Here is a 57,671-nt window from a genome sequence, read left to right as displayed (position 1 = left end):
GCAGCTCGTTGCGTAGGCCAGGCGGGCCGGCCCGACGCCCTGCGCGGGCAGGTTGTCCGCGGTCGCGGGAACCTCGATCCGCTTGCCCCATGGCGCGGCGGGCACGAAGTCCGTCCCGAACAGGTTCGGTCGGATCGCGAGCCCACCGACGACCGCCATGGCGACCGCCGCAACGACGAGGGGCGCCTGGACGTAGCGCCGGCGGCGGGCCCTGGTCAGGGCGAGGTCGGCGGCTGCGGGGGACAGTGGCGGAGCGTTTTCGGCGATGCGGTCGAGCTCTTCTCGCAGGTTCATCGGATGCCTCCGTTCGCGTCCAGCTCGACCAGGTCCGCGCACAGATCGCGGAGCTTGGCGAGCGCGGAGTGGGTCTGGCTCTTCACCGTTCCGGCGCTGCAGCCGAGGATCGCCGCGGCCTGTTCGACGTCGCGGTCCTCGTAGAAGCGCAACAGGATCACGGCTCGCTGCCTGGGGGCGAGCTTCGCGAGCGCGTCGTCGAGCGCCATTTTGTGGATGCTGGAGTCGACGAACGACTCCCCGTCGCGTTCTGGTGTCGCGTCGACCGGAATCTCCCGGTTGCGGCTCACCCGCCACCACGAGACGTACTCGCGGTAGATCGCCTTGCGTGCGTACGCGTCGGCGTGGTCCGGCGAGCCGAGCCGCCACCAGCGCAGTGCGACCTTGGTCAGGACGCTCTGGACCAGGTCCTCGGCCAGGTGGTGATCTCTGGTCAGCAGAAAGGCGCACCGGATCAGGGAGCTTCCGCGCGCGTCGACGAACGCGCGGAACTGCTCGTCCCTGCTGGGTCTTGTCATGCGTACCCCCTCGTCCTCGCAATCAAGGACGAGCCCAGGGCGTGCTTCGGTTGGGTGGTTATCCGATCAGAATCGCGAGGATCGCGACGACGACCGCGACGGCGAAGACGGTGATCTCGATGGTGGCCCAGCGTTCCTCGACGGCCGGCTGGTCGGTCGACTTGTCCCGGAACTTCTCGGCCATGGTCTCGACCCGGTGCGCGGCGTGCTGCGCGGGTGGGCGGGCCGGGGTCTTTGGGTTGGGGCTGGGCATCTCGTGCGTGCCGGGGTCGATGTCCACCTGGCCGCCCGCGCCGCTGAGGCCGCGGCCGCCTCGTGCCGCGCGCCTGATGGCGCGGCGGTCCGGGCCGCCGGCGATGACGGCGACGGAACGGTGCTGTTCCTCCCCGGTCTCGACGACCAGGGCGGGCGAGACCCGCGTGCCGGTGACGAGATGCCACGGGATCACCTTGTCGCGCAGGAAGTTGCGCAGCACCAGGTTGCGCTCGTACGCGACCACCGAGGGCCGGATCAGCCCGACCCAGATCACGGCTCCGACCGCGACGGTGATCGCGGCGATCTTGAGGCCCTCCCACGTACGGAACTCGATCACGACGTCGACGACCATCACGGCCCCGATCGCCAACGCGATGAACCCGAGCACGCGGCCGCCCATCGGGGCGAAGCTCTCGACGACCTTGGGTCGTTTACCTGGCATTCCCGCACCCTACCCACGCTCGCGGCGGGAGTCTTTGGTCGTTACGGATGTGTTGTCTCCGCCTACACTGGCGGGCGTGACGGTCACCGGCAGTGCGGACATCTCGGACATCACGTCCTCGGCCTCCCAGCTGCGCCGGTTCCTGGCCGGGTTGCCGGGGGTCGACCAGGTCGGGGCGGAGGCGCGGGCCGCGACGTTGTCGACCCGTTCGATCAAGACGACGGCCAAGGCGTACGCGCTCGATCTCGCGGTCCGGATGATCGACCTCACGACGCTGGAGGGCCAGGACACCCCGGGCAAGGTCCGGGCACTGTCGGCGAAGGCGATCCGGCCCGATCCCGCCGACGCCTCCTGCCCGTCGGTCGCCGCGGTCTGCGTCTACCCGGACATGGTGCCCGTCGCGAAGGCCGCCGTCGCCGGGTCGACGGTGAAGATCGCGAGCGTCGCGAGCGGCTTCCCGTCGGGGCGTACGAGCCTCGACATCAAGCTCCGCGACACCGCCGACGCGGTGGCAGCGGGTGCGGACGAGATCGACATGGTGATCGACCGCGGGGCGTTCCTCGCGGGGCAGTACGGGCAGGTCTTCGACGAGATCGTGGCGATCAAGGGCGCGTGCGGAGCGGCGCACCTGAAGGTGATCCTGGAGACGGGCGAGCTCGCGACGTACGACAACGTCCGCCGCGCGTCCTGGCTCGCGATGCTGGCCGGCGCGGACTTCATCAAGACCTCGACCGGCAAGATCGCGCCGGCCGCGACGCTACCGGTGACGTTGGTGATGCTCGAAGCGGTGCGCGACTTCCGCGACGCGTACGGCCGCCAGGTCGGCGTGAAGCCGGCAGGCGGGATCCGTACGTCGAAGGACGCGATCCGCTACCTCGTGCTGGTCAACGAGACCGCCGGCGACGACTGGCTCGACCCCGACTGGTTCCGCCTCGGCGCGTCCAGCCTGCTGAACGACCTGCTGATGCAGCGCACCAAGATGCGCACCGGCACGTACTCGGGGCCGGACTACTTCACGCTCGACTAGGGCCTGTGACGAGCGTCGTTGACGAGCAGGCTGCCCCGGGTGCTCCTGGATGGTTCTCCGGTGCCCTCGGTGGATCCGGAGTGGCGGCAAATGATCATGTTTACATGATCATTTGCCGCTCCACGTGGGATACACCCCGCGTAGAGCACCCACTCGCCAGGTAAAGCGGCATCGGTGCCCGTCCGCCAGCACCGTCGACTTACGCGACAGGGACTAGCCGACGAGCTTCTCCAGGTCGGCGCGGATCGCCGCGATGCCCTCAGCGGCGGCTGCCCGGGCGGCGGTCAGGTCGTCGGCCGCGGGCTCCACCACCTCGAGGTAGCACTTCAGCTTGGGCTCGGTGCCACTCGGGCGGACCACCACGCGGGCCTCGCCTTCGAGCGTGAAGCGGAGGCCGGGCGTCGGCGGCAGCGGGCCGGTCGGGGCGGCGAGGTCGTCGATCCGTTCCACCGTCCGTCCGCCCAACGACGACGGCGGGGACGACCGGAGACGTTCCAGGGTCTGGCCGATCGAGGCGAGGTCGGTCACCCGGACCGACAGCTGCGACGTCGCGTGCACGCCGCACTCCCGCGCGAGGTCGTCGAGCAGGTCGAGCAACGTACGCCCGGACGCCCTGAGCGAGGCGGCGAGCTCGGCGACCCGCACGAGCGTCGAGACCCCGTCCTTGTCCGCCACCGCCGTGGGATCGACGCAGTAGCCCAGCGCCTCCTCGTACCCGAACGCCAGCCCCGGCACCCGCCCGATCCACTTGAACCCGGTCAGCGTCTCCACGTACGGCTGCCCGTGCTTCGCCGCGATCTTCCCCAGCAGCGTCGACGAGACGATCGTGGTCGCGAACGTCCCCGCGGCCCCCGACGCGAGGAGGTGCGAGGCCAACAGGGCACCCAGCTCGTCGCCCGTCAGCATCCGGAACCCGTCCCCGACTGGCACCGCGACCGCGCACCGGTCCGCGTCCGGGTCGTTCGCCACCACCAGGTCGGCTTCGATGCGCGCGCCGAGCGCCAGCGCGAGGTCCATCGCGCCGGGCTCCTCCGGGTTCGGGAACGTGACGGTCGGGAACGCCGGGTCCGGCGCCACCTGCTCGGCGACCACCTCCGGCAACGCGAAGCCGGCCCGCGCGACCGCCTCGCGCACGAGCGTCCAGCCGACCCCGTGCAACGGCGTGTACGCCATCCGCAGCTCGCGCGGCCCGCCGGCCGACACCGTCGACGCGATCCGGTCCAGGTACGACGCGACGAGCGAGTCGTCAATGGTCTCCCATTCCGAGCCCAACGGCACCGATGCCAGCGGGCCGACGGCCGCGATCTCCGCCGAGATGTCGCTGTCCGCCGGCGGGACGATCTGCGAGCCGTCGCCGAGATAGACCTTGTATCCGTTGTCCTGCGGCGGGTTGTGCGACGCGGTCACCATCACGCCGGCGACGCAGCCGAGCTGTCGGATCCCGTACGCGAGCAACGGCGTCGGCAGCGACCGCGACAGCACGAGCGGCTCCAGGCCGGCGCCAGCGAGCACGGCCGCGGTGTCGGTGGCGAACGTGTGGGAGTTGTGGCGCGCGTCGTACCCCACGAGCACCTTTCCGCCGCCTCGGGCGCTCAGGTACGCGGCGAGGCCGGCGGCGGCGCGGATGACCACGACGCGGTTCATCCGGTTCGGCCCGGCACCCATCGCGCCGCGCAACCCCGCCGTCCCGAACTCCAGCGGCCCGCTGAACCGGTCCTCCAGCTCAGCGAGCGCCGCGGCTTCTCCAGCCTCGGTCGCGGCGACGACAGCAGTGAGTTCGGCCCGGGTGTCCGGGTCGGGATCTTCGGCAATCCAGGCGCGCGCGGCCCCCACGAGGTCGGTCATGACCACAACCTATTGCGCGGTCAGCCGCGGAGGGCCTCGTCGGCGAGCAGCGCCCGCGCGGCGGCGCTGGCGGGCCGGCCCGCGGCGGTGGCGATGCCGATCCGCCACTCCGGCACGGGTGCTCTCAGCGGGACGAAGCGTGCCGTCGTCCGCTTCATCGTGAACGTGTGCGGCACAAGCGCGATCCCCAGCCCGTGGCCGACGAGATCGAGCAGCGAGTGCACGTCGTTGACCTCGAACGCGACGCGGCGGTCGAACTCCGCGCCGGCCAGCGCCAGGTCGGTGACGTCCCGCGTGACCCAGCCCGGCTGGAAGTCGACGAACGTCTCCTCCTTCAGCTCGCCCAGCTCGACGCTGTCCTTCTCTGCCAGCGCGTGCCCGGCGCCGCAAGCCAGCACCATCGGCTCGGAGGCCAACGGCGCGACCGCGACACCGGCGACCGGGCGTGAGGGAGTCGTGACGAACGCGACGTCCACGTCACCCGCGCGTACCTGCTCCACCAGGTCCGGCGAGCTGGCGTGCCGCAGGTGGATCTCGATGCCGGGATGCGCCTGGGAGAAGCGGGCCAGCAGGTCCGGAACGTGCAACGCGCCGAGGCACTGCATCGACCCGACGACGAGCCGGCCGGTCAGGACGCCCTGCACCGCGGCGACCGCGTCGCGGGCGGCGGCGACGTACGTGAGCGTGTGCCGCGCCTCCGACAGCAGCGCCCGCCCGGCGTCGGTGAGCTCGACGCTGCGCGTGTTGCGGAGGAACAGGACCGCGCCGAGCTCTCGTTCCAGCGAACGGATCGACGTCGACAGCCCGGACTGGGCGACGTGCATCCGTTGCGCGGCCCGGGTGAAGTGGCGTTCCTCGGCGACGGCGATGAAGTACTCGAGCTGGCGCAGCTCCATGGACCAATCTCCTAGAGCGATCGATGGGATCGGATCCTTCTGTTGGACAGTTTAAATGGGCTCGGCAAGAGTAGGAGAGGGATCGTTCCGCCCGCCGCTTTCTGGAGGTCTTGCCCGCATGGAGTACCGCAAGCTCGGCAACACCGGCACGGCCGTGTCGTCGCTCTGCCTCGGCACGATGACGTTCGGCTCGGAGACCGACGAGGAGCTCTCGCACCGCCAGCTCGACCGGTTCGTCGAGGTCGGCGGCAATTTCATCGACACCGCGAACGTCTACTCCGGCGGTGTCTCGGAGGAGATCATCGGCCGCTGGCTCGGCAAGCGCCCGGAGCTGCGCGACCAGCTGGTGATCGCGACGAAGGGCCGGTTCCACCGTTCCGGTGAGCGGCACCTGGTCGGCAACTCGCGGACCAACCTCACCCGTGCGCTCGACGCATCTCTTCGTCGGTTGGGCGTCGAGACCATCGATCTGTACCAGGCGCACGCGTTCGACGCGGTGACGCCGCTGGAGGAGACGCTGCGGTTCTTCGACGACGCCGTACGCGCCGGCAAGATCCACTACGCGGGGGTCAGCAACTTCCTCGGCTGGCAGCTGCAGAAGGCCGCGCTGCTTTCGTCGTTCCACAACACGGTGCCGATCGCGACGCTGCAGCCGCAGTACAACCTGCTGCAGCGGGCGGTGGAGTTCGAGCTCACGCAGGTGTGCCTGAACGAGAACATCGGCATCCTCCCGTGGTCACCGCTCGGTGGCGGCTGGCTGTCCGGCAAGTACCAGCGCGACGCCGTCCCGACCGGCGCGACCCGGCTCGGCGAGAACCCCGAGCGAGGCATGGAGGGGTGGCGGAAGCGCAACGCCGACGAGCGGACGTGGCGCGTGATCGACACCGTTCGGGCGCTTGCTTCTGCGCGTGGCGTCTCGATGGCCCAGGTGTCGCTGTCGTGGCTCGTCGACCGGCCGGCTGTGACGTCGGTCATCCTGGGTGCGCGGACTCTCGAGCAGCTGGACGACAACCTCGGCATGGCGGACCTGCACCTGTCCGCGGAGGAGACGGCGTCGCTGGACGAGGCGAGCGCGCCGATCGTCGACGACTACCCGTACGGCGGGCCGGGCGTGAACCAGCGCAACCGTTCGCTGTAGGTCTCTTGAGTGCGAAGCCGGGCAGGGTCGCCCCCTGCCCGGCTTTGCCTTGTGCGGGGGTACCGTCGCCGGGATGGTGTTCTGGCAGCTGACCGTGGACGCTCACGACCCGCCGCGGCTGGCCGAGTTCTGGGCCGTGGCCTTGGGCTACGAGCCGGTGCCGCCCACTGGGCCTTCGACGACGTGGCATACGCACTATCGGGATCGGCTGGGGTCGCGTTCTGCGTTTGAGGACCGGATCTTCGATCCGCTCGGGCAACGGCCGCCTATGTGGTTCCAGCAGGTGCCGGAGCGCAAGGCTGGCAAGAACCGGCTGCATCTCGATCTCTATCCGACTGGTCGGGATGACACTTTGTCCCAGGCTCGGCGGGTGCAGATCGTGGACGAGAAGGTCACCGAGCTGCAGACGATCGGGGCGTCCGTAGTGCGGCGGACGCGCGAGGACGACCCGGCCGATCCGGAGTACTACGTGGTGATGCGCGATCCCGAGGGCAACGAGTTCTGCGTGAGCTGACCACCGTTTTTGATGAAGGGCACCTTCATTCAATAGGTTCGAATGAAGGTGCCCTTCATTAAAAACCAGCGGCGGACGGAACCACCCGGCCTCATCTGAACAGCAAGGGGCCGAGGGCCCACAAGCGACCTCAGCACGGCAACCAACCCAAGCAAGAAGGAACCTCTCCCGGGACCCTGTTCCGGGGGCAGGGGCGGCGCGCTTGAAACTGGTGGCCGGGCCGGGGCGAGTCAAGGGCCGCTCCGCGGTCGCGAAGCGACGTCGCCCCTCTGCGAAGCCGCCGCGGCGCCCTTGACGCGCCCCGGACCGGCCACCACACTCGACCGCCGCAACAGCCCGACCAGCTGATCGCCCAAGCCCAGTTGGGCAAAGCAACAGCAAGACCCAAAGCTCAGCCACCCGCGCATGGAGTGTTGGCATGGGCGGTTTCCCAGCTCCCACCGCTCCCTCCGCGTTGGATGAAGGGCACCTTCATCCAATAGGTTTGGATGAAGGTGCCCTTCATCCAAAACAGGCGCCAGTTAGAGCTGGGTCACCACCGAAGCGAGCAAACTGCCCATGCGCTCGGCGGCCACCCTGCCGGCCTCCAGTACCTCGGCGTGGTCCAGCGGTTCCCCGGTCATCCCGGCAGCCAGGTTCGTCACCAGCGACAGCCCCAACACCTCGGCCCCGGCTTCGCGGCAGGCGATCGCTTCCAGCACCGTCGACATCCCCACCAGGTCCGCGCCGATCGTGCGCAGGTACCGAATCTCCGCCGGCGTCTCGTAGTGCGGCCCCGGCAGCTGGGCATAAACGCCCTCCGTCAGCGACGGATCCACCGAACGGCAGAGGTCCCGAAGCCGCGACGAGTACAGATCAGTCAGGTCCACGAAGCGCGCCCCCGACAAAGGCGACTGGCCGGTCAGGTTCAGGTGGTCCGAGATCAGCACCGGCGTCCCCGGCGACCACTCCGTCCGCAAGCCCCCGCAGCCGTTCGTCAGCACCACGATCCGGCACCCAGCCGCCACGGCCGTACGCACCGCATGCACCGTTGCCGCGACGCCGAGGCCCTCGTACAGGTGCGTACGGCCCATGACGGCCAGCACACGCCGGGAGCCGACCGACAGGCTCCGGAGCAGGCCGGCGTGTCCCTCGACCGCCGGCGGGGCGAACCCCGGCAGGGAGGTCGACGAAACCTCGGCGACCGTGGTGCCGATCAGGTCTGCCGCGGGTCGCCAGCCGGAGCCCAGCACCACCGCGACATCGTGCGACTCAATCCCGGTCAGAGTGCGGAGCGTGGCGGCCGCGGCCGAGGCGGCGGCGTACGGGTCAGAGAAGTCGGTCACGGTACGGAAATCTACTGCGTGGCGAGGCCGCGACCGGACAGCGAGCCCGACAACCTTTGCGAGGGACCGACCGGTTTGACCTGATGGATCTCGCATGAAGAAGCTTCGGACCTCGGTGGGGAGCAACGCCTGTGCCAACGCCTCGCTCGACGATCGCGCTCGCCGCGATCGTCGGAGTCATCACTGCCACGTTCGTCAGCGCGCCAGTCGCGCAAGGCGCGCCGCCAACGCCACAGCACGTACGGACGGCCGGCGCCAAGACCTACACGTTCAAGCTCGTCACCGGCGACGTAGCGCGACTCACGATCGAGAGCGACGGACGGCAGTCCGCGAGCCTCGTTCCCCAACCAGGGCGAACGAACGGCTACCAGCTCCGCCATGTCAAGGGCGACTTGCTCGTCGTCCCCGCCGCGGCCGCGCCCTACCTCGACAGCGGCCAGATCGACCCCGGACTGTTCAACCTCAGCGCGCTCGCCGAGCAGGGCTTCGGCGGCAAGGCGCTCCCGCTGCTGCTGACGCCGACCGAAAGCGGGGCCCGTACGAGGCGCGCCCCAGCTCTCCCGAAGGCGCTCGCGAAGCACCGCACGTTCCCCAAGCTCGCGACGGTCGCGGTCACCCCGAAGCACGACCAGATCCGGACGTTCTGGGAGTCGATCGACGACGACCGCCGGACGAGCAAGCCGCGCCTCGGCAGCGGCATCGGCAAGGTCTGGCTCGACGCCCGTGTGAAGGCGACGCTGGACAAGAGCACCAAGCAGATCGGCGCCGACAAGGCCTGGCAAGCCGGGCTTGACGGCAAGGGCGTCAAGGTCGCGGTGCTCGACACCGGGTACGACCAGGCCCACCCCGACCTGGCGAAGGTCAAGACCTCGAAGAGCTTCGTCCCCGAGGAGACCGTCCAGGACCGCAACGGCCACGGTACGCACGTCGCCTCGACCATCGCCGGCTCCGGCAAGGCGTCGACGGGCAACAAGGTCCGCAAGGGCGTCGCTCCCGGCACCGACCTGCTCGTCGGCAAGGTGCTGAGCGACGAGGGCTTCGGCTACGACTCGTGGATCATGGCCGGGATGGAGTGGGCCATCGCGAGCGGCGCGAAGGTCGTCAGCATGAGCCTCGGCGGTCCCGTACCGTCCGACGGCTCCGACCCGCTCAGCCAGGCCATCGACACGTTGTCCGCGAGCTCCGGCACGTTGTTCGTGGTCGCCGCCGGCAACGCCGGTCCGGATGGGCAGACGGTCACGTTCCCCGGCGCCTCCAAGTCCGCGCTCACCGTCGGAGCCGTCGACAAGAAGGGCGCGCTGGCCAACTTCTCCAGCCGCGGCCTCCGCCTCGGCGACGGCATGGTCAAACCCGAGGTGACCGCGCCCGGCGTCGACATCGTCGCCGCCCGGGCCGCCGGAACGAACCTCGGCGGGGACGTCAGCCAGTGGTACACGACCCTGTCCGGTACGTCGATGGCCACGCCGCACGTCGCCGGCGCAGCCGCGATCCTCGCGCAGAAGCACCCGACCTGGACCGGCCAGCAGCTGAAGAGCGCGCTGATCTCGAGCGCGCGCCCCTCGTCCAACGTAGGCATTCCCCAACAGGGCTTGGGACTCATCAACATCCCCACCGGACTCAAGGGCAACGTCGTGACCGACACGCCCTCGGTGGCGGTCGGCCGAATCACCTGGACGGGCAGCGCGCGTCCACTCGTCAAGCGGGCCTTGCAGTACCGCAACACCGGCAACCGCACGGTCACGGTCAACCTCGCCGCCGACGTGTCGAACGTCGCGCAGGGCAACCACCCCGACGCGCGTCTGTCGTTCTCCCCGCGCCGCTTGACGATCGCGCCAGGCAAGACCGCGACGAGCACCGTCACACTCGACGTCGACAAGACGAAGCACGGCACGTACGCGGGCTCCATCGTCGCGCGCACCAGCGCCGGCACATCGGTCCGCACGGCCTACAGCGCGATCGTCGACGGCCAGCTCCGCGACCTCACCGTCACCGCGACGGACAGGGACGGCAAGCCGGCCAACGCGTCCGCCACGAACGTGCAGCTGGTCAGCTACGACACGAACGAAATGACGATCCACAACTTCGAGAACGGCAAGGTCGTCATCCGCGTACCGGACGGCAAGTACTCGCTCAGCGCGTTCGTCAACACCGAGGACGAGGAGCACGCGGCGAAGTCGATCGCGCTGTTCAGCAAGCCCGAGCTCGACGTGCGCTCGTCGATGAAGCTGCACTTCGATGCCCGCAAGACCGAACGGATCGCGATCTCGACGCCGAAACAGGCCGACCCGCGGTCGTACATCATCGCGTGGCATCGCACGATCGGCAGCAACTCGACGCTGTTCGGCTGGAACATGCCCGGTGAGATCACCAAGGAGGTCTACGTCCAGCGCTTCGATCGGCCGAGGTCAGGCAAGTACGAGGTCACCCACCGGTGGGACCTCAAGCAGCCGGTCCTCACGGTCGACGTGCTCGGCGCGGGCGGCTTCCGGGTGCCCTCGCCGAACGGCGAGTGGGGCACGAGCTTCGTCGGCGACCAGACGCTGCGCCTCGTCGACGCCGGAACGGGCACGCCCACCGAACTGACGGAGGCCAAGGCGAAGGGCGCTGTCGCGCTCGTCAAGTGGCGTTCGTACGACGACACCGTGAGCCAGATCGCGGACGCGGCGAAGGCCGGTGTCAAGGTGATGTTGCTCTACCGCGACCAGCCAGGGTTCTGGAGCGACGGCCAGTGGGAACCGCCGCTGCCGTACTACACGCTGCAGCAGCCCGAGGGCCGCAAGCTGCGCGACGCGCTGGCCAAGGGAGAACGGCAGGTGCGGCTGGTCGGCGTCCCGGACAGCACGTACCGCTACGACCTGATGTTCGTCGAGCGCGAGGTCGACGGTCCCCTCCGGTACGACACACGCAAGCTGCCGATGGCGACCATGGTCACCGACTTCCACAAGCACGACCCGGGCCGCGTCTTCGGGCAGTCTGATCAGCGCACCACGTACGTGCCCGGCATCGACGCGGGCTACCAGCTGGCGCGCACTGTCAAGGCTCCGTTGCGGCAGACGGACTACGTCACCGCGGGTGTCTGGTCGAGCAGCGGGACCGCCGACCTGTGGAACTGGGTGGGTGAGGAGTACGGCCTCAACATCCAACTCCGCAAGGGCGAACAGTTCAAGCAGTCCTGGTGGCCGGCGATCACCCGGCCTGCCATGCCGGACGTGACGGGCGGCGAGTCGGTCGGACTGCCGGTCTCGCGCTACGAGGACGCGATCCGGGTGACCATCCCGCAGTTCGTGTCGGGCAACAACCTGATCTACGGCTGGGGCGACACCGGAGGGTTCCCGGGGTCGGAGCTGCAGGATCGCACCACGATGACGTTGCGCAAGAACGGCCAGCTGGTGAAGACGTTCAACGGGCCGACCGGCCAGTTCCCGGTGCCGGCGGCGCGGGCTCGGTACGACCTCGAGCTCGCCGTCGACCGGAACTCCGAGTCGTGGGCGACGACCTCGTCGTCGACGCGGAGCGTGTGGAGCTTCACGTCCTCGCACGTACGCAAGCGGGAGGTCCTGCCGTTGCTGCAGCTCGGGTACGACCTCCAGACCGATCTGAACAACGCCATCCCGCGGGCCGGTGGCAAGCTGCTCACGATCCGGCCGGGCTACCAGCCGGGCGTACGCGGACCGAGCGGGACCACCCTGCGGGTCGAGGTGTCGTACGACGGCGAGACCTTCAAGCGGGCTGCGACCTCCGGCCCGAGGTCAGCTGTCAAGGTGACCTTGCCGAAGGCGCCGGCCGGAGCGAAGGCCGGCACGCTGCGCGTCACGGCGACCGACCGCGACGGCAACAAGCTGGTGCAGACGATCGTCCACGCCTGGCACGTCCGCTGAGCAATGGAATGAAGGGCACCTTCATTCGAACCTCCTCGAGCGAGGGGACCCTCCGCCCTTCGCGAAAGTGTGGGGTTCTGGTCGCGACACGCTGGCGTGTCGCGACCAGAACCCCACAGTTTGATGGGACATGGTGGATGGGCCGGGCTATGGAATGAAGGTGCCCTTCATTCAAACGTCGGTCTAGCAGGCGGAGAGGGAGTCGGCGAGCTCGTGCCGGCTGGTGACGCCGAGCTTGGAGTACGTCCGCTGCAGGTGGCTCTCGACCGTTCGCACGGACAGTGTCAGCCGCCCGGCGATCGCGCTGCTCGTGAGCCCACGGGCAGCCAGGCCGGCGATCTCCCGCTCGCGGGCGGTCAGCACGGCGCCGGGGCCGGCGAGGTCGAGCGCCGGCGTACGGACCCGCTGGCACCGCGACACCAGCGCGCGGGACCGGCCGGCCAGGCTCTGCGCGGTGCGGGACTGGGCGCCGCGCCGATACGTCGCCGCGGCGGCGGCCGAAGCCTCGGCAGCGAACAGCGTCGCGCCCAGAGCCTCGAACCGGTCCGCCGCCGCGACCAGCACGCCGGCGTCGCCGCCCGCGACGCCCTCGGCGTGCAGGGCCCGCGCCCACAACAGGTCGCCGTCCACCACCTCGGCCAGCGTCGCCAGGGCAGGTGCGGCGAGGGCGGCGTCGCCCAGCCGTACGCAGTCGTGCCAGAGCACCGCCGCCACCGCACGCGCAGAACCCTCAGCCAGCGATCGCAGCCGCCGAACGGCCTCCGCCAGCTGCCCCTCCGCGGCGAGCACCCATGCCCGGGCACGCTCGAGGTCGACGGTGCTGGCCGGTCCGGCGAGCTCGAGCACCGCGGAAGCCCGCCGGACGTCGCCGACCGAGGCCGACGTGATCGCGAGGTTCGCTAGGCACCACCGCGCCGGTTCCTGCTCGCCGAGATCGGAGAACACCGCCGCGGCCTCGGTCCACAGGTGCGCGGCGTCGACGAGTGCGCCGGCCTGCACGGCGACCAGCGCGCGGCCGGCGGCGCACCACGCCTGACCGACCCGGCAGCGTGCGGCGACGGCCTCGTCGTACGCGACCTCCACCACCGACCGCGCCTCCAGCGACCCGCCCTGCACGAGGGCGGCGGCCCGCAGCGCCACCAGGAACCCGGGCTCGGGCAGCCCGATCGGGTCGGCCAGCGTCCGCCGTACGGTCGACGCCCGCTCCGCCATCGAGGCGGCCGACTCGAACCGGCCCAGCAGCCGCCACGCCAGGCTCACCGCGGTCGCGGCCCGTACGAACACGCGCCCGTCCGGCGACTCCAGCAGCGGCGAGGTCAGCCGCAGCGCCTCCTCCGGCAACTCCCGCAAGGCCCGCTCGGCCCGGAGCTCGTCCCGCCACGGCCCCGGTGCGACGCTCGCCTCCGCCGCGGCCAGCGACGGGCACGGGTCGGCCAGCTGGGCGGCGAGGACCGCCGACCGCTCCAGTGCGGCCGCCGCGCGCTGGTCGTCCGGCAGGTCGAGGCCGTCGAGCGCGTCGAGCCGCTCGGCCCGTTCGCGCTGCCGCCCCCACCGCCCGTAGACGCGGGCCAGGAGCAGGTCCGCCTCGGGCGCCGTCGTCGCCGACGCCAGCCGCTCGGCCAGCGCGAGGTCGCCGGCGTCGTACGCCCGCCTCGCCGCCGCGAGCATGAGCCCCGCCGGGGCCGCGCCGCCGCCGTCGAGTCGCCAGACCGCGACCTGGACGAGGTCGCCGTCGTCCGTCGAGGCGTCGGCGAGCCGCCGGCACAACACCAGCTGGGTCAGCTTGCTCATCCGTTGCCGCAGCACCTCGCCGTGCAACGGATGCGCGAGCCGTACGTGCAGGCGGTCGCCGATGACGACGGTCGCGACCAGCCCCTGCCGCTCCAGCGCCGGCAGCAGCGCGGTATCGGCGACGGAGGTCAGCAGCGAGAACGCGATCGGCTCGCCCAACGCGAGGAGTTCGAGCAGCTCGCGTTCGGCTGGACCGGTGTCGACGAGGCGGCTCTCGACGAGCTCGACCAGCCGCGGCGTGCTGGCCAGCGTCCGGGTCAGCCGGAACAGGCCGCGCTCGCGGCGCAGGATGCCGTGGTCGACGGCGCCGAGCAGCAGCTCGCGCAGGAACAGCACGTTCCCCTGGCTCGCCTCCCACAGGTCGCGCCGGCATGCGCCGTCGATCGGCCCGCAGAGCAGTTCGTCGAGCAGCCGGTCGTGGTCGGGTCGGGGCAGCGGGCCGAGGTCGAGACGGTCGACCGTTCCGTCTTTCCACAACGCCTGCAGGGGATCCGGGCTCGCCTCGCCCGTCCGTACCGTCACGACGACGAACGCCCGGCGCGACGCCGCGAGCTGATGAACGACCGCGGCCGAGGCCTCGTCGAGCAGGTGTGCGTCGTCGACCACGAGCAGCAGCGTTCGCTCGTCGCTGGTAGCGACGACCTCGGCGACCGCGCTGAGCGTGTCGCTGCCGTGGTCGCGGAGCAGCGGGGCCAACGCGCCGTACGGGATCCCCTTGGCCGCGCGCGTCCCGAGCACGCGCCGGCAGTCGAATCCGGCCCGCGCCGCGATCGCGGCGGCCTCCGCGGCGAGCCGGCTCTTGCCCACCCCGGGCGGGCCGGCGATCATCAGCCCGGCGCCGGCGGGCTGTGCCAGCGCTGCGACGATCCGCCGCAGCTCCCGTTCTCTTCCCACGAACGGCCAGCTGGTGATGTTCTCGAACGCCATTCCCGACCCCCACCTCGATCGATGCCCTGGTCAGAGCGTGATCTCGGCCGGTTGCGTCCTGGTTGCGTCGGCGCGCAAGCGGGATAGTGGGCGCATGGAGCTGGCGCTGCTGGGACCGGTCCAGGCGACCTCGGCCGGGCGCCAGCTCTCGCTCGGCCCGCGCAAGCGGCGGTTGCTGCTCGCGCTGCTCGGGCTGGAGGTGGGCCGGGTCGTTCCCTGGGACCGGCTCGTCGCGCTGATGTGGGAGACGGCTCCGCCGGGTGCGCTCGGGGTCGTGCGGGCGCACGTGTCCCGGCTCCGGGCCGCCGGCGTGCCGCTGGAGACCGTCGGCACGGGATATCGGCTGGCGCTCGAGCCGGATCTCGTCGATGCGTGCCGGTTCGAGCGGCTGGTCCAGGAGGGTGCGCTGCGTCCGGCGCTCGCACTGTGGCGCGGGCCCGCGCTCGTGGACGTCGCCGATCCGCCGCTGCGGGCGCGGCTCTGTCGCACGCTCGAGGATCAGCGGCTCGCGGCGCTCGCCGCGGTGGTGGACGCGGACCTCGCGCGGGGACGGCATCGCGAGCTGGTGGGGGAGCTGGCCGAGTTGGTTTCGGAGGATCCGCGGTTCGCTCGGCCGTTGATGCTCGCTTTGTACAGGTCCGGGCGGCAGGCCGACGCGCTCGCGGCGTTCCAACGGGTCCGCGCGCGGCTCGCGTCGGAGTACGGGTCCAAGCCGTCGCCGGAGGTGGAGGAATTGCACTCGGCGATCCTGCGCGGCGATCCCTCGCTCGAACTGTCGGCGTTCCCCGCCTCTCCCGCACTGGTGGGTCGAACGGCGGAGCTGAATGCGCTCGACGAGCTGGTGCCGGAGTCGTCCCTCGCGCTGGTCGTCGGTCCCGCTGGGGTGGGGAAGACCGCGCTCGCCGTGCTCTGGGCGCATCGGGTGCGGTCGCGGTTCCCCGACGGGTTGCTGTATGTGTCGCTAGGGCAGTCGGATCCGCTGGACGCGCTCTTCGAGCTGCTCGCCCTGCTGGGCGTCTCGTCGCCGCCGGCCGAGCTGGACCGGGCCGCGAGCCTCTACCGTTCGCTGCTCGCCGACCGGCGCGTCCTGGTGCTGCTCGACGACGCGACGAACGTGGCTCAGGTCCGTCCGCTGCTGCCGGGATCGGCGGGCTGCGTCGTGCTCGTGACGAGCCGCGCGGCCTTGGGCGGGTTGGTCGCGCGTGAGGGCGCGTTCCGGCTCGTTCTGGAGGCTAGTCGCCGATAGACCGGCAGGGCCGGCCGCGCAGCTCGGCGGCGTAGTCGTCCGGCGCGCCGCCCGCCTCGGCCGCGTCGGCGAGGATGCCGAGCAGCCGGGCCGAGGGCAGGCCGCCCTCGAACGCGTCCAGCACGTACACCCAGGCCACAACGTCGCCATCCAGCGTGTGCGCGCGGATCCGGAGCTTGCGGTAGAGCCCGAGGTTGAGGCCCTCCCACTCGTCGAGAGCGTTCTCGTCGGCCTCGGAGACGTCGTACAGACCGACGAAGACCTGGGACTTCTCGTCCTCGACGACGGTCGGCAGCGCGCCGTCCCAGCCGTGGTCCTCGCCGCCGAACGTGAGCCGCCAACCCGGCAGCCACCCCGTTCCGCGCAGCGGCGAGTGCGGGCACCGGGCAGACATCTGCGCCGGGCTGAGATTCGAGCCGTATGCCGCGTACAGGGTCACGGGCTCTGAGCGTATCGGAGGAGTCCCGATGTAGCTGCATCATTGCCGCGCTGGCGCGCGGCGAGACCGGCGCTTTAACGCGGCGCCTGCCCGCGAGCCGCCGCCGAGCGACGCTGGTGGCGAGGTCAGGTGGGGGCTGGGGTCGCTCGTCGTCAGCTCGACGGTCAAGCACCGCGGCGCCGGTCTGGAACAATGGCGCCGTGACTCGTGTCGTGATCGTTGGCGGGGGACCTGGCGGGTACGAGGCCGCCCTCGTCGCCGCCCAGCTCGGTGCCGAAGTAACCCTCGTCGACCGCGACGGCCTCGGCGGCAGCGCGGTGCTGACCGACTGCGTGCCGAGCAAGACGCTCGTCGCCACCGCGGACGTCCTCACCGAGATCCGCGAGTCCGGCGAGCTCGGCGTGCGCATCGCCGGGGCCGAGCCGGAGAGCGGCGCGGTCCACGTCGATCTCGAGAGCGTCAACACTCGCGTGAAGGCGCTCGTCAAGGCGCAGTCCGCCGACATCGCGGCGGCGCAGGAACGCGAGGGCGTACGCATCGTCCGCGGCACCGGTCGCCTCGATGGCCCCGACCGTGTCGTCGCCGAGCTCACCGACGGCGGCATCGAGGAGCTCACGGCCGACGTCATTCTCATCTCGACCGGCGCTCACCCGCGGGTGCTGCCCGACGCGGTCCCGGACGGCGAGCGGATCCTCACCTGGGAGCAGGTGTACGAGCTCGATGAGCTGCCGCAACGCCTGATCGTAGTCGGGTCCGGCGTGACCGGCGCGGAGTTCGCCGGCGCGTACAACGGGCTCGGCTGCGACGTCGTGCTCGTCTCCAGCCGCGACCGGGTGCTGCCGAGCGAGGACGCCGATGCGGCGACCGTGCTCGAGGACGTGTTCACCCGCCGCGGCATGACGGTGCTGTCGCGATCGCGGGCGCAGAGCGTCGTACGCCAGGGCGACGGCGTGCTCGTGACGCTGACCGACGGCCGTACGGTCGAGGGCTCGCATTGCCTGCTCGCGGTCGGCTCGATCCCGAACACCGCGGACATCGGCCTGGAGAAGGCGGGCGTCGGCCTGGACAAGGGCGGCTTCGTCGAGGTCGACCGGGTCTCCCGTACGGCGGCGCGTGGGGTGTACGCGGCCGGCGACTGCACCGGTGTGCTGATGCTCGCGTCCGTCGCGGCGATGCAGGGGCGGATCGCGATGTGGCACGCGCTCGGCGACGCCGTTCAACCGCTCGACCTCAGCGAGGTCAGCGCGACCGTGTTCACCTCGCCGGAGATCGCGACGATCGGCTGGTCGCAGGTCGACATCGACAGTGGCAAGGTCGACGCGGTCGCTGTCAATCTGCCGTTGACGGGGAACGCGCGCGCCAAGATGCAGGACTTCAAGGACGGTTTCGTCAAGCTGTTCTGCCGTCCTGGTACGGGCATCGTGGTCGGCGGCGTGATCGTCGCGCCGCGGGCGAGTGAGCTGATTCACCCACTGTCGTTGGCGATCTCGGCGAATCTCACGGTCGACCAGGTGGCGCACGCGTTCACCGTGTACCCGTCGCTGAGCGGCTCGATCGCCGAGGCGGCGCGCCGGTTGCACCGACGTGAGCAGGTGCCACGGGAGCGCTGAACGCGCTACGGGGGGCGCGTTGGGTGGTGTTGCTGCTGGTGCTGGCGTTCGTCGTCGGACCGGCGCACCGGGTCGCACCCCGGTTGTTCATGCAGGGCATCGTGCTCGGTGCCGACGGCGTCGTGCGGCCGATCACGTTGGACACGCGGGCGTACTCGTACGAGATGGACTCGGACTCCCTCGGTGGGTTGGTCGTCGATCCTCGCTACACAGACATGGCGGCGCGTGCGGTCTCGGACCTTCGGCTGCTGGGGATGGCGGGTGAGCCGGGCGCGCAGGTCGCCGCGTGGGATCCGGCGTGGCGGTACGTGTGGCCGCGGGACTCCGCGTTCGTCGTGGCAGCTCTGTGCGCCGGGCACGAGCACCGGCGCGCCGAGGTGATCCTGCGGTACCTGCTTGCGATGCATCCCGCGGATGGTCGTTGGCAGGCGCGGTATCTGCCGGACGGGTCGGGGTTGCCGCCGGACTCGCGGGGTGTGCAGCTGGACGGGTCGGGGTGGGTGCCGTGGGCCGTTTGGTACTGGTGGCAGACGAACACCTCGGGCGACGAGGGCGTGCGGCGGACCGTCTCCGAGTTGTGGCCGATGGTTGCCGCGTCGGCCGATGCGGCGGTGCGGTCCTTGGGTCCGTCGGGGTTGCCGTCGGTGTCGCCGGACTACTGGGAACTGCGCGAGACCCAGGTGACGTTGGGGACGGCGGCGCCGTTGCTGTTGGGGCTGCGGTCGGCGGCCTCGCTGGCGATGGGGACGGGGCGGTCGGTGGAGTCGGCTCGCTGGGATGCCGCGGCCGATCGGCTGGCTGCCGCGATCGAGACGACGTTCGGGCCGCACGGGTATCCGCGGCGGGTTCCGTCGGGTGGGATGGACGCCGCGGTGGCGTTTCTTGCTCCACCGTTCGCACCTGCTCGTGCTCCGGTGGACGCTGCTGTGCATCGGGCTGTGCGGCAGTTGCGGCTGCCGAACGGCGGGCTGAAGCCGGGGGAGCGGTGGCGGCGGGACGGGATCGCCTGGACGCCGGAGACCGCGTTGTTCGCGTTGGTGCTGGCGTCGTCGGGGGACCGCGCGGGGGCAGAGGAGCTGTTGGACTGGCTCGACCGGCACCGTACGGCGACCGGGTCGTTGCCCGAGCAGGTGTCGCCGGAAGGGCGGCCGATCATGGTGGCGCCGTTGGGCTGGACGTCCTCGCTGGTGTTGCTGACGCTTTCGGCGTTGAACTACGGGGTCGCTGCCGGGCCGACGGACATTCCCTACTGAGGCAGACTCTCGTTTGTGATTACGTTGACGACCGTTGCCGAGCGGCCGGAGTACGCGGACCGGTTGTACGAGTTCGAGGACACCTGGCCGACGTTCATGGCCAAGGACCTGTTGGCGAACGCGTTGTTCTGGCAGGTGGCGCACGCGTTCCCGGCGTACTGCGTGGTGGCGTTGGACCCGTCCGGCGCGGTGGTGGGGCGCGGGCGTTCGGCGCCGTTCGGCTTGGCCGAGCGCGGTGGTGAGCTGCCCGACGGTGGCTGGGACGCGGTGCTGCTGCGGGCCTTCTACGACCAGGCGCAGAAGAACGTCGCGGACGCGGTGAGCGCGCTGGAGGTGGCGATCAGCCCTGCGTATCTGGGTCAGGGCTTGTCGGGGCGGATCTTGTCGGCGATGCGTGAGGCTGCTGCTGGGCAGGGGCATCGGGAGTTGTTCGCGCCGGTGCGGCCGACGGCGAAGCATGAGCAGCCGTCGTTGTCGATGGCGGAGTACGTGCAGCTGGTGCGGCCGGACGGGTTGCCGGTCGATCCGTGGCTGCGGGTGCACGCTCGGGCCGGTGCGTCGATCGTGAAGGTGGCGCCGCGTTCGATGACGATCTCGGGCTCGCTGGCGGAGTGGCGGGAGTGGACCGGTCTGCCGTTCGACACCGACGGCCCCGTGACCGTGCCGCAGGCCCTGATCCCGGTGCACTGCGACACGACCCACGACTACGCGGTCTATGTGGAGCCGAACGTCTGGATGCGGCACCCGCTCTGAGGAGGTCGGTCGTGATCACGGTGAGCACGGTGGCCGAGCGGCCGGAGTACGCGGGCCGGCTGGGCGAGGTCGAACGGACCATGCCGGCGTACCTGAGCCAGGGCATGCTCGGGGGCGCGTTGTACGGACGGATCGTGCGCACGTTCCCCGAGTACTGCGTCGTCGCCACCGACCCCGCCGGCCAGGTGGTTGGCCGCGGCCGTTCGGTGCCCTTCGCCCTAGCCGAGCGCGGCGGCGAGCTGCCCGACGGTGGCTGGGACGCGGTGCTGCTGTGGGCGTTCCAGGATCACGGCCAGCGGCCGGCGGAGGCGGTGAGCGCGATCGAGATCGCGGTCAGTCCTGCGCTGTCGGGTCAGGGCTTGTCGGGGCGGATCTTGTCGGCGATGCGTGAGGCTGCTGCTGGGCAGGGGCATCGGGAGTTGTTCGCGCCGGTGCGGCCGACGGCGAAGCATGAGCAGCCGTCGTTGTCGATGGCGGAGTACGTGCAGCTGGTGCGGCCGGACGGGTTGCCGGTCGATCCGTGGCTGCGGGTGCACGCTCGGGCCGGTGCGTCGATCGTGAAGGTGGCGCCGCGTTCGATGACGATCTCCGGCTCGCTCGCCGAGTGGCGGGACTGGACCGGTCTGCCATTCGACACTCCGGGCGACGTGATCGTGCCCCAGGGCCTCGTCCCCGTGCACTGTGACCCGCGGCACGACTACGCCGTCTATGTGGAGCCGAACGTCTGGATGCGGCACCCGCTCTAGACGAGTCATGGCCGTGCTTGGCGAACCAAGCACGGCCATGTCGCTCAAAGCTGGACGGGTCAGAAGCCGCCGAAGTCGCCGCCGCCGAAGTCGCCGCCGCCGAAGTCGCCGCCGCCCCAGTCGCCGCCGCCCATGTCGCCGCCGGCGTCACCACCGCCGCCGTCGCCACCGCCGCCGTCTCCGCCTTCACCGTCACCGTCGGCGTAGCCGCCGTCGCCCCAGCCGCCGCCCATCATGCCGCCCATCATCGAGCCGATGAGGATGGCCGGCAGCAGGCCGGAGGTCGCGAAGCCGGCGAAGTACCCCTGCGTGTACGGGGAGTACGCCTGGCCGCCCTGCCAGTACGGGACGCGTTCGCCGTCGTCGGTCATCACCTTGCGAATGTCCGGCTCGGCGCCGGCACGGACCCGCTCGGCATCCGCGGCACACACCGGCACGCGACGGTACTCCCCGCCCGCGGGCGCCCACTCGACGTCCTCGGTCGACGGCCCGTGCTGCGGGTTGAAGAAGCACGGCGGGCGCCGCTGCGGCAAGGGCTCACCCTTGATCCGAGCCCGGACGCACGCCACTGCGTACTTGCCGTCCTCGAGGATCGTGGTGATGTTCTTGATGTCGTCGGGACGCGCCGCGGTGTCGAGCTGCTTCTTGGCCGTGTCGTACTCGTCCAAGGCGCGCTCGTAGTCCTGGCGAGTCGAGTCGTCCAGGTCATGCCCGGCCACATCGACGTCCAGGCGCTGCAGCTCCTCGCCGAAGCGGGTCACGTCCTCCTCGGCGAACGCCTTGACCTTCGCCAAGTCCGAGGCCGCGATCTCTTTGCGGCGCTTGTTGCTGCGAATATTCGACACGACCGCGATCGCACCGATCACGACCAGCAGAATCAGTAGAAACTCCACGTCGGCCTCCCTCAGCCGTCTCCAGCCTATGGGACGGCTGACCTAGGCGCTCATGTTCCCCGCGCCGGAAGTTTTCGCACTGTGATCTCGGTCTCGACCACAGGCGGTAACGCACGTCGGCTTCGCGTGCAAAGCCATGATCCGACCAGGATAAGGCCCAGACCCGCGAATGTGCCCGGCCCGACCGGCTCGTGCAGCAGCAAAGCGCCGTACCCGACGGCGAACGTCGGCGCGAGGTACGACACCAGGCTCGCCCGAGCGGGGCCGGCCGTGGTGATCAGCTTGTTGAACAGGACCAGACCAGCGGCCGTGCCACCGACCGCCAGCACCGCGATCGCCGCGATGGCCTGCCAGCTCGGCATCCGGTCGGGCAGATCGAACGCCGTGAACGGGAGCAGCATGATCGAAGCCGCTGCCGTCGTACTCCCGGTGATCGTCACCGCGTCGATCCCGTCGAACCAGCGCGCGAGCAGCGCGGCGCCGACCGAGTACGACGCCGCCGCGACCACGACGAGCGCGGCGCCGAGCAGGTGCACGTCGGCGCCCGTACCGATCCCGCCCAGCAGGATCGCGACGCCGACGAGCCCGATCAGCGTCCCGCCCACTGCCCGTCCGGTCGGCCGCCCCTGCCGCAGCAGCGGACCGAGGACGACCAGCCACAGCGGAGCGAGCGCGACGAGCGTGCCGGCGAGGCCGGAGTCGATCGTCCGTTCGCCGGTGTTGATCAGCGTGAACGGCAGCGCGATCTCCGGGATCGCCACGAGGAAGACCAACGGCCAGCGCTTGGCCAGCACGGCGCGGCGGCGCCACCAGAACGGCAGCAGCACGAGCGCGGCGCCCGCCACCCGCCCGAACGTCAGCGCGAACGGCCCGACGCCGGTGAGCGCGATGCTGATGAACAGGTACGACGCTCCCCACAAGGCGGACAAACCGAGCAGCTGGGCCCACGAGCTTCTCGTCATGCGCCCCAGCCTCGTGTGGGCTCCGAGTGAAGAGCAACTACGACTTTGACACGATGTTTTAAGTTGTACTTCATGCTCGATCTGCACCGGTTGCGCGTGCTGCGCGAGGTCGCCCGTACCGGCAGTTTCTCGGCCGCCGCCCGCGAGCTGCGGATCACGCCGTCCGCGGTCTCCCAGCAGATCGGCGCGCTCGAACGTTCCCTCGGGCTGCCGGTCGTCCACCGGGGCCCGCGCGGCGTCTCGGTGACCGAGCCGGGGCGGATGCTGGCGGACGTGACCGCCGAGCTGGACGGCGACCTCGGGCAGGTGGAGCGGCACCTCGCCGCGTACGCCGACGGGCTGGTCGGGCGCCTCGCGATCGCCACGTTCCCGACGGCCGGGCTGGCGCTGCTGCCGCGGGCGCTGGTCGGGCTCACGGCGCGGACGGAGGTCGAGCTCGACGTCCGCGAGTCCGAGCCGCAGGACACCGTTCCGCTGCTCGCCGCCGGTGGCGCCGACCTCGGGATCGTCTACCACTTCTTCACGCCCGCGCCGCCGCGCGAGTGGGCCGCGGAGTACGAGTACACGCCGCTGCTCGGTGAGGAGATGTACGCCGCGCTGCCTGCGCGCCATCCACTGGCGGACCGCGCGGAGATCGAGCTGGCGGATCTCGCCGACGAGCGCTGGGTGCAGGGCGTCCGCGACTGCGGGCTGCAGACCGACCAGTACTGCCTGGCGGCGGGCTTCCCGCCCCGAACGGCGTGCCGGGCGAGCGACTACGGCTTCATGCAGACGCTCGTCGCGGGCGGCGTGGGAGTCGCGTTGGTGCCGGCGCTGGCGATGGCGCCGCAGATCGAGGGCCTCGCGTTCGTCCGCGTCCGCCCGTTCCCGCACCGCTACGTCGGCGTCCTCCGCCGCAAGGGCCGCTGGCACCCACCACTGGGCTCGGAGCTGGTCGACCGCCTCCGCGAGACCGCCGCCGACCTCGCCAAGCCCGGCATCACGCCGCTGGTCCGCTAAGGGTGTGGGAAGCGCCTGTTGATCAGCCGGAAACGACGAGTTCTTCCCATCCATTTTTCGCAGGTTTGGGCCGCGACTTCAAGACTTATGTTTCGGCGCCCAGTGGCGCAGACTCGGGTCCCGCAGAGCTGCTCTCAGCGAGCTCGGCTGATCGGTGGCCGAGAGGGAAGAGGTACTGGTACCTGTGACAGGACCAAGGCAACTGCAGTGGCCGAACTGTCTCAACGTCCGCGATCTGGGTGGCCTGCCCACGAGCAACGGTCGCCAGATCGCGGCGGGGGCGTTGATCCGTTCCGACAACCTCTCCCGGTTGACCGAGGCCGGCGTCGAGGCGGTCCGGCGGGCCTCCGTGAGCCGCATCGTCGACGTGCGAACGCCCCCGGAGTGCGAGGGTGATCCATCTCCGTTCGCCAACGGCCCGCTCTACCGCAACCAGCCGCTCTACCACGTCGACGATCCCTACGATCCAACCCAGACCATCGACCAGCAGTACATGGCGATGCTCGACCGCAACCCCGCCATGATCGCCGCGGCGGTCGGGGCGATCGCGGACGCGCCGTCGGGCGGAGTCGTCGTCCATTGCCATGCGGGGAAGGACCGATCCGGGAACGTGATCGCCCTGGCTTTGAGCCTCGCGGGAGTACCGGCCGATGCCGTCGTCGCCGACTACGCCGTCCTGGACGACCGCATGCGTGACCACTTCGCCGCACAGCTCGCGCTCGTCGACGACCCCACCGAACGTGACCAGCTGGCGGAGTCCTTCACGGCTCGACCGGCAACGATGTTCGCCCTACTCGAGCACCTCGAGGACAGGTATGGCGGCGCCGAGCCGTACCTCCGGCAGGGAGGCCTGGGCGACGACCAGGTCGACGCGCTACGGGCCCGACTCGTCAGCTAGCGACGGGCTCGCCCGGTCGGGCCGGAAATGGACACCGATTACCCTTTCTGCCCGCGGCAGGCGTCGTTTCTGGTGTGAGGTTCGAGCTGTCCGGCTCGGGCCTCCTTCTGTTGGCCGATGACGGGGAGAACATGGTCCAGAAACCACGAAGGCATGCCATCGCGGCGAGCGTCCTCGCGGCGGTGATGGTGGCGGGGACGGGCGTTGGGCAGGCCCAAGTCGACGTCGCGAGCAAGCCCAATACCGCGGGGGCAGCAGGGGCGCACCGGGTCACGCTGGTCACCGGCGACGTCGTCCTCGTCGGGCCAGGCCAGCCCGGCCGCGAGCCCGTGTCGCTGATCGGCAAGCAGCGAAGCTCGGACTACCTCCAGATCCTCAGGCAGCACGGCCACACGTACGTGATCCCCGAGAAGGCCCGCCCGTACGTCCTCGCCAAGCGACTCGACCCGACGCTGTTCGACGTCACGACGCTCATCGAGCAGGGCTTCGACGACAAGCGCTCCAAGACCCTCCCGCTGATCCTCGACCGCTCCCAAGCCAAAGCCACGATCAAGGGCGCCAAGCGCACCAGGCTGCTGAAGTCGATCAACGCCGAAGCCGTCCGCGTCGACAAGCAGAACGCGGACACGTTCTGGAACGCCATCGACACCAAGCCGGCCAGAACAGCAAAGCTGGACAGCGGAGTCGACTACATCTGGCTCAGCCAGAAGGTGCAAGCGAGCCTCGACCAGAGCGTCAAGCAGATCGGCGCCCCCGCAGCCTGGGCGAAGGGCTTCACCGGCGAGGGCATCAAGGTCGCGATCGCCGACACCGGCATCGACGCGACCCACCCCGACCTCCAGAACAACGTCGTTGAGGCCAAGAACTTCAGCGAGAGCCCCGAGGTCACCGACCACTTCGGCCACGGCACGCACGTCGCCTCGATCGTCGCCAGCAACGACACCAAGTACAGGGGCGTCGCCCCCGACGCCACGCTCCTCAGCGCCAAGGTCCTCGACGACAGCGGCGGCGGCTACTGGGACGGCATCATCGCCGGCATGGAGTGGGCGGTCGCCCAGGGCGCGAACGTCGTCAACCTCAGCCTCGGCGGCACCGACAGCCCGGGCGTCGACCCGGTCGAGGAGACCGTCAACCGCCTCACCCAACAGACCGGCACGCTGTTCGTCATCTCCGCGGGCAACGACGGCCAGCTGGGCGAGCAGACGATCGGCAGTCCCGGTAGTGCGGACGAGGCGTTGACCGTCGGCGCCGTCGACAAGCAGGACGAGCTCGCGGACTTCTCCAGCCGCGGCCCGCGCGTGGGCGACGGCGGTCTCAAGCCGGACGTGACCGCGCCCGGCGTCGACATCGTCGCCGCGAAGGCGGCGGGCACCGAGCTCGGCGACCCCGTCGGCGACGACCACGTCAGCCTGAGCGGAACGTCGATGGCCGCGCCGCACGTCGCGGGAGCCGCCGCGATCCTGCTGCAGCAGCACCCGTCCTGGAAGGCGAACGAGGTCCGCGCCAGCCTGATGAGCACCGCGAAGCCGCACGCCGACCTCACCGAGTTCGAGCAGGGCGCCGGCCGCATCGACGTCGCCCACGCGACGACCGAGCAGGTCCACACCGACACTGGAAAGCTCGAGCTCGGCTACTTCAAGTGGCCCCACGACAACCCCGCGCCGGTGACCAAGCCGATCACGTACACCAACACCGGCACCAGCCCCGTCACCCTCGAGCTCGCGGTCACCGGCAACCTCACCATCGACCAGACCGCGCTCACGATCGCCGCCCAGAGCAGTGCGACCGTGAACGTACGTCTCGACCCCGCCGGAATGCCGAACGGCGTCCACGAAGGCGCGCTCACCGCCACAAACGGCGACGGCCAGCTCCGCACGCCGATCGCCTGGTACCTCGAGCCCGAGCTGTACGACCTCACGATCAACGCCGTCGACCGGCACGGCGAGCCCATCACCGACCTGCTCAACATCGCCGACACCGACGACGGCCAGTGGTACCCGCTGAACCCGTTCATCCCCATCGAGAACGGCAAGGTCACCCTCCGCCTGCCCAAGGGTGCGTACAGCGTCGGCGTCACCGCGGCCGTGAACGCGACCGACGAGTCGCTCCCGGAGTTCCTCCTCATCCACGAGCCGAACGTCGATCTCCAGCGCGACACGACGGTCGACCTGGACGGCACCAAGGCCCGCGAGGTCACGCTCGACGTCCAGAACGGACCCAGGACCAACACCCACACGAAGGCGTTCGGCCTCGTCCGGGTCTCCGCGAACGGAGCGTCCTGGAACGGGTTCGGCGGGACCGCCCACGACACCAACCGGCGGCTGTTCGCGGTGCCGTCGGCGAAGGCGAAGGTCGGAAAGCTCGAGTTCTCCACAGAGGTACGCCGCGAGGCGCCGCCGATCACAATGAACGTCGTGGGCGCGAAGGGCCTCGACCTCGCGCCGCGTGCGATCCCGTTCGCCCCTCGGTTCGACGGGAAAGCCAGGATGCCGGTCGACACGTTCCCGGGCGGCGACGTCGAGGGTGGCGTCGCGTTGATCGCGCACGACCAGAACTCGTCGTTCGCCGACGAGGCACGGGCGGCGGCCGCCGCTGGCGCGAAGCTCGCGCTGTTCTACGACCCGTCGTTCCCGGGACGATCCGGCGAGTGGTGGTGGGGCGAGCCGCCGTACGAGACTCCGAGCATCATGACCGACCGGGCAGCGGCCGCGAAGTTGCTTGCCCTGGTGGAGAAAGGCCCGGTCCGGCTGGACGTCACGGGGATCGCGCGGTCGCCGTACGTCTACGATCTGGCGATTCCGGTGGAGGGCCGGATCCCGGCCGACCTGACGTACCGGGTGCGCAAGAGTGAGCTGGCGAAGGTGGCGGTGTCGTTCGGCGCCCACGCGCCGAGCGGCGGCGAGACCTCGGAGGTGCGCAGCGCGATCACGCCGCTGGGGAGCGAGAACGGCGGCAACCTCATCCCGCAGTTCGACACCCCGTCCACGCGGACCGACTACATCCTCGCGAACCAGATGAAGTGGACGCAGGTGATCCTTCCGGTCAACCTGGACGACAGCTCCGGCGTCAGCCTGGCCGAGCTGCCGCGTGCGTATCGGCCGGGCTCGCGGCACGACGTCCGCTGGTTCCATCCGGTCGCGACGCACTCGCTGCCCGCGGGCAACGACCTGCCGTGGCTCGGCACGGCGCGGCGTACGGAAGGCGCGCTCGAGGTCGTGATGAACGCGTTCGCCGACCAGCGCGACCGGGTCGACAACTCCTCTGCCGACACGCACGTTCAGCGGCTCTATCGCGCCGGAAAGCTGGTGGGGGAGACGCCCGACCGGTTCGGCTTCTACGAGCTCGCCGCCGGCGCGGACACGTTCCGGCTCGAGCAGGAGAGCACGCGGTCGTTCCCCTGGTGGAAGTACTCGACGAAGCTCGCCTCGGCGTGGACGTTCTCCTCGAAGGGCACCGGGACCGAGAAGAAGCCGGAGCAGCTGCCGTTGCTGCTGGCCGAGTACGACGTTCCGACGGCCGACGCCTCGAGCCAGGTGCGCACCGGCCGGTTGGTGCCGCTGAAGCTGGCGGTACGGCACCAGGACGGCGCGAAGTCGGCCAGGATCGCCCGCGTCAAGCTGGAGTTGTCATACGACGACGGTGCTACCTGGGAGTCCGCGCGGCTGCTCAGGACCGGGCGGAACACCTACAAAGCGCTCGTCGTGCATCCGCAGAAGGCCGCGGGTGGCGCGGTGACGCTTCGGGTGGATGTGTCCGACCAGGCCGGCAACCGGCTGCAGCAGACCGTGACCCGGGCGTACGGGCTGAAGTAGCAAGCGTTGGTCGTGTCTGGCAAATAGCGCCGGTCATCGCGCGTAGCGCGATGGCGCGCGGCGCCCCGCGCCCGGCTGGGCGTGGTGCAGGAGGAATTCATATTGGTTATATGGGTGACGATGTGCACCGCGGCCAGGCGGGATGTGGGGCGCCGCGCGCCAGGCGATCTTTGGCAGACACGGCCTTAGACCCTCCCGCGTGCGACGATTCCCTGAGTGGGCGGCGTACGCGGGAGGTCTGACGTGGCAGCGAAGCAGGGGTGGCGGGCCGTCGTTGCCACTTTGCTGCTCATCCTGGGTTCGCTGGCCACGCTGGTCGCCGTGCCGGCGGCGTGGGCGGACCGGGCGATGTCGACGACCGAGTTCCGTTCGACGGTGCGCACGATCTCCGCCGACCCGCGGCTGCACGTGACGGTTGCCAAGCAGGTGACCGGGGCACTGATGGAGCGGATCGACGTCAAGGGCAACATCGGCGACGGGTTGGACTCGTTGGCACGACGGGGCATCACCGGCGGGTTCCTCGACGACATCCGCAACCTGGTGAACGTGTCCGACGTGGCCGTACGAGCCCTCATCCAACAACGGATCCAGGACGTGCTCGCGACCTCCGCGGCGACCGGTGTCTGGGAGACGCTGGCAAGGAACGCGCAGACGGTGATCGTCACCCAGCGGACCGGACCCGCGACCGCGATCAGCGTGGACGTGGCGCCGTTGATCGATGAGATCAAGCGCCGGCTGGTCGCGGACGGGCTGACCGCGGCGTCGCAGATCCAGCCCGGCCAGACCCAGGTCGTGCTGGTGCGGTCGGAGACCGTCGGGACCGCGCGGACGTGGTACGAACGGGTCCACCTGCTCGGCACGTACGCGCCGTTCGTCGCGATCGGCCTGTTCCTGCTCGCGCTGATCGCCGCGGTCCGCCGGATGCGTACGCTCGTCGCCGCGGCACTCGGTGTCGCGGTCGCGATGATCGCGCTGCTGCTCGGCCTGACCATCGGCAGCGACCTCGCGCCGCCGAGCATCGAGGCGCTGATCTACGACGCCGCGGCCGAGTCGTTCCGCCCGACGGCGCTCGCGGTCCTCGGCAGCTCCCTGCTGGTCGCTGGAGTGTCCGCCTCGATCGCCTGGATCCGCACCGACTGAGGTCAGCCGATCTGGAGCGGCGCGGTGAGGCGGCAGTCGGCGATCGAACGACCGGCCTGCACCTCGTACGCGCCGGGCACCAACCGCCACGATGCGAACTGCTCGTCCCAGATCTGGAACGCCCGCTCCGGCAGCGCGACCTCCACCTCGGCGCTCTCGCTGGGGTCGACCTCGACGGACGCGAAGCCGGCCAGCCAACGGGCCGGCCGCTCGGCGGAGTCGTCGACCGGGGCGACGTACACCTGCACGACCTCGCGGCCGGGACGCGAACCCAGGTTGCGGATCCGTACCCGAGCCACCGTCGGCGAGACGAGGATCGCCTCGTACTCCCAGTCGGTGTAGCCGAGCCCGTGCCCGAACGGGTACGCGGGCGTCCGCCCCGCCCGCTCCCACGCGCGGTAGCCGATGAAGACACCCTCGTCGTACGCGAGCTGCCCGTTCCGCGGCGTCACCTGGGTCACGGGAGCGTCCGCGAGGACCGCGGGCCAGGTCGTCGGCAACCGGCCACCGGGCTCGGCCGACCCGAGCAGCACGTCCGCCAACGCCGCGCCGCCCTCCTGACCGGGGAACCAGGTCAGGAGCACCGCCGCGACCGAGTCGCGCCACGGCAGCTCGACCGGCGCCCCGGCGTTCACGACGACGACCGTACGCGGATTCACCGCCGCGACCGCGCGGACCAGCTCGTCCTGCGTGCCGGGCAAGGCCAAACTCGTCCGGTCGAAGCCCTCCGACTCGACCCGTTCGGTCGTCGCGACCACGACGATCGCCGCGTCAGCGGCACGAGCCACCTCGACGGCTTCGGCGATGAGCTCGTCCGACGTCCGCTGCGGGCCACTGTGCGCCAGCGCGAAAGCGACGACCTTGATCGGGCCGTCGTACTTGGGAACGACATACGTCAAGCTGACCTGAATCGCCTTGCCCGCTTCGAGGTTCACCGAGCCGCGCTGGACGGGCGCGCCGAAGATCGCCTCCATGAAGTCGGCACCCTCGGGAAGCTCGTGCACGCCGTCGAACAGCACCTCCGACCCCACGACGAGCCGGTGCGCGCCGAGTCCGCGGGTGCCGAACGCGTGCTCGCCGCTCTCGCGCGGTACGAACGTGCCGGTGATCTCGACCGCGTGCAGTTCGTCGTAGTCGACGTCCCGCGGCATCGAGTCGGCGCCCATCCAGAGCACCGAGCCGTTCGGCAACGGCGTGCCGCCCAACACCTGATCGTCCTCGCCGCGGCAGACCGCTTCGAGCTGGAACCCGGCGCCGGCAGACGCGAGCTCGCCCGACGGGTCCGCGCCGACGGCGTATCGGACGGTGCCCTCCGGCAACGCGGCGGTCAGCCCGTCGAGCGGCGACACCACATGGTCCGGGAACACCTCGGCCGACCCGCCGCCGAGCACCCGCGCGTCGCGAGCGGCGGCGCCGAGGACGGCGACGCTCCGCACGCCGGTAAGCGGGAGTGCCTGATTCTCGTTGCGGACAAGGACGAACGAGCGTTGCGCGACCTCACGCGCGAGCGCGTCGCCGTCGATGCCGGCGGGCGGCTCGGTGGGCTCGGCGCCGGCGAGCGCGCCGACGCGGGAGGCGAGGAGCAGGACGCGGCGTACTGCGTCGTCGACGACGCGTTCCTCGACCTCGCCAGCTCGGACCGCGGCGGCAAGCGCCGGTCCGTACACCGTGCCCGGGCCAGGCATCGCCACGTCCGTGCCGCCGGTGATCGCGCCGACGGTGCTCCGCGCGCCGGTCCAGTCCGAGACGACGAAGCCGTCGAAGCCCCACTCGCCGCGAAGAATCTCGTTCTGTAGTTGGTGATGCTCGGTCATCGACGTGCCGTTGACACGGTTGTACGCCGACATCACACCCCAGGCGCCGGCGTTCTTGACGATCGCCTCGAACGGCGCGAGGTAGAGCTCGCGGAGCGCGCGCGGGCCGACGAGGTTGTCGACGGTGAAGCGTTCGGTCTCGGCGTCGTTCGCGACGAAGTGCTTGACGGTCGTCGCGACCCCGCCGGACTGCACGCCGCGTACGTAGCCGGTGCCGAGTTCGGCGGTGAGGAACGGGTCCTCCGAGTAGGACTCGAAGTGCCGGCCGCCGAGCGGGGAACGGTGCAGGTTGACGGTCGGGGCGAGCAGCACGTGCACGCCCTTGCGGCGCGCCTCCTGGGCGAGCAGGGCGCCGGCTCGTTCGGCGAGCGCCGGATCCCAGGTGGCGCCGAGCGCCGTCGGCGACGGCAGCGCGACGGACGGGTCGTCCGCACTCCAGCGCACGCCGCGCACGCCGATCGGCCCGTCGGACATGACGATCGGGGCGAGCCCGATCGCTGCACAGGCCGGCAGTTTCCACATGGTCTCGCCGGCCAGCAGCCCGCACTTGGTGTCGAGGTCGAGCTTGGCGAGCGCCGCCTCCACGATGGCCCGACGTGCGCTGTCATCCATCCCGGCCTCCCCTGGTGGTGCGGTGAATCAGTCCTTGATCTCGCAGAACACCGCGCCTGCGCTCACGGTCGCCCCCACGGTCGCGGCGAGGGCGGTGATCGTTCCGCTCTTGTGCGCGTTGACCGGTTGCTCCATCTTCATCGCCTCGAGCACGACGATGAGCTCGCCCGCGGCGACGGTCTGCCCTTCCTCGACGGTGACCTTGACCACGGTGCCCTGCATCGGCGAGGTCAGCGCGTCGCCGCCCGCCGTGGCCGCGGACTTCGCTCCGCCGGAACGGCGCGGTGGCTTTCGCCCGGCCGTTGTCGGCGCGGCTGCGGCGCCCAGTGCGGCGGGCAGCACGACCTCGAGCCGCTTGCCGTTGACCTCGACGGTGACGCGGTCCCGTTCGGCACCGTCGGCTTCGGCGAGGTCGCCCTCGTACGGCGCGATCGTGTTGACGAACTCGGTCTCGATCCAGCGCGTGTGCACGCCGAACTTGCCCTCGCTGGCGACGAACGCCGGGTCGTCGACGACCGCGCGGTGGAACGCGATCACCGTCGGCATGCCGTCGACCTCGAACTCCGCGAGCGCGCGCCGCGACCGTTCCAGCGCCTGCGTCCGGTCTCGCCCGGACACGACGAGCTTGGCGACCAGCGAGTCGAACGATCCGGGAACGGTCTCGCCCTGGTCGTACCCGCCGTCGAGCCGCACGCCCGGACCGGACGGCGGGTGCCACCTGGTCAACGTGCCGGGCGCGGGGAGGAAACCGCGGCCGGCGTCCTCGGCGTTGATGCGGAACTCGATCGAGTGGCCGGTGATCGGCGGGTCGTCGTAGCCGAGCGATTCGCCGTTCGCGATGCGGAACATCTCGCGGACCAGGTCGATGCCGGTGACCTGCTCGGTGACCGGGTGCTCGACCTGCAGCCGTGTGTTGACCTCGAGGAACGAGATCGTGCCGTCCTGCCCGACGAGGAACTCGCAGGTGCCGGCGCCTTCGTAGCCCGCCTCGAGCAGAATCGCCTTGCTGGCTTGGTAAAGCTGCTCGCGCTGGGCGTCGGTGAGGAACGGGGCCGGAGCTTCCTCGACGAGCTTCTGATGCCTGCGCTGGAGGGAACAGTCGCGGGTCGAGACCACGACGACGTTGCCGTGCTGGTCGGCGAGGCACTGGGTCTCGACGTGGCGCGGGCGGTCGAGGTAACGCTCGACGAAGCACTCGCCGCGGCCGAACGCGGAGACCGCCTCGCGGACGGCGGAGTCGAACAGCTCGGGGATCTCCTCCAGCGTGCGGGCCACCTTGAGACCGCGGCCGCCGCCTCCGTACGCGGCCTTGATCGCGACCGGGAGGCCGTTCTGCTGGGCGAAGGCCACGACCTCGTCGGCGCCCTCGACCGGGTCCTGGGTGCCGGCGACGAGCGGGGCGCCGACCTTCTGCGCGATGTGGCGGGCCTTCACCTTGTCGCCGAGCGCGTCGATCGCCGCGGGCGGCGGGCCGATCCAGGTCAGGCCGTGGTCGATCACGGCCTGCGCGAAGGCGGCGTTCTCGGCGAGGAAGCCGTACCCGGGGTGGACGGCGTCGGCTCCCGCCTGCTCGGCGACGCGGAGGAGCTTGTCGATCGCGAGGTAGCTGTCGGCCGGCGTGGCACCGTCCAGCGCGTACGCCTCGTCGGCGACGCGCACGTGCAAGGCGTCCCGGTCCGGGTCGGCGTAGACGGCGACGCTCGCGAGGCCGTGGTCCGCGCAGGCTCGGGCGATGCGGACCGCGATCTCTCCGCGGTTGGCGATGAGCACCTTGCTGATGGTCACTGGCTGGCTCCTCCCACGTTCTCCGGGAGTCTAGGACGCCTGGGCTCCGTGGCCCGGCTCAACCGCTGAGCGATGCCGGCCACGGTGTCCAGCGTGCCGTCGGCGACGTCGATGATCAGGTCGTACGCCTGGGCGTTGGTGAGCGTGAGGCGGCGGCCGTTCATGCCGTAGAACGCGATGAGCCCGGCGAGGCTGAGGCGCTTGTTGCCGTCTTCCAGGGCGTGGTTCTTCGCGAGGGAGTGCAGGAGGGCGGCGGCCTTCTCGTCGAGCGTCTTGTACGCGTCCTCGCCGAACGCGCTCGCCCGGGGACGGGCGAGGGCGGCCTCGAGGAGCCCGTAGTCGCGCACCTCGAAGTCGCCCAGGATGCGTTCCGCGACGTGCAGCAGCTCACCCAGGGTGAGGTAGATCACCGGCCGAGCTTCTCCAGCGCCTCGGCGTATCTCGGCAGCTCGTCGTCGAGCACCTGGTCGAGCAGCTCGGCCCGACTGTGGCTCTCGACGTACTCGCGGACGGCCTGCCGGGCCACGTCCTGCATCGACCGTCGCTCCAGCTCGGCGCGGCGCTTCAGCGCCTCGGCCTCGTCGTCCGTCAGTCGCAGTGTCATCGCCATGCCCTCGATGGTATCACCGCTGATACCGGCCGGTGAGGACGGCGAAGCGGAGGTTCTGGTAGACGCAGGCGACGTCGGCAAGGCCGGCTTCTCTGAGCCATGTCAGCTGGTCCTCGGTCGGCGCCGTTTGGTCGAAGGCCATGCGTGCGCGGGCGCCGGCTACTTCGGCGTCGTCGCTGCCGTTCTCGCGGGCGTCGGCCTCCCAGAGCTCGTCGTAGAGCGCGTCGAGCCTGGGGGTCGGGCCGGCGACCTGCTCGGCGTTCACGAACACGCCCCCGTCTGCGAGGGCGTTCGCCGCGCGGGCGTAAAGGTCGCGCTTGCCGGCGTCGTCGAGGTGGTGGATCGCGAGCGCGGACACGATCGCGTCGTACTCGCCTTCCGGCAGTTCGTCGGTCAGGTCCCGCAGGACGGTGCGGTGCGCGATCCCGCGCGCGGTCAGCTCGCGGTCGGCCTGGTCGAGCATCGGCTGGGCGACGTCGACGAGCGTGAACGTCGCATCGGGCCGCACGCCGGCGATCAGCAGCGACAGCAGGCCGGTCCCCGCGCCGAGGTCGAGCACCTTCGCGTTCGCCGGCAGGTCGAGCGTGGCGAAGCGCGTGGCGGCGGCGTAGAAGTCGTCGAAGCAGGTGACGAGCCGGCGCCGGCTGGCGTCGTACGTACCCGCCACGGCGCCGAACGCCTCGCCCACCGTCTTGATATTCGAGACTGCGATCTCACTCATCGGACGACCGTACTGCCGTTGGTCGATGAGTGTCCACCGTTCTCTAGGCGTTGGGCCGGTACTGCGAGTCGCACAGCGGCGTCTCGCCCGGCTGCCAGGTGCAGAGGCGGACCGCGTTGCCGTCCGGGTCGGCCAGCACCCACCAGGCCGGCGCGTCCTGGTCGCTGACCAGCGTCCCGCCGGCGGCGAGGGCCGCGTCGATCCGAGGCTGGACCTGTGCGGGGTCGACCCAGAGGTCGGGATGCCAGCGCCGCTCGCCGGAGCCGCGTTGGAAGTAGATCATCGGCAGCGCGTGGTTCGGGTCGCCGACGTCGCCCCAGGAGTCGTCGCCGACGACGTGCTCGGTGCCCAGTACGGCGGTCCAGAACGAGGCGATCTTCCCGTACGACGGGGTGTCCAGCCCGAGCTCGATGCGGGACACGTTCGCGTCCAACGTGCAGCCCGAAGCCGTCGCGAGCTCGGTGACCCGGCGCGCGAGCCGTACGTCCAGCTCCGTCACGCCGCCGGCGTCGCGGCTGCTCAGCCGGACGTCGACTCGCGACGGGCGGAGGTCGAGCGAGGCGTGATGGTTCAGCTCGGCCGCGGCGGAGCCGATCGCGGTCACGATCGCCAAGCCGGCTTGGAAGTTCTCGGTGCGGATCCGTGTCTCGAGTCCGCCCGAGCCGTAGTGGAGGAGGAACGCCCAGCCGTCGAGTCCGGCGTCGGCGATCCGCTGTCCGGTCAGTGGTGTGCTCATGGACCCGAGGGTTGCAGGCCTTTACGACACCTGATGTCATATTGCGATGCGCGCCGAACGGCTGCTCCGGATCGTCATGGTTCTGCAGGCGAAGGGGCGTGCCACGGCGGCGGAGCTGGGACGGGAGCTGGAGGTCTCGCCGCGGACGATCCAGCGTGACATGGACGTCCTCAGCGGCGTCGGCATCCCCGTGTACGCCACCCGCGGCACCGCTGGCGGGTGGGCGCTCGTCGCCGACTACCGCACCAGCCTCAACGCGCTCACCACCAGCGACGCGCTCGCCATGGTCGTCGCCCAGTCGCGCGGAGTCCTCGACGACCTCGGCATCGACGATCCTGGCCAGGCGCCGATCCACAAGCTGCTGGCCGCCATCGCACCCAGCGCGCGGGACCAGGTCGAGCACGCGCGCCAGCGGATCCACGTCACGCAGGGCAGCTGGGGACCGGAGCCGCCTCGGTCGACGCTGTTGGACCTGCAGCGGGCGATCTGGGCCGATCGGCTCGTGTCGATTCGCTACCGCACCTCCTCGCCCGTCACCCTCGAGCTGGCTCCGCTCGGTCTGGTCCGCGACAACATGACCTGGTACCTCGTCGGTCGCCGCGAGGCCGGCCTGCGGACGTACCGCGTCGACCGGATCCGCAGCATCGCCGTGCTGGACGAGACGTTCGAACGTCCCGAAGGCTTCGACCTCGCCGCCCACTGGCAGGCGGCTTCCGCCAGCTACGTCCAGTCGTTGGGGAGCTACGTCGTTCGGCTGCGGCTGCGTGGGGACGCGGTCCAGCGGACCGACTGGGTGTACGTGCGGTCGCGCACGCTCTCCGAACCCGACGCCGACGGCTGGGTGGACGCCGTGCTCGAGGTCGGCGACGAGGACAACGCCCACGCCGTTCTGCACGACCTGGGCATCGCCGGCGAGGTGATCGTGGTCGAACCCGAAAGCCTCCGCCAGCACGCCGTCACGGCGGCGAAGGCGTTCGTGGCGGCCAACGACCTTTCCGACTAGGACCCGTGGCGTATGTCGGCGGTGCTGGCGGATGGGCGCCGATGCCCGCTTTACCTGGCGAGTGGGTGCTCTACGCGGGGTGTACCCCAGGTAGAGCGGCAAATGATCATGTAAACATGATCATTTGCCGTCGCCGGTGAGGCGGGAGAGGTCGTCGCGGCAGCGGGTCTCGACGGCGTCCAGCTCGGCCAGCGTCTCCTCGATGTCGCGGCGCCGTTGCTCCAGCTCCTTGCGGCGCACCACGATCTGCTCCAGCAGGTACTGCAGCTGCCCCACCTCGCCCGGCTCCGCGTCGTACATGCCGACGATCCGCGCGATCTCCTCCAGCGAGAAGCCGAGCCGCTTGCCCCGCAGGATCAGCCCCAGCCGCACCCGGTCGCGCGCGTGGAAGACCCGCTGCGTGCCCTTGCGTTCCGGCGACAGCAGCCCGCGGTCCTCGTAGAACCGGATCGTCCGCAGCGTCACCGCGTACTCCTCGGCCAGCTCGGCGATCGACCACGTCCGCGCGTCAGTCATCCGGATCCCTTCGCGGCTAGCGATGAGCTAAGCTTACGTTTACGTAAGCGTAAGTCAGAACGAGGTGACACCATGCCGTTCGAACTCGACGAAGAGCACGAAGCGTTCCGCAAGGTCGTCCGCGAGTTCGCCGACACCGAGCTCGCGCCGCACACCGCCGCCTGGGACGAACGGCACGAGTTCCCGCTCGACGCGGTCGACAAGATGGGCAAGCTCGGCCTGTTCGGGCTCCCCGTTCCCGAGGAGTACGGCGGCAGCGGCGGCGACTTCACCAGCCTGTGCATCGCGATCGAGGAGATCGGACGCGTCGACCAGTCGCTCGGCATCACCCTCGAGGGCGCGGTGGGGCTCGGCATCACCCCGATCCTCGCGTACGGCACCGAGGAACAGAAGCAGCGCTGGCTCCCCGACCTCACCGCTGGCCGCACGCTCGCCGCGTTCGGACTCACCGAGGCCGAGTCCGGTTCCGACGCCGGCGCCACGAAGACCAAGGCCAGGTTGGAGAACGGCGAGTGGGTCATCGACGGCTCCAAGCAGTTCATCACGAACTCCGGCACCGACATCACCGCCCTCGTCACGGTCACCGCGAGGACCGGCGAGAACGAGATCTCCTCGATCATCGTCCCGTCCGGCACCGACGGCTTCATCGTCGAGCCCAGCTACAACAAGCTCGGCTGGCACGCCTCCGACACCCACCCGCTCACGTTCCAGAACTGCCGCGTCCCCGAGGCCAACCTGCTCGGCGAGCGGGGCAAGGGATACGCGCAGTTCCTCGCCACGCTCGACGACGGCCGCATCGCGATCGGCGCGCTCGCGACCGGGCTCATCCAGGCCTGCCTCGACCACGCGCTCGCGTACGCCAAGGAGCGCAAGGCGTTCGGCAAGACGATCGGCACCAAGCAGGCCGTCGCGTTCAAGCTCGCCGACCTGCAGGCCGCGGTGGAGACGTCCAGGCTGCTCGTCTACAAGGCCGCGGCCCTCCGCGACGCCGGCCGTCCCAAGGCCGAGGTCAAGCGCGCCGCCGCGATCGCGAAGCTCGTGTCCACCGAGGCCGCGGTCACCGCGACCCGCGAGGCCACGCAGATCTTCGGCGGCTACGGCTTCATGGAGGAGTACCCGGTCGCCCGCTTCTACCGCGACGCCAAGATCCTCGAGATCGGCGAGGGAACGAGCGAGATCCAACGGCTGGTGATCGCGCGCGGTCTGGGCCTCGACGTCGAGTAGGGTCCGGAACGTGGCTCGCAGGGATCACGCCAAAGAGGTGGCCGTCGCTCGCGAGGCGACGCTGCGCCCGGGCGACAAGGGAGCCGCGAAGCTCGCCAGCCAGAACAAGCTGTACGTCCGCGACCGCATCGCGCTGCTCGCCGACCCCGGCACGTTCGTCGAGGACGGCCAGCTCGCCAACGCCTCGGCCGAGGGCCTGCCCGCCGACGGCGTCGTGACCGGGCGGCTGCTCGTCGACGGCCGCCCGGCGCTCGTCGTCGCGAACGACCCAACCGTGAAGGCCGGATCGTGGGGCGCGCGCACGGTGGAGAAGATCGTGCGCATCACCGAGATCGCGCTCCGGGACGAGCTGCCGATCTTCTGGTTCATCGACTCCGCCGGCGCCCGGATCACCGACCAGGTCGACCTGTTCCCAGGCCGCCGCGGCGCGGGGCGGATCTTCGCCAACCAGGTCGCGCTGTCCGGCAAGGTGCCGCAGATCTGCTGCCTGTTCGGGCCGTCCGCCGCCGGCGGCGCGTACATCCCGTCGTTCTGCGACATCGTGATCATGGTCGAGGGCAACGCCTCGATGTACCTCGGCTCGCCCCGCATGGCCGAGATGGTCGTGGGGGAGAAGGTCACGCTGGAGGAGATGGGCGGCGCTCGGATGCACGCGTCCGTCTCGGGCTGCGGCGACAACCTCGCGTCCGACGACGCCGAGGCGATCGAGTCCGCGAAGGCGTTCTTCTCCTACGTTCCTGGGGCGTGGCGCACGCTGCCACCGTCGTACGACGCGCGCCCGCCGGCGCGGGAGTTCACCGCCGACCTGGTGCCGGAGGCGGAGAACGTCGGGTACGACATGTACACCGTGCTCGACGCGCTGCTGGACGAGGACACGTTCTTCGAGCTCAAGCCGCTGTTCGCGCCGGAGATCATCGTGGGCTTCGGGTGTCTCGCCGGCCAGGTGGTGGGGGTGGTGGCCAACAACCCGGCGGTGAAGGGCGGCGTGCTGTTCGTCGACTCGGCGGACAAGGCGGCTCGGTTCATCTGGCTGTGCGACGCGTTCAACGTTCCGCTGGTCTATCTGGCCGACGTTCCGGGCTTCATGATCGGGTCCGAGGTGGAGCGGCAGGGCATCATCCGGCACGGCGCGAAGCTGATCACCGCGGTGTCGGAGGCGACCGTTCCGACCGTCTCGGTGGTGGTGCGGAAGGCGTACGGCGCGGGGCTCTACGCGATGTCGGGGCCGGGCTTCTCACCGGACGCGACGCTGGCGTTGCCGACGGCGAAGATCGCGGTGATGGGGCCTGAAGCGGCGGTGAATGCCGTGTACTACAACAAGATCGCGGAGATCTCGGACCCGGCTGAGCGCGAGGAGTACGTTACGCGGCTGCGCGAGGAGTACGAGGACGACATCGACATCCTCCGCCTCGCCGCCGACCTCGTGATCGACGCGGTGGTCGAGCCGGGCGAGCTGCGTGGAGAACTGATCGCGCGCCTGGCGGCGGCGTCGACGAAGGACCGTCGCGGCCCGGAGAAACGGCACGGCGTCCCGCCGGTCTAGGCCTGTGGGGAGAAATCCGTCGGTTGGGTGTCGGATCGGGGCTCGGGTGTTCGTAGCTGGGGTGAAGACCGCCCGAGCTAGGAGGAACTCCCATGGAGTCGATCGCCCGTCGTCTGAAGCGGCTTGTGGACCCGATCCACGAGGTCACGTACCTCGCCGATGAGCCGACCGCCGAGTTGATGGCGCTGGGGCACCGGAACTACTGGGACGGCTACTTCGCCGGCCGGGCCGCTCCACTGGGTCGGGTCTCGGCGGAGGTGGTGCACGCGGTCTTCTACAACTTCGCCGACGGCGAGGTGGCGCGCCACGTTCCGCGGGTGTGGGAGACGGCCACGCCCGAGGCGGCGCTGACCGCTCGGGAACGGGGCAGCGCCATGGCTCTGCGGAGCCGTCTCGGGCCTGCTCTGGCTGACAGCGCCGGCTTGGCCCGGGCCGCCGAGCTGGCTCTCCAGGCGGCGACCAGCGCGCCGACGGAGGGGCGGATCCTCTACGCCGCGCTGCGGACGCTCCCCGTGCCGTCCGAGCCGGTGGCGAAGCTCTGGCACGCAGCGACCCTGCTGCGCGAGCACCGCGGCGACGGCCACATCGCCGCCCTGGTCACCGCGGGCATCGGCGGCACCGAGGCCCACGTCCTGGCCGCGCTGTCCGTGGGCATGCCGGCGGAGAAGTTCGGCCGCGTCCACCACCTCCCGAAGGCCCAACTGGCCGCCGTCATCGACGGCCTCCGCACCCGCGGCCTGATCGACGCCTCCGGCTGGCTCAGCGAGGTGGGCCGTGCGACGAAGGAGCAGATCGAGGCCATCACCGACGACCTCGCCGCGGCCACCCACGAAAGCCTGGACGAAAACGAGCTCGACCAGCTCCTCACCGACCTCGAACCGATCACCAAGACCCTCGAAGCCGCCAACCCCCACTAGCCCCGCGGCGTGATCATGAACGTGATCATGAAGGCAAACTGGCGTATATGGCGGCTACGCCTTCATGATCACGGACATGATCACGGACATGATCACGAGGGGCGCGCGACTTCGGCGGAGTCGGTTCCTCGCTGGGCCGTGCTTAACGATTAAGTGGGGAGGCGTCCGTGGACGGCCGTCTCAGTTCCCAAGACGACTCGTGCGGCACCCCCCTCGTCCGGCAGGATGCAAGAGAACCCACAAGACATCAGACGACATTCAAGGGGATGACTCATGGCAACACCCCTCGCGATCCAGCTCTACACCGTCCGCGAAGCGTTCGCCGAGGACCGCGCCGCCGCGCTGGCCAAGGTGGCCGCGAAGGGCTTCCGGGCCGTCGAGGCGTACGGCATCGGCGACCTCAGCCGCGACAAGGCGGACAGGATCAAGGACGCGCAGGAGTTCCGCGCTCAGCTGGACGACAACGGCCTCACCATCGTCTCCACGCACGGAACGGTCGCGAGCGACGACAGCGCCGAGGAGATCTACGACGAGCTCGAGATTCTCGGCACCAACCGCCTGATCGCCCCCGTGCCTGGCGCGGTCAAGGGCTTCGCGCACGACGTGCTCAGCACCCGCGACGGCGTGAACCGCATCGCCGAGGCGATCAACAACGCCGCCGAGAAGGCGAAGGGCCGCGGGATCAAGATCGGCTACCACAACCACGACTTCGAGTGGCAGCCCGTCGAGGACGGCACGCCGGCGTACGACCAGTTCGTCCGCAACCTGAGCGACGACGTGTTCATCGAGCTCGACATCTACTGGACTGCGACCGCCGGGCAGAAGCCTGCCGACGTCGCTGCCCTCTACGCCAACAAGATCGTCCTGCTGCACGTCAAGGACGGCCCGGCGAAGCGCGGGGAGCTGCAGACCACCGTCGGCCAGGGCGTCGTCGACAACGTCGGCGCGATCATCAGCGCCACCATGGTCGAGTACCACATCGTCGAGCTCGACGAGTCCGCCGGCGACCCGTTCGACGACGCCGCTACCGGTGGCCAGTGGCTGGTCGACAACGGCCACTCCACCTGGGCCTGATAGACAAGGGCGCAAGAGGAGGACGACACGTGCAGTTGCTACGCCTTGGAGCTCCTGGCGAGGAGCGTCCCGCCGTCCGCACGGATGACGGCACGCTGTTCGCGCTGGACTCCCTCACTCCCGAGATCGACGGCAAGTTCTTCGCCACCGGCGGGCTGGCCGAGGTCAGGGAAGCGGTTTCTCAAGGGACACTCGAGCAGATCGACGATCCCGGTGACGGCAGCGGGCTGCGGCTCGGCGCGCCGATCGCCAAGCCGGGTGCGGTGTTGTGCATCGGACAGAACTACGCCGCGCACGCCGCGGAGTCCGGTGACTCGCCGCCGAAGACGCCGATCCTGTTCTTCAAGCACCCCAACACCGTGGTCGGTCCGTACGACGACGTGCTGATCCCGCGCGAGTCGGTGAAGACCGACTGGGAGGTCGAGCTCGGCGTCGTGATCGGCAAGCAGGCGCGCTATCTCGCCTCGCCAGACGAGGCGCTGGAGTACGTCGCCGGGTACGTCGTGTCGAACGACGTGTCGGAGCGCACGTTCCAGATCGAGCACTCCGCCGGCCAGTGGTCGAAGGGCAAGTGCTGCGAGACGTTCAACCCGCTCGGCCCGTTCCTCGTTCCCGCCGACGAGGTCGAGCCGCAGAAGCTCGGCCTCAGATCGAGCGTCAACGGTGAGGTACGGCAGGACTCGACGACCGCGGACATGATCTTCGACGTCGCGTTCCTGATCTGGCACCTCTCGCAGTACCTCGTGCTCGACGCCGGCGACCTCATCAACACCGGCACGCCGCAAGGGGTCGCGCTCTCCGGTCGCTTCCCGTTCCTCGAGGCTGGGGACGTGATGGAGCTGGAGATCGACGGCCTCGGCAAGCAACGCCAGCAGCTGGTCCAGGCATGAGTGACTTCGACGGTCTGGTTGCAGTCGTCACCGGTGGCGCGTCCGGCATCGGGCTCGCCACCGCGACGCTGCTCGCCGAGCGCGGCGCGAAGGTCGCCGCGCTCGACCTGCAGGCCGAGAAGGTGCCGGAACCGCTGCTCGGGGTGAGCTGCGACGTGACCGACTCGGCGGCGGTGCAAGCCGCGATTGACATCGTGATCGAGCGGTTCGGCCGGCTCGACATCGTCGTCAACAACGCCGGCATCGGCGCGATCGGCACGGTCGCCGACAATGACGACGACGAGTGGCTGCGGGTGCTGAACGTCAACGTGGTCGGCATGGCGCGCGTCAGCAGGGCGGCGCTGCCGCACCTACGGAAGTCGCCGGCGGCCGCGATCGTCAACACCTGTTCGATCGCCGCGGTCGCGGGCATCCCGATGCGTGCGCTCTACAGCGCCTCGAAGGGCGCCGTTCGCGCGCTGACGTTCGCGATGGCGGCGGACCACGTGCACGAGGGCATCCGCGTCAACATGGTCCACCCGGGGACGGCGGACACGCCGTGGGTGGGCCGGTTGCTCGCGCAGGCCGACGATCCCGAGGCCGAACGTGCGGCACTCGAGGCGCGGCAGCCGACCGGCAAGCTGGTGTCGCCGCAAGAGGTCGCCGCTGGCATCGTCTACCTCGCCTCGCCGCTGGCCGGAGCGACCACCGCTGTCGAGCTCGGCGTCGACGGCGGCATGCAGAACCTCCGGCTCCGGCCGAAGTCGTAAATCAACGGGGAGTAGTGCGGCAATGGCAGGGATCGAGTTCGACCACGCGCAACGGGTCTGGTTGCTGTCGACGCAGACGACGTCGTACGGGATCCGGCTGACGCCGCACGACCGTTTGGTCAACATCTACTGGGGTCCGCGCATCCACCTGGCCGACGCCGTGCACGTCGTCTTCACCGTCGCGCCGAGCCGGATCCGCACCGCGGAGACCGGCGGCGACGGCGTCGAGGAGCTGCCGGTCGAGGGCGAGCTGCGGTACGGGCAGCCCTCGCTGTCGGTGCGCTTCGGCGACCAGGTGCGCGGCATCGAGTGGACGTTCCAAGGTGCGGAGACACGCCGCGAGGGCAACCGGAGCGAGCTCGAGCTGCGGTTCGCCGACCGTACGTACCCGCTCGAGGTCACGCTGCACTACCGCGTGTACGAGGACGGCGACATCATCGAGCGCTGGACGGAGCTGCGGCACACCGCTTCGGCCAGCGAGGACGGTGCGCCGGAGACCGCCGAGCCGATCGACGTGCTGCAAGCGCACTCCGCCTCGTGGGCGATCCCGTTCCGCGACGACTACCGAATCAGCCACCTGCATGGACATTGGGGCGGCGAGACGCAGCTGTCGCGGGTCCCGTTGGCGCCGGCATCGACGTTCGCGATCGGCAGCCGGACGGGGATCACGAGCCACCACGCCAACCCGTGGTTCGCGGTCGACGACGGTACGGCCGGCGAGGAGCACGGCGAGGTGTGGAGCGGGGCGCTCGCGTGGAGCGGGTCGTGGCGGTTCCACGCGCAGCGGTTCGCGAACGGGCGCGCGTCGGTGTCGGGTGGCTTCGGGCAGGACGGCTTCAGGGTCTGGAAGCTGCACGCTGGTGAGATCTTCGAGACTCCGGTCTTCGCGGGCGTCTACAGTGCCGCGGGCTTCGGCGCGGCGAGCCGGGCGTGGCACACGTACCAGCTCCGGCACATCGTGCCCAAGGCCAAGCAGCTTCGCCCGGTGCTCTACAACTCGTGGGAGGCGACGTTCTTCGACATCAACGAGGAGAACCAGACCCAGCTCGCGGAGCTCGCCGCGGAGATGGGGGTGGAGCTGTTCGTGATGGACGACGGATGGTTCGGGCAGCGCATCAACGACCGGGCCGGCCTCGGCGACTGGGTGACGAACCCGGACCGCTTCCCCAAGGGCCTGGCCCCGTTGATCTCCGCCGTGCACGACCGCGGCATGCAGTTCGGCATCTGGGTCGAGCCGGAGATGGTCAACCCGGACAGCGATCTGTACCGCGACCATCCGGACTGGGTCTACCACTTCCCGACCCGGAAGCGGAGCGAGTCACGCAACCAGCTCGTGCTGAACTTGGGCCGTCCCGACGTCGCCGAGTGGATGTACGAGTGGCTGCACGACCTGCTCGCGAACAACGCGATCGACTACGTGAAGTGGGACATGAACCGCCCGTTCTCCGAGCCCGGCTGGCCGGAGGAGGCGGACAACCCCGAGCGGTTGTGGATCGACCACGTACGCAACCTGTACTCCGTACTCGATCGGCTGCGGCGCGCGCATCCCGGCGTGGCGATCGAGAGCTGCGCGGGTGGTGGCGGCCGGGTCGACTTCGGCATCCTCGCGCGGACCGACATGGTGTGGACGTCGGACAACACCGACGGCTTCGACCGGTTGAAGATCCAGGAAGGCTTCACGCAGGTGTACGCGCCGCGCGTGATGTCGGCGTGGGTGACGGACTCGCCGGACCACATCAACAAGCGGCGCTCCTCGTTGCGGTGGCGCTTCCACTCGGCGATGGCAGGTCTGCTCGGTATCGGCGGCGATCTGACGAAATGGACCGATGCCGAACGTACCGAGGCGAAAGAGCTGATCGCGCAGTACAAGCGGATCCGTCCGGTCGTCCAGCACGGCCTGCTCTATCGGCTGCGGCCGCCTTCGGCTGGAGACCTTTCGGCGGTGGAGTACGTGCACCGCGACGGCTCCGAGGTCGTGGTGATCGCGTGGCAGCACTCGCAACAGTTCGGCACCGTCAAGCCGCCCTTGCGCCTGCGCGGCCTCGACCCGTTGGGCCGCTACCGCAACCCCGACACCGGCGAGGTCTGGACCGGCGCCCTGCTGCAGAACCACGGCGTCCCGCTGGTACTGCGCGGTGACTTCGACAGCTGCCTGATCCACCTCGTCCGCGAGCTCGACCGCTAGGGCCTGCTGCCCCTCATTCGATACGTGCCGGGGCGGGGCGGGGCGGGCTGGCTGGTTGGGTCGGGGGCACCCTGGTCCGAACCTATGGGACCGGGGTGCCGCCGACCCAAACCGTGTCATGGCCGGCGCGCTGAGGTGCTGGTGATCATGAAGCCTCACTGGCGAAAAGAGAAGCTCTGCCTTCATGATCACGGGCGCGTGGCGGATTGCGGGACAGGCCCCAACCGACCCTTGGATGAAGGGCACCTTCATTCGAACCTATTGAATGAAGGTGCCCTTCATTCAAACAGCGGGGACGGAATGCCCGGCTTCATCTGAGCCACAAGGAACCGGGGCCAACAAGCAACGCGAGCACGGCAGCAGACCCCAGCAAGAAGGAACCTCCCCCGGGACACCTGTTCCGGGGGGAGGGGGCGGCGCGTGAAAAACAGGTGGCCGGGCCGGGGCGAGTCAAGGGCCGCTTCGCGGTCGCGAAGCGACGCCTCTCTCCGTCTGCGCGAAGCGCCCCCAGTGAGGCGCCCTTGACGCGCCCCGGACCGGCCACCAAAATCGACCGCCGCCACAGACCCCGAGAGCACCAAACTCCCGGAGAGTCCGCAGAGAACACCGCACCAAGACAGCACCAGAACCAGAAGAGCTTCGTCAAGAACAGCCCGAGCCCGCATCCGAACGAACCTTGGATGAAGGTGCCCTTCATCCAAAATGGTGGGGTGCGGGGGTCAGGAGGCGCGGGCGGTGCCGGGGTCGGTGGCGGGGGTGGTGACGACTGTGGTCGGGGCCGCGCGGGTCAGCGAGGCGCGGGCCAGCGCGAACGTCTGCTCGGCCAGTGAACGGATGCTCGTCCGGTCGAAGCCGGCCAGCCCACTCCGCAATGTGTCGCCGAACGGGGCTGTCCAGTGCGGCGGGATGCCGGCGCGACCGGAGAACGCGCCCGCCGCGGAGCCGGCTGTCGCACCGTTGGTGTCTGCGTCCAGGCCGGACTGCACCGCGAGCCCGATCGCCCGGGTGTAGTCGTCCTCCGCGTACAGCAACGACAGCGCGCACACCGCGGCGTTCGGCACCGCGTGCCGCCAGTGGTACTGCGCGTACCGCTCGAGCAGCTGCGTGATCGCGTTCTCCCACTCCACCCCCGAGTCGGCCACCGCGAGCGTCCACCTCAATGCTTCCGCCAGGCGGGACCGCTGCGGGACATGGTTGAACGACTCGAGAACGGCGTCGCGCAGCGACGTCGCGGTGAACGAGGCCGCGACCAGCGCGGCGGCCCACAGCTCGGCGTAGATCCCGTTGCCCACATGGGTCAACGAGGCGTCCGGGTACGACAGCATCGCTGCAGCGCGCGGCCGACCAGCACACACGTACCCGAAGATGTCGCCGCGCATCTGCGCGCCGCTCCACTCCCGGTACGGGTTGTCGTTGACCGCGCACTCCTCGGCCGGCACGCCGTTGACGAGGTTGCGGTACGTCGAGCGCTCCGCGGAGTACGTCAGGTGGAACGGCAACCGCAGCAGCCACTCCTTGGCGACGTCGCCCGTGCTGTAGCCGAAGCCGTGCGTCTGGAGGATGTGCAAGCCGAGCAACGTGTAGTCGAGGTCGTCGTCGCGAGGGACGTACTTGATCCGACCCTTGGTCGACTCGGCCCAGGCATCGCACAGCTCGAGGCCGTCCGGCATCGGGTCGAGCCGGCGGAGGTAGTCGTTGATCGGATAGTTGCCCGAGCGCCGCAGATAGACGGTGATCGACTCGCTGTTCCAGCGACCGCCGTCCTCGACCGGCTTACCGAGACAGTTGCCGGCACTGCGCCCGAGCCAAGCGGCTTCGAGCCGGTCGCGCAGGTCGGCCAAGCCCAGCCTCGCCGTACTCGCGGACGCGGGCAGCTCGGCCTGAATGCCTTCCAGAGTGGACGGTTCGACGTACGGCCAGTCCTCCGGAGCCTCGAGCTCGGCGAGTCGGGTGAGCAGCTCGCGGGCCAGCGCAGGAGTGATCTCAGACTGGTTGGCCAGCTCCTTCTCGATCGCGGACACATCGAATCCGCTCACGCGCCGCTGGGCGATCTCGTGATCGAGAACTGTCGGGAGGTACGTGTACTTCGTCGTCATCCCCTCCCTTCATGATCTTCAGGGAAAACCCTACTCCCCATGTCCGACATCGTTCCCAGTCCGGGTGTCCCGAAGGGGACATCGCCCCCGGTTTTGCGAAGTCGTACCATCTCGCGGGTGGAACAATCGAGCAGACCGCGACTCGTTCTCGCTTCGTCCTCCCCGGCCCGCCTGAAGGTCTTGCGGGCTGCGGGAATCGAGCCTGAGGTCATAGTGTCCGGGGTCTCGGAGGACGATGTCGAGGCCCTGTCCGCGGCTGAGTTCGCGCTGGTTCTCGCGCAACGCAAGGCGAATGCGGTCGCAACACGAGTCACCGACGACGCGTTCGTGCTGGGCTGTGATTCGGTCCTCGAGCTGGATGGCGAGATCTACGGCAAGCCCGCATCCCCTACCGACGCTGTCGAACGGTGGCGTTCGATGCGCGGCCGGAAGGGCGTTCTGCACACCGGGCACTGCGTGATCGACACGCGTCGTGGAAAGACGGTCGCGGAGACGGCTTCGACCGTCGTGCAGTTCGCGGACCTGTCGGACGCGGAGATCTCGGCGTACGTGGGGACGGGTGAGCCGCTGAACGTGGCGGGTGCGTTCAAGATCGACGCGCTCGGCGGTGCGTTCGTCGAACGCGTCGAAGGCGATCACCACAACATCGTTGGACTTTCGTTACCTCTGCTCCGCCGGATGCTGGGTGATCTGGACGTGTTCTGGCCCGATCTCTGGAACCGCTAGGCATCCTCGAGCAACAACCGGTGGGCCAACGGCAGCAGGCCCGCTCGGACGACCGGCTCCAACGGATCCGCCTCGCCGGACGCTGCCCGGTACGCCCGGGGCGAGGCGCCGTACGCGCTGCTGAAGCGGCGCGAGAAGTGGAACGGGTTCGCGAAGCCGCAGCTCTCCGACACCGCGCCCACCGACAGGTTCGAACGCTGCAGCAAAGTCGCCGCTCGCGCCAGGCGAACCAGCTCGATCGCCGCCACGGGGCCCACCGCGAAGCGCTCGCGGAACAGCCGGCTCAGGTGTCCCGACGACACCCGCGCCGCCGTCGCGAGCTCGGCCAACGACAGCGCCCGCGCCTCGCCCGAGCCGGAACGCCAGGCGGACTGGACGTGATCGACCAGGCGCTCCACGTGTTCGGGCAGCCCGTCCACGGACTCGTCCGACGGCAACGGTCCCGCGACGAACAGGTCCAGCAGGCACCCCACCATGTCGTTCGCCCGCTCCGCCGTCGCCGGGCCGGGCGTCCGACTCAGCCACAGCAGGTACCGGCACAGCGCCGCCATCGGGTCGGCCGGCGTGAGCGCGCGCGTCAACGGCCAGGTGTCGGGCGCCGGCAACAGACCGCGGGACGGCACCGAGAAGTGCGCGTAGGCGTGGGCGGTCGGCCGCCGCGGATCCCAGGCGAACCGGTGCCGCATCCCCGGCCGGGCCAGCAACAACGTGCCCGGACGCAGCGGCAGGTCGAGGTCGCCGCACTCCCACCGCGCGCTCCCCGACAGCATCCACACGAACTCGAAGTCGTCCAGCACCCGCGGCCCGTACGTCGCCTTCGGGGGATAGTGCGCCACCGCGACACCGAAGCGGACGACTACCCGGCAGGTCACGAACAGACAGGTTAGTCGGGTGCGACGGACATGGCCATCAGGCCCGCCAACGGCGATGCTGGAGAGCGTACGAGGCCATGCCCAACAGGAGGATCGCATGTCAGCCGTCGTCGCAGAGACCAGCACCAAAGCCCCGGCCACGCTCCACGACTCGATCTCCGATGCGCTGATCGAGCAGATCAAGCAGGACGGCTTCGGCGTACTCCGCGGCGCGTTGTCGCCCGAGGAGGTCGCTGAGGTCAACGCCGAAGCCGTACGACTGTGCCGCGGCGACCTCGGCGCGGTCGGCATCGGACGTGAAGGAGACTCCGCCCCCGTCGTCGGCGAGGACATCTCCGACGAGGACGTGTTGCGCCGTTATCTGTGCATTCACATGCCCCACAAGGTCTCCCAGATCCTTGCCGATCAGCTGGCCCAGCCGCGGATCGTCGAGGTGCTGACCAAGGTGATCGGGCCGAACGTGAAGGCCATGCAGTCGATGCTGTTCATGAAGTCCGAGGGCAAGCCGGGCCAGGCCTGGCACCAGGACGAGTTCTTCATCCCGACGCGGGACCGTTCGCTCACCGCGACCTGGATCGCGCTCGACGACGCGACGATCGAGAACGGCTGCCTGTGGGTGCTGCCCGGTTCGCACCGGCGTGGCGTGATCTATCCCGACCGCGACCAGGACGACCCGCGGTTCGACTGCTCGATCGAGGCGTACGACTTCCCGTACCGCGACGAGGACGCCGTCCCCGTGGAGGTTCCGGCCGGCTCGGCGGTGATCTTCAACGGCTACCTGCTGCACCGTTCGCTGCAGAACAGCGGCAAGCACGGCTTCCGCCGCGCGCTCGCCAACCACTACATGAGCGCGGAGTCCCTGCTGCCATGGCGCAAGGAGGAGCGCGGACATGTCGCGAAGTGGGACTATCGCGACGTCGTGCTCGTGGCCGGTGAGGACCCGTACGCCTACAAGGGACTCGAGGACGTCGCCCGCCCGCACGTCCGCCCCGACGGCGAGGGCGGCTGCGACCGCTGATCGGTCCGTGATCTCGCGGGCTGATTGGCTCGCTCTTCCGGCGGCGGGCAGATAGCGTCGAAAAGCGTGGACTATCGCTACTTGGGAAGAACGGGCCTCGAGGTCAGTGAGCTGTGCCTCGGCGCGATGGGGTTCGGCGGCGATTCCGACGAGCAGACCAGCCATCGGATCCTGGACGAGTTCGTCGACGCCGGCGGCACGTTCATCGACACCGCGGACGTGTACGGCTTCGGCGAGTCCGAACGGATCCTCGGCAGCTGGCTGAAGACGCGGGATCGCGACGAGCTGGTGATCGCGACCAAGGTGTACGGCGAGGCCGCGACCGGGCAGCCGCCGCAGGGAGCTGGGCGCAAGCACGTCATGCGGTCGATCGACGCGAGCCTGCGCCGGCTCGGGACGGACTACGTCGACCTGTACCAGATCCACGTGTTCGACGACGCGACCACGTTCGAGGAGACGCTCTCGACGCTGGACGTGCTGGTGCGCAGCGGCAAGGTGCGGTTCGTCGGCGCCGCGAACTACGCCGGCTGGCAGCTGCAGAAGTCGGTCGACGTATCGCGCGCGAACGGCTGGGAGCCGTTCGTCTCGCTGCAGCCGCTCTACAACCTGCTCGCCCGGTCGGCGGAGTACGAGCTCGTGCCGGTCTGCGAGAACGAGGGGCTGGGTCTGATTCCCTGGAGCCCGTTGCAGGGCGGCTGGCTGTCCGGCAAGTACCGGCGCGGCATGTCGTCGCCGCCGTCGGGCACGCGGGTCGCGGCGAGTGGGTCGTTCGACTCGATGGCGACGGAGGCGACCTGGCAGGTGCTCGACGCGCTGCACGCGGTCGCGGCGGAGGCCGGCAAGTCGCCGGCGCAGGTTGCGCTGCGTTGGCTGCTCCAGCAGCCGGCGGTGACCGCGCCGATCTTCGGGGCGCGGACGCCGGAGCACCTGCGCGACAACCTCGGCGCCACCGGCTGGTCGCTCACCTCCGAGCAGCTCGACCGCCTCACGACGGCGAGCGACCAACCGTTGCCGTACCCGTACGACCTCCTCCGGCTCCCGCAGTTCCAGCGCCGCGGCTAAACCCGGTGATCATGTACGTGATCATGAAGGCGAACCGGTCATATACGCCCAGTCCGCTTTCATGATCACGTTCATGATCACGGCGGCCCGCTAGCTGGCGGGGAGTGACTGGCGGACCTTGCGCGCCGCGGCGACGAGGTTGCGCAGGGCCGGCTCGATGTCGTCGTACGTGCGGGTCTTCAGGCCGCAGTCCGGGTTGACCCACAGCCGGTCGGCCGGCACGGCGACCAGCGCGAGCCGCAGCGACTCCTCGATCTCCTCCGCCGACGGCACCCGCGGGGAGTGGATGTCGTACACGCCCGGGCCGATGCCGCGGGAGTAGCCGGCCCGCTGCAGATCGCCGACCAGCTCCATCCGCGACCGCGCCGCCTCGACGCTGGTCACGTCGGCGTCCAGCGCGCCGATCGTGTCGACGATCTCGCCGAACTCCGAGTAGCACATGTGCGTGTGGATCTGCGTGCTGTCGGCGATCCCGGACGTCGCGAACCGGAACGCGGCGACGGCCCACTCCAGGTACTCGGCCTGGTCCGCGGCGTGCAGCGGCAGCAGCTCGCGCAGCGCCGGCTCGTCGACCTGGACGTACCGGATGCCCGCCGACTCCAGGTCGTGGACCTCGTCCCTGAGGGCCAGTGCCACCTGCCGTGCGGCCTGCGACAGCGGGAGGTCGGAACGGACGAACGACCAAGCCAGCATGGTGACTGGGCCCGTCAACATCCCCTTGACAGGCTTGGCCGTCTTCGACTGCGCGTACGTCGCCCACGTCACAGTCATCGGCTTCGGCCTCGACACGTCGCCGTAGAGCAGCGGCGGCCGGACGTACCTCGTGCCGTACGACTGCACCCAGCCGTGCTCGGTCGTCGCGAAGCCGGCGAGTTGCTCGGCGAAGTACTGCACCATGTCGTTGCGCTCCGGCTCGCCGTGCACGAGGACGTCGAGCCCGAGCTCCTCCTGCAGCGCGATCACCGAGTCGACCTCGGCCTTGATCCGCTGCTCGTACGCTGCCGCGTCGATGCGGCCGGCGCGGAAGTCGGCCCGCGCTGTACGGATCGAGGCGGTCTGCGGGAACGAGCCGACCGTCGTCGTCGGCAGGGCGGGGAGCGCGCCGAGCGCGTGGTGGGCCGCGGCGCGTTCGGTGGCCGGGCCGCGGGCCGTTCCGTCGCCGAGCGCCTCGAGCCTTGCTCGTACGCGGTTGTCGACGGAGCCCGCGAGCTCTCTGGTGCGTGCCGTCTCCGCGTCGTCGAGCGCTGCGGCGACGGACTCGCGACCCTCCTTGAGGGCGCGGCCGAGGACGACGATCTCGTCCAGCTTCTCCCGGGCGAACGCGAGCCGGTCCTTGAGCGCGTCGTCTAGGGCGTTCTCCTGGGCGAGGTCGAGGGGTACGTGGAGGAGCGAGCTCGACGAGCTGACGACGAGGTCGCCTACGGAGCCGAGCAGGGCGGCGGCTATGGAGAGGGCTTCCGGGAGGTTGGTGCGCCAGACGTTGCGGCCGTCGACGAGACCGGCGTAGATCGTCTTCGTACCCAGCCCGGCGCTGGCGATCTGGTCGAGGTCGGCGGCTCCCGCGACCAGGTCGAGCGCGAGGCCTTCGACGCCGGTCCTCGCGAGGACGGGGAGTGCTTGGCCGTAGGGGCCGAAGTAGTTCGCGACCAGGAGCTTCGGGCGCTGCGTGGCGGCGGCGAGTCGTTCGTACGTCGCCTGCAGCGCCGCGAGCTCCTCCGCGGACCGGTCGGCGGCCAGCACCGGCTCGTCGAGCTGCACCCACTCCGCGCCGGCTTGCGCGAGCTGGGCGAGCAGGTCCTCGTACACCGGCAGCAGCCGGTCCAGCAGGTCGAGCGGCCGGAAGTCCTTCGGCGCATCGGCATCGGGCTTGGCGAGCAGTAGGAAGCTCAGCGGCCCGACGAGCACCGGACGCGAGCCGGGAGCCTCGGCCAACTCATCGAAGGGCTTGCGGCCCGACACCGCGAACGTGGTCTCGGGTCCGAGCTCGGGCACGAGGTAGTGGTAGTTCGTGTCGAACCACTTCGTCATCTCGAGCGGCGCGATGCCCTCGACACCGCGGGCCATCGCGAAGTAGCGGTCGAGCTCGTCGGTGAGGTGGGCGAACCGTTCGGGGACGGCGCCGACGAGTACGGCCTGGTCGAGCACGGAGTCGTACAGCGAGAAGGTGTTCGACGGGAGCTGCTCGATGCCGGCGTCGCGGAGCGTGGTCCAGACGTTCGTGCGGAGCTCTTTCGCCGTGGCCTGGAGGTCGGCGGCGGACGTACGGCCGTTCCAGAACGACTCGGTCGCGCGCTTGAGCTCGCGGCGCGGACCGATCCTGGGGTAGCCGAGAACGGTGGTGCTGACTGTCATCAGGGTCCTTCCCTCGCGTGACGGCTGTCGTGGGGCAAGGTGGGGACGCGAAGGCGCGCGATGATCGCGCCGCTCGTGTCCGGCAGCCACCCCTCGAGGCCGTGGACCAACCACGCGCCGGTCGCGCGTGGGCGGTGGGCAGGTCTTCGGACTCGTGGGCTCGTCGGCTGTCGCCGCTTGTCCTACTGGCCGTCGCTTCCCAGGCTCGCGCCCAGTGCGTCTGACGGCGGTCGTTCCCACTCACCGCTGCGGGGCAGTCCCGGAGTCACACCGGGTTCCCTCTTGCCTCGTCCGGTCCCGGAGTGTCCGGTACCAGACGAACCAACCGCGGGATCGACTATAGGCACCGTCATCTGAGCTAGCGTCGAGAAGACCACAGAGTGAGAGGACCGTCCACATGCTGATCACCCGCCTCACGACCTACCTCGTGGCGCCGCGCTGGTGTTTCTTGCGCATCGACACCGACGAGGGCATCACCGGGTGGGGGGAGCCGATCGTCGAAGGGCGTGCTCACACGGTCGCGACGGCTGTGGACGAGCTCGCGGACTACCTCGTCGGCCAGGACCCGCTCCGGATCGAGGAGCACTGGCAGGTGATGACGAAGGGCACCTTCTATCGAGGCGGCCCCGTGCTCTCGAGCGCCGTGGCGGGCGTCGACCAGGCGCTGTGGGACATCGCGGGCAAGGCGCTCGGCGTCCCGGTGTACCAGTTGCTCGGCGGTCACGTCCGCGACCGCATGCGCGTCTACGGCTGGATCGGCGGCGACCGCCCCGCGGAGGTGGCCGACGCGGCGCTGAACATGAAGGCGCAGGGCTTCACGGCGATCAAGATGAACGGCGGAGGCGAGCTGCGCCGGATCGACACGGCCGGCGCTGCGGAGTCCATCGCCGCCCGGGTGGCCGCAGTGCGCGCGGCGTGTGGGCCGGAGTTCGACGTGGCAATCGACTTCCACGGGCGTATGACTGTCGCCATGGCGCGGCGTGTCCTGCCGTTGCTCGAGCCGTCATTGCCGTTCTTCGTCGAGGAACCGCTGGTGCCGGAGATGTCCGAGCACATCGGCTCGATCGTCTCCTCGACGTCGATCCCGATCGCGACGGGAGAGCGGCTGTTCTCGCGGTGGGACTTCAAGCGCGTTCTGGACAAGGGAATCGCGATCGCGCAGCCGGATCTGTCGCACGCTGGTGGGATCTCCGAGGTGCGGCGGATCGCCTCGATGGCCGAGGCGTACGACGTGTCGTTGGCCCCGCACTGCCCGCTGGGCCCGATCGCACTGGCGGCGAGCTTGCAGGTGGACTTCGCGTCGCCGAACGCGTTGATCCAGGAGCAGAGCCTGGGGATCCACTACAACGAGGGATCGGACCTGCTCGACTACCTGGTGGACAAGTCGGTGTTCGGCTTCGCAGACGGCTACGTTCGCCGGCCGACGGGGCCAGGCCTGGGCATCGAAGTGGACGCAGCAGCAGTGGAGCGCGCAGCAGAAGTGGGCCACAGGTGGAGGACGCCGACCTTCAGAAGAGACGACGGCTCCCTCGCAGAATGGTGAGGTAAACGGAAGCCCGGTGTCATCTGCACGACAAGTGACCGGGGGCCCACAGGCGACCCACGACGGCAGCAGACCTGAACGACGAGAAGCCTCCCCCGGGCACCCGTTCGGGGGTGGGGCGGCGGCTTTTCAAACTGGTCACCACAATCGACCGCCGCGACAGCCCACGCGAGTCCCACATGACCGGGCTGCTCGCCGACACAACAATCGAGTCGGCAACCTGAGACCTCACACCAGTCACATCCCAGATCAGCGCGGAAACTATGGGCGCCATAGCACCCCAAACCTTCCGCACTAACCGTGCTCAGCCCCACCCACCCCAACCACGCGCCACGCCCGCCCGACCCTGGTGGTCGTCACGCGAGTCACACCTGCCACACCCAGGATGAGCCCGAAGCCTATGCGCGCTATGGCGACCAAAAGTCTTCGCGCTCATCCGTCCGGGACCTAGACAGGACCTTCGCGGAGCTCGTGCGGCGCACCTTCTCCTATCAGAGTCGGCGCAGAGCCTCGCGGAAAGGGTCCAGGCCAAGACATCCCAGGTCCAGCGCCCGGCGGTGGAACGTCTTGAGATCGAACGCAGCCCCAGCACGCTCCTGAGCCTCCGCACGAGCCTGCAGCCAGATCCGTTCGCCCACCTTGTACGACGGCGCCTGCCCCGGCCACCCGAGATACCGGTTGAGCTCGAAGCGTAGGAACTCCACATCGATCCGGCTATGAGCGATGAGAAACTCCAAGCCCAGCTCGGGATTCCACCGCTCACCGGTGTGCCAGCCACTCCCACGGTAGTTCGGGATGGGCAGCTCCAGGTGCATGCCGATGTCCACCACCACCCGGGCGGCGCGCAGGCTCTGCATGTCCAGCATGCCGAGCCGAGCGCCCGGGTCGTCGAGGTAGCCGAGCTCGTCCATCAGCCGCTCGGCGTACAGCGCCCAGCCCTCGCCGTGCCCGGAGATCCAGCACATCAGTCGCTGCCAGCGGTTGAGAATGTCCTTGCGGTACAGGGTTTGCGCGACCTGAAGGTGATGCCCCGGCACGCCCTCGTGGTAGACGGTCGAGTACTCCTTCCAGGTCGAGAACGTGGTCACGCCCTTCGGCACCGACCACCACATCGCGCCCGGGCGGGTGAAGTCCTCGCTCGGGCCGGTGTAGTAGATCGCGCCGTCGCTGGTCGGAGCGAGCCGGCAGTCGATCTTCCGTACCGCGTCCGGGATGTCGAAGTGGACGCCAGCCATCTCCGCGACCGTACGGTCGGCGAGCTCCTGCATCCAGTCGCGGAACTCCTCCTTGCTCCCCAGCTGCCGCTCCGGATCCGCGTCCAGCGCAGCGACCGCGTCCGAGACGCTGCCGCCGGGAACGATCTTGTCCGCCACCGACTCCATCTCGCGCTCGATCCGGGCGAGTTCCTCCCAGCCCCATGCGTACGTCTCGTGCAGATCGATCGAGGCACCGAGGAAGTAGCGCGAGTTCAGCGCGTACAGCTCCTGGCCGACAGCGTCCTTCTCGCGTGCCTTGGGCGAGAGCTCCTGACGCAGGAACGTCTCGAACTCACCGAGCGCGGCAGTCGCGGAGGCGGCGGCCCGGTCGAGGTCTGCGCGCAGCGCGCCGTCGACCTCGGAACGGGCGACGAGCCCGCCGAACAGGTCGTCCGCCGCCCAGGAAAGGCAGTTGTCCGCGCACGCGTCGACCTGCCGGCGCGCGGCCACCCGCCCGGCGTCAGCTGACTCGGCGAGCGAACGCCGGTAGCCGGCCAAAGCCGCGGGAACGCCGGAGAGCCGCTGCGCGATCGTCCGCCAGTCCTCCTCCGAAGCCGTCGGCATCAGGTCGAAGACCCCGCGCACGTACTGCAGCGGACTCGCGGCGACATTGAGATCGCTGGTGAGCAGACCCGCCTCGTACCGCTCGACGGACAGGCCGAGCCGTTCGACCATCGCGTCCTTGGCGACCCGCTCCCGCTCGTCCAAGGGCTCGGTCGCGGCGAGCTCGGCGAGCGTACGGCGGTTGAGCTCCTGCCGTGCCGCG

At 70.0% G+C, this 57,671-nt stretch carries 46 protein-coding genes and 1 riboswitch (2 of these 47 running past the window's edge); of the genes, 25 read left to right on the top strand and 21 right to left on the bottom strand.

The genetic code is table 11. The features are described 5' to 3' along the window. The 3 genes in view from JOD67_RS36770 to JOD67_RS36760 are tightly spaced (at most 58 nt apart) and all read right to left on the bottom strand, a layout consistent with a single transcriptional unit that may run on beyond the window. Positions 1–294, bottom strand: partial view of a PD40 domain-containing protein gene (locus JOD67_RS36770; RefSeq protein ID WP_205122271.1) — the 5' end (the start) only. The gene continues 828 nt to the left of window position 1, outside the view; the window shows 294 of its 1,122 coding nt (coding positions 1–294); the start codon lies at positions 292–294; its stop codon lies beyond the left edge, outside the window. Then, positions 291–812 (bottom strand): SigE family RNA polymerase sigma factor, encoded by a 522-nt coding sequence (locus tag JOD67_RS36765; protein ID WP_205122270.1) that lies wholly within the window; start codon positions 810–812, stop codon positions 291–293. Before JOD67_RS36765 ends, JOD67_RS36770 begins: the two co-directional genes overlap by 4 nt. A 58-nt stretch (positions 813–870) precedes the next feature. Then, positions 871–1,509 (bottom strand): hypothetical protein, encoded by a 639-nt coding sequence (locus JOD67_RS36760; protein WP_205123382.1) that lies wholly within the window; start codon positions 1,507–1,509, stop codon positions 871–873. A gap of 76 nt (positions 1,510–1,585) precedes the next feature. Between JOD67_RS36760 and deoC the strand changes: the two genes are divergently transcribed. Beyond that, positions 1,586–2,536 (top strand): deoxyribose-phosphate aldolase, encoded by a 951-nt coding sequence (gene deoC, locus JOD67_RS36755; RefSeq protein WP_307782685.1) that lies wholly within the window; start codon positions 1,586–1,588, stop codon positions 2,534–2,536. A 213-nt stretch (positions 2,537–2,749) separates the two neighbouring features. On the opposite strand, the gene JOD67_RS36750 is transcribed toward deoC, so the two are convergent. Further along, complete coding sequence (locus JOD67_RS36750; RefSeq protein ID WP_205122268.1) at positions 2,750–4,381, bottom strand: phospho-sugar mutase; 1,632 nt, start codon at positions 4,379–4,381, stop codon at positions 2,750–2,752. Between the two features lie 20 nt (positions 4,382–4,401). Further along, a complete protein-coding gene (locus tag JOD67_RS36745) occupies positions 4,402–5,277 on the bottom strand; it encodes a LysR family transcriptional regulator (RefSeq protein ID WP_205122267.1) in 876 nt (291 codons plus the stop codon). Between the two features lie 118 nt (positions 5,278–5,395). On the opposite strand from JOD67_RS36745, the gene JOD67_RS36740 reads away from it, so the two are divergent. Both JOD67_RS36740 and JOD67_RS36735 read left to right on the top strand, forming a co-directional pair. Beyond that, a complete protein-coding gene (locus JOD67_RS36740) occupies positions 5,396–6,415 on the top strand; it encodes an aldo/keto reductase (RefSeq protein ID WP_205122266.1) in 1,020 nt (339 codons plus the stop codon). Positions 6,416–6,488: 73 nt separating this feature from the next. Then, positions 6,489–6,929, top strand: coding sequence for a VOC family protein (locus JOD67_RS36735; protein ID WP_205122265.1), 441 nt, complete (start codon positions 6,489–6,491; stop codon positions 6,927–6,929). A 521-nt stretch (positions 6,930–7,450) separates the two neighbouring features. Here JOD67_RS36735 and JOD67_RS36730 read toward each other — a convergent pair. After that, positions 7,451–8,254, bottom strand: a complete 804-nt coding sequence (locus JOD67_RS36730; protein ID WP_307782684.1) for a purine-nucleoside phosphorylase — start codon at positions 8,252–8,254, stop codon at positions 7,451–7,453. A 131-nt stretch (positions 8,255–8,385) separates the two neighbouring features. Between JOD67_RS36730 and JOD67_RS36725 the strand changes: the two genes are divergently transcribed. Next, positions 8,386–12,132: a S8 family peptidase gene (locus tag JOD67_RS36725; RefSeq protein WP_205122263.1), complete on the top strand. Its 3,747-nt coding sequence runs from the start codon at positions 8,386–8,388 to the stop codon at positions 12,130–12,132. Between the two features lie 183 nt (positions 12,133–12,315). Here the strand turns inward: JOD67_RS36725 and JOD67_RS36720 are convergent, their stop codons facing one another. Then, positions 12,316–14,850, bottom strand: a complete 2,535-nt coding sequence (locus JOD67_RS36720; protein WP_205122262.1) for a LuxR C-terminal-related transcriptional regulator — start codon at positions 14,848–14,850, stop codon at positions 12,316–12,318. Between the two features lie 94 nt (positions 14,851–14,944). Here JOD67_RS36720 and JOD67_RS36715 point away from each other — a divergent pair, with 94 nt between their 5' ends. Further along, positions 14,945–16,096 carry an AfsR/SARP family transcriptional regulator gene (locus tag JOD67_RS36715; RefSeq protein ID WP_205122261.1) on the top strand — a complete coding sequence of 384 codons (1,152 nt, stop codon included), beginning with the start codon at positions 14,945–14,947 and terminating at the stop codon, positions 16,094–16,096. Here JOD67_RS36715 and JOD67_RS36710 read toward each other — a convergent pair. Next, positions 16,083–16,535 carry a gamma-glutamylcyclotransferase family protein gene (locus tag JOD67_RS36710; protein WP_205122260.1) on the bottom strand — a complete coding sequence of 151 codons (453 nt, stop codon included), beginning with the start codon at positions 16,533–16,535 and terminating at the stop codon, positions 16,083–16,085. The genes JOD67_RS36715 and JOD67_RS36710 overlap by 14 nt on opposite strands. A 200-nt stretch (positions 16,536–16,735) precedes the next feature. On the opposite strand from JOD67_RS36710, the gene JOD67_RS36705 reads away from it, so the two are divergent. Genes JOD67_RS36705 through JOD67_RS36690 form a run of 4 tightly spaced genes read left to right on the top strand, consistent with a single transcriptional unit; the run spans position 16,736 to position 20,897 of the window. Beyond that, positions 16,736–18,145, top strand: a complete 1,410-nt coding sequence (locus tag JOD67_RS36705) for an NAD(P)H-quinone dehydrogenase (RefSeq protein WP_205122259.1) — start codon at positions 16,736–16,738, stop codon at positions 18,143–18,145. Between the two features lie 23 nt (positions 18,146–18,168). Then, complete coding sequence (locus JOD67_RS36700) at positions 18,169–19,398, top strand: glycoside hydrolase family 15 protein (RefSeq protein ID WP_205122258.1); 1,230 nt, start codon at positions 18,169–18,171, stop codon at positions 19,396–19,398. 15 nt (positions 19,399–19,413) lie between these two features. Then, entirely contained in the window at positions 19,414–20,151 is a 738-nt protein-coding gene (locus JOD67_RS36695) for an N-acetyltransferase (RefSeq protein ID WP_307782683.1), read from the top strand. 11 nt (positions 20,152–20,162) lie between these two features. Beyond that, on the top strand, positions 20,163–20,897 hold the full coding sequence (locus tag JOD67_RS36690) for an N-acetyltransferase (protein ID WP_307782682.1): 735 nt from the start codon (positions 20,163–20,165) through the stop codon (positions 20,895–20,897). A gap of 59 nt (positions 20,898–20,956) precedes the next feature. Here JOD67_RS36690 and JOD67_RS36685 read toward each other — a convergent pair whose 3' ends face one another. Further along, the gene (locus JOD67_RS36685) at positions 20,957–21,790 is read right to left on the bottom strand and encodes a hypothetical protein (RefSeq protein WP_205122257.1); all 834 of its coding nucleotides are present in this window, start codon (positions 21,788–21,790) and stop codon (positions 20,957–20,959) included. Positions 21,791–21,840: 50 nt separating this feature from the next. Continuing rightward, positions 21,841–22,752 carry a DMT family transporter gene (locus tag JOD67_RS36680; RefSeq protein WP_205122256.1) on the bottom strand — a complete coding sequence of 304 codons (912 nt, stop codon included), beginning with the start codon at positions 22,750–22,752 and terminating at the stop codon, positions 21,841–21,843. 72 nt (positions 22,753–22,824) lie between these two features. Between JOD67_RS36680 and JOD67_RS36675 the strand changes: the two genes are divergently transcribed. The 4 genes from JOD67_RS36675 (at position 22,825) to JOD67_RS36660 (ending at position 29,601) form a co-directional block, all read left to right on the top strand. Next, a complete protein-coding gene (locus JOD67_RS36675; protein ID WP_205122255.1) occupies positions 22,825–23,751 on the top strand; it encodes a LysR family transcriptional regulator in 927 nt (308 codons plus the stop codon). Positions 23,752–23,935: 184 nt separating this feature from the next. After that, the gene (locus tag JOD67_RS36670) at positions 23,936–24,649 is read left to right on the top strand and encodes a tyrosine-protein phosphatase (protein ID WP_205122254.1); all 714 of its coding nucleotides are present in this window, start codon (positions 23,936–23,938) and stop codon (positions 24,647–24,649) included. A 131-nt stretch (positions 24,650–24,780) separates the two neighbouring features. Further along, positions 24,781–28,461, top strand: coding sequence for a S8 family peptidase (locus JOD67_RS36665; RefSeq protein ID WP_205122253.1), 3,681 nt, complete (start codon positions 24,781–24,783; stop codon positions 28,459–28,461). 243 nt (positions 28,462–28,704) lie between these two features. Next, a complete protein-coding gene (locus JOD67_RS36660) occupies positions 28,705–29,601 on the top strand; it encodes a hypothetical protein (RefSeq protein ID WP_205122252.1) in 897 nt (298 codons plus the stop codon). A gap of 2 nt (positions 29,602–29,603) precedes the next feature. On the opposite strand, the gene JOD67_RS36655 is transcribed toward JOD67_RS36660, so the two are convergent. From JOD67_RS36655 to JOD67_RS36630, 6 genes are read right to left on the bottom strand one after another with little or no spacing between them, the layout of a single operon-like run. Continuing rightward, positions 29,604–32,027 (bottom strand): beta-glucosidase H, encoded by a 2,424-nt coding sequence (locus JOD67_RS36655; RefSeq protein ID WP_205122251.1) that lies wholly within the window; start codon positions 32,025–32,027, stop codon positions 29,604–29,606. Positions 32,028–32,054: 27 nt separating this feature from the next. Further along, positions 32,055–33,812, bottom strand: coding sequence for an acetyl/propionyl/methylcrotonyl-CoA carboxylase subunit alpha (locus JOD67_RS36650; RefSeq protein ID WP_307782681.1), 1,758 nt, complete (start codon positions 33,810–33,812; stop codon positions 32,055–32,057). After that, complete coding sequence (locus JOD67_RS36645; RefSeq protein WP_307782680.1) at positions 33,809–34,222, bottom strand: type II toxin-antitoxin system death-on-curing family toxin; 414 nt, start codon at positions 34,220–34,222, stop codon at positions 33,809–33,811. Before JOD67_RS36645 ends, JOD67_RS36650 begins: the two co-directional genes overlap by 4 nt. Then, positions 34,219–34,422, bottom strand: coding sequence for a ribbon-helix-helix protein, CopG family (locus tag JOD67_RS36640; protein WP_205122250.1), 204 nt, complete (start codon positions 34,420–34,422; stop codon positions 34,219–34,221). The genes JOD67_RS36645 and JOD67_RS36640 overlap by 4 nt, the downstream gene beginning before the upstream one ends. Positions 34,423–34,435: 13 nt before the next feature. Continuing rightward, positions 34,436–35,143 carry a class I SAM-dependent methyltransferase gene (locus JOD67_RS36635; RefSeq protein WP_205122249.1) on the bottom strand — a complete coding sequence of 236 codons (708 nt, stop codon included), beginning with the start codon at positions 35,141–35,143 and terminating at the stop codon, positions 34,436–34,438. A 43-nt stretch (positions 35,144–35,186) separates the two neighbouring features. Continuing rightward, positions 35,187–35,879 (bottom strand): 4a-hydroxytetrahydrobiopterin dehydratase, encoded by a 693-nt coding sequence (locus JOD67_RS36630; RefSeq protein WP_205122248.1) that lies wholly within the window; start codon positions 35,877–35,879, stop codon positions 35,187–35,189. A gap of 46 nt (positions 35,880–35,925) precedes the next feature. On the opposite strand from JOD67_RS36630, the gene JOD67_RS36625 reads away from it, so the two are divergent. Next, positions 35,926–36,882, top strand: a complete 957-nt coding sequence (locus JOD67_RS36625; protein WP_205122247.1) for a helix-turn-helix transcriptional regulator — start codon at positions 35,926–35,928, stop codon at positions 36,880–36,882. Between the two features lie 120 nt (positions 36,883–37,002). Here JOD67_RS36625 and JOD67_RS36620 read toward each other — a convergent pair whose 3' ends face one another. Next, complete coding sequence (locus JOD67_RS36620) at positions 37,003–37,398, bottom strand: MerR family transcriptional regulator (protein ID WP_205122246.1); 396 nt, start codon at positions 37,396–37,398, stop codon at positions 37,003–37,005. A gap of 72 nt (positions 37,399–37,470) precedes the next feature. On the opposite strand from JOD67_RS36620, the gene JOD67_RS36615 reads away from it, so the two are divergent. The 7 genes from JOD67_RS36615 to JOD67_RS36585 all read left to right on the top strand — a co-directional run bounded on the left by JOD67_RS36615 (position 37,471) and on the right by JOD67_RS36585 (position 45,980). Continuing rightward, complete coding sequence (locus tag JOD67_RS36615) at positions 37,471–38,622, top strand: acyl-CoA dehydrogenase family protein (RefSeq protein WP_205122245.1); 1,152 nt, start codon at positions 37,471–37,473, stop codon at positions 38,620–38,622. Positions 38,623–38,632: 10 nt separating this feature from the next. Further along, positions 38,633–40,165 (top strand): acyl-CoA carboxylase subunit beta, encoded by a 1,533-nt coding sequence (locus tag JOD67_RS36610; RefSeq protein ID WP_205122244.1) that lies wholly within the window; start codon positions 38,633–38,635, stop codon positions 40,163–40,165. Positions 40,166–40,257: 92 nt separating this feature from the next. Continuing rightward, a complete protein-coding gene (locus tag JOD67_RS36605; protein WP_205122243.1) occupies positions 40,258–41,082 on the top strand; it encodes an SCO6745 family protein in 825 nt (274 codons plus the stop codon). 273 nt (positions 41,083–41,355) lie between these two features. Continuing rightward, positions 41,356–42,156 carry a sugar phosphate isomerase/epimerase family protein gene (locus JOD67_RS36600; RefSeq protein ID WP_205122242.1) on the top strand — a complete coding sequence of 267 codons (801 nt, stop codon included), beginning with the start codon at positions 41,356–41,358 and terminating at the stop codon, positions 42,154–42,156. Positions 42,157–42,185: 29 nt separating this feature from the next. Further along, the gene (locus tag JOD67_RS36595) at positions 42,186–43,046 is read left to right on the top strand and encodes a fumarylacetoacetate hydrolase family protein (protein ID WP_205122241.1); all 861 of its coding nucleotides are present in this window, start codon (positions 42,186–42,188) and stop codon (positions 43,044–43,046) included. Beyond that, positions 43,043–43,795, top strand: coding sequence for an SDR family NAD(P)-dependent oxidoreductase (locus JOD67_RS36590; RefSeq protein ID WP_205122240.1), 753 nt, complete (start codon positions 43,043–43,045; stop codon positions 43,793–43,795). Before JOD67_RS36595 ends, JOD67_RS36590 begins: the two co-directional genes overlap by 4 nt. Before the next feature lie 22 nt (positions 43,796–43,817). Further along, positions 43,818–45,980, top strand: a complete 2,163-nt coding sequence (locus JOD67_RS36585; protein WP_205122239.1) for an alpha-galactosidase — start codon at positions 43,818–43,820, stop codon at positions 45,978–45,980. A gap of 719 nt (positions 45,981–46,699) precedes the next feature. Here JOD67_RS36585 and JOD67_RS36580 read toward each other — a convergent pair. Further along, complete coding sequence (locus JOD67_RS36580) at positions 46,700–48,076, bottom strand: ADP-ribosylglycohydrolase family protein (protein WP_205122238.1); 1,377 nt, start codon at positions 48,074–48,076, stop codon at positions 46,700–46,702. Between the two features lie 117 nt (positions 48,077–48,193). Here JOD67_RS36580 and JOD67_RS36575 point away from each other — a divergent pair, with 117 nt between their 5' ends. Further along, positions 48,194–48,802, top strand: coding sequence for a Maf family protein (locus tag JOD67_RS36575; RefSeq protein ID WP_307782679.1), 609 nt, complete (start codon positions 48,194–48,196; stop codon positions 48,800–48,802). Here the strand turns inward: JOD67_RS36575 and JOD67_RS36570 are convergent. Next, entirely contained in the window at positions 48,799–49,674 is an 876-nt protein-coding gene (locus JOD67_RS36570) for a helix-turn-helix domain-containing protein (RefSeq protein WP_205122236.1), read from the bottom strand. The two genes, JOD67_RS36575 and JOD67_RS36570, sit on opposite strands and share 4 nt — an antisense overlap. A 97-nt stretch (positions 49,675–49,771) precedes the next feature. Between JOD67_RS36570 and JOD67_RS36565 the strand changes: the two genes are divergently transcribed. Next, complete coding sequence (locus tag JOD67_RS36565; RefSeq protein WP_205122235.1) at positions 49,772–50,692, top strand: phytanoyl-CoA dioxygenase family protein; 921 nt, start codon at positions 49,772–49,774, stop codon at positions 50,690–50,692. A 66-nt stretch (positions 50,693–50,758) separates the two neighbouring features. Further along, entirely contained in the window at positions 50,759–51,754 is a 996-nt protein-coding gene (locus JOD67_RS36560; protein ID WP_205122234.1) for an aldo/keto reductase, read from the top strand. Positions 51,755–51,844: 90 nt separating this feature from the next. On the opposite strand, the gene metE is transcribed toward JOD67_RS36560, so the two are convergent. Next, the gene (metE, locus tag JOD67_RS36555) at positions 51,845–54,106 is read right to left on the bottom strand and encodes a 5-methyltetrahydropteroyltriglutamate--homocysteine S-methyltransferase (protein ID WP_205122233.1); all 2,262 of its coding nucleotides are present in this window, start codon (positions 54,104–54,106) and stop codon (positions 51,845–51,847) included. Between the two features lie 120 nt (positions 54,107–54,226). After that, a riboswitch (cobalamin riboswitch) is annotated at positions 54,227–54,447 on the bottom strand. Between the two features lie 56 nt (positions 54,448–54,503). On the opposite strand from metE, the gene dgoD reads away from it, so the two are divergent. Beyond that, the gene (dgoD, locus tag JOD67_RS36550) at positions 54,504–55,649 is read left to right on the top strand and encodes a galactonate dehydratase (protein WP_205122232.1); all 1,146 of its coding nucleotides are present in this window, start codon (positions 54,504–54,506) and stop codon (positions 55,647–55,649) included. Positions 55,650–56,140: 491 nt separating this feature from the next. Here dgoD and JOD67_RS36545 read toward each other — a convergent pair whose 3' ends face one another. Further along, positions 56,141–57,671, bottom strand: partial view of a DUF885 domain-containing protein gene (locus tag JOD67_RS36545; RefSeq protein WP_205122231.1) — the 3' portion only. Its footprint extends 128 nt past the window's final position; only the last 1,531 of its 1,659 coding nucleotides appear in the window; the start codon falls outside the window, past its right edge; the stop codon is at positions 56,141–56,143.

It is taken from the genome of Tenggerimyces flavus (assembly GCF_016907715.1).
GTDB classification, from domain to species: Bacteria; Actinomycetota; Actinomycetes; order Propionibacteriales; family Actinopolymorphaceae; genus Tenggerimyces; species Tenggerimyces flavus.
Note: the sequence above shows the minus strand (reverse complement) of the source record. Positions and strands in the feature narration are given on the sequence as shown.

Coding starts and splice junctions, on each gene's coding strand:
- JOD67_RS36765 (WP_205122270.1), bottom strand. CDS start 812: ATGACAAGACCCAGCAGGGACGAGCAGTTCCGCGCGTTCGTCGACGCG.
- JOD67_RS36760 (WP_205123382.1), bottom strand. CDS start 1,509: ATGCCAGGTAAACGACCCAAGGTCGTCGAGAGCTTCGCCCCGATGGGC.
- JOD67_RS36750 (WP_205122268.1), bottom strand. CDS start 4,381: ATGACCGACCTCGTGGGGGCCGCGCGCGCCTGGATTGCCGAAGATCCC.
- JOD67_RS36745 (WP_205122267.1), bottom strand. CDS start 5,277: ATGGAGCTGCGCCAGCTCGAGTACTTCATCGCCGTCGCCGAGGAACGC.
- JOD67_RS36740 (WP_205122266.1), top strand. CDS start 5,396: ATGGAGTACCGCAAGCTCGGCAACACCGGCACGGCCGTGTCGTCGCTC.
- JOD67_RS36735 (WP_205122265.1), top strand. CDS start 6,489: ATGGTGTTCTGGCAGCTGACCGTGGACGCTCACGACCCGCCGCGGCTG.
- JOD67_RS36720 (WP_205122262.1), bottom strand. CDS start 14,850: ATGGCGTTCGAGAACATCACCAGCTGGCCGTTCGTGGGAAGAGAACGG.
- JOD67_RS36715 (WP_205122261.1), top strand. CDS start 14,945: ATGGAGCTGGCGCTGCTGGGACCGGTCCAGGCGACCTCGGCCGGGCGC.
- JOD67_RS36680 (WP_205122256.1), bottom strand. CDS start 22,752: ATGACGAGAAGCTCGTGGGCCCAGCTGCTCGGTTTGTCCGCCTTGTGG.
- JOD67_RS36675 (WP_205122255.1), top strand. CDS start 22,825: ATGCTCGATCTGCACCGGTTGCGCGTGCTGCGCGAGGTCGCCCGTACC.
- JOD67_RS36665 (WP_205122253.1), top strand. CDS start 24,781: ATGGTCCAGAAACCACGAAGGCATGCCATCGCGGCGAGCGTCCTCGCG.
- JOD67_RS36655 (WP_205122251.1), bottom strand. CDS start 32,027: ATGGATGACAGCGCACGTCGGGCCATCGTGGAGGCGGCGCTCGCCAAG.
- JOD67_RS36640 (WP_205122250.1), bottom strand. CDS start 34,422: ATGGCGATGACACTGCGACTGACGGACGACGAGGCCGAGGCGCTGAAG.
- JOD67_RS36635 (WP_205122249.1), bottom strand. CDS start 35,143: ATGAGTGAGATCGCAGTCTCGAATATCAAGACGGTGGGCGAGGCGTTC.
- JOD67_RS36630 (WP_205122248.1), bottom strand. CDS start 35,879: ATGAGCACACCACTGACCGGACAGCGGATCGCCGACGCCGGACTCGAC.
- JOD67_RS36625 (WP_205122247.1), top strand. CDS start 35,926: ATGCGCGCCGAACGGCTGCTCCGGATCGTCATGGTTCTGCAGGCGAAG.
- JOD67_RS36620 (WP_205122246.1), bottom strand. CDS start 37,398: ATGACTGACGCGCGGACGTGGTCGATCGCCGAGCTGGCCGAGGAGTAC.
- JOD67_RS36615 (WP_205122245.1), top strand. CDS start 37,471: ATGCCGTTCGAACTCGACGAAGAGCACGAAGCGTTCCGCAAGGTCGTC.
- JOD67_RS36605 (WP_205122243.1), top strand. CDS start 40,258: ATGGAGTCGATCGCCCGTCGTCTGAAGCGGCTTGTGGACCCGATCCAC.
- JOD67_RS36600 (WP_205122242.1), top strand. CDS start 41,356: ATGGCAACACCCCTCGCGATCCAGCTCTACACCGTCCGCGAAGCGTTC.
- JOD67_RS36590 (WP_205122240.1), top strand. CDS start 43,043: ATGAGTGACTTCGACGGTCTGGTTGCAGTCGTCACCGGTGGCGCGTCC.
- JOD67_RS36585 (WP_205122239.1), top strand. CDS start 43,818: ATGGCAGGGATCGAGTTCGACCACGCGCAACGGGTCTGGTTGCTGTCG.
- JOD67_RS36580 (WP_205122238.1), bottom strand. CDS start 48,076: ATGACGACGAAGTACACGTACCTCCCGACAGTTCTCGATCACGAGATC.
- JOD67_RS36565 (WP_205122235.1), top strand. CDS start 49,772: ATGTCAGCCGTCGTCGCAGAGACCAGCACCAAAGCCCCGGCCACGCTC.
- metE (WP_205122233.1), bottom strand. CDS start 54,106: ATGACAGTCAGCACCACCGTTCTCGGCTACCCCAGGATCGGTCCGCGC.
- dgoD (WP_205122232.1), top strand. CDS start 54,504: ATGCTGATCACCCGCCTCACGACCTACCTCGTGGCGCCGCGCTGGTGT.